Below are 57,671 nucleotides of genomic sequence, written 5' to 3' on the forward strand. Positions count from 1 at the left end.
TCAGATTCGTGTACTTTTCGCTTATCATCTTTGCAAGTGCGTTAAGATTAAGAAGCCCGTCCCTAAAGGTGAGGTAAACTTCAGGCCTCAATGAAACGTACTCTAAGACCTTCCTTTCAACGTCGCCTTTGCCACTTCTTTTCATAATCTCAGAAATCATAAACTAATATTAATTCTTCGCACATAAATTGAAAAATTATGATTAAGTCTACTGATATATGATATTTTACAAAAGATTAGATATAATCGATAAATATCAAACGGTTAATGAAAGAATTACTCCTTTTGTATTCAGGAGGATTAGACACATCAGTGATGATCAAGTGGATGAACGAAAATCTAGGCTACGACGTATCAACCCTTACCCTGGACATAGGTAATAACGACCTCAAATCCATAAGAGAAAAGGCGGAGGCCATAGGTGCAGTAGAAACATTCGTAGAAGATGTTTAACAAGAATTTTCATACGAATACATTTCTAAATCAATCCTCGCTAACGGAAGTTACGAAGGCTACCCGTTATCTACAGCGCTGGCAAGGCCGCTTATGGCAAAGAAGGCTGTTGAACTTGCTGAAAAACATGGTTTTGAGGCCATAGCACATGGATCAACAGGTAGAGGCAATGATCAGGTAAGATTCGAACTTGGAATAAAGGCACTAAACCCAAGCTTAGAGATGCTTGCCCCAGTGAGAGACTGGAACATGCTGCGATCCGAAGAAATAGAATATGCAAAGAAAAATAATATTATAGTACCATCAGACGGCAAGTATTCAGTTGATGAAAACCTGTGGGGCAGATCCATAGAGGGATCGGAAATTGAGAACATGTCCTTGCCTGTACCAGAAGATGCCTATGAGTGGCTCGTACCGCCCTGGGAAGCCGGTCCTGGCGAAGTTATAAAACTTGAGTTTAGCAATGGCCTGCCCGTGGCAATTAACGACAGTGATTTTGAATTACAGAATTTGATAGCCAATTTAAATATAATAGGTGGCAGGAATTCAATAGGGCTTATAGATCACGTTGAGGATAGGATAACTGGAATAAAGAGCCGTGAAGTTTATGAATGCCCTGCCGCAGAGATAATAACGTATGCGCATGGATACTTGGAATCTCTCATATTAAACAAGCATGAAATTTCTATAAAATCGTTCTTAGATTCAAAATTTTCACAATTTGTCTACAACGGGCTCTGGTATGATCCTGCTATGAAACCATTGATAGCCGGAGAGGAGATCTTGAACAGCGAGATAAATGGATCAATATCTCTTAAATTATATAAGGGGAAAATTTACTTCAACGGATCCAAAGGAGCAAACTTTAGCTACAACAGTAATGTAGCCAATTATAGCACGTATGAGTTTGATCAGAAATCCTCAAAGGGCTTCATAGACATATTCAAAAATGATACCGTATACTCCATTCTTGCTAGGCAAAAGGCAAAGGAGGAGGCTTTAAGTTGAAGATATGGCAAGGCGGGGCAGCAAAACCCTCGGAATATGATCCGATGGAATACCTGGTCAAATTAGATGTTTCAGCTGATACAATACTCGAAAAGTACGAAATAATCAACTTGATGGCCTATCATTATGAATTAATAAAAATTGGCATCATAAACGAAGAAGATGGCAAATGCTTACTAAATGCTTTAATAAAAGCCTACGAGGGAAAAATAACGATAGATGTAAAGGATGAAGATGTGCATACTGCAATTGAAAATTGGGTAAAGGGCCTATGCCCCAAAAATTGGGAGAATCTAAGGCTATTCCTGTCAAGGAATGAACAAGTCCACGCAGACATGATACTTTATCTGTTGGATTCATTCTATAAGATGAATAAAATATTCCAGTCATGCATAGAAAAGACAATAGGGGTAAATGGCGAAGGCTATCTACCAGGGTATACCCATTTCCAGCAGGCGATGCCGTTTACTTTCAAAAGTTTTATGAATTCGGTGTTACTGCTTCTGGAAAGAAATATTTTGAACGTTCATGATTTTTTCCAAAAGATCAGGATAAACGTATATGGATATGGTTCAGGATATGGTTCTCCAATTTCTGCCAAATTTGATAAGATGGGTGAATTATTGGGTCTAAGATATGATCATAAGAACCCCATATTCTTATCTTCATTGTATCCTCAAACCCTTCTTGAAGCTTCCCAACTCATCGTTACCATAATGATGCCCCTTTCAAGGTTGTCATCAGACACAATAAATTACTATTCAAGAGGAATAATGGACATACCAGACGAATTCACAACTGGCAGTTCTCTAATGCCAAACAAGAGAAATCCGGATTATCTTGAGATGATCCAAGGTTTAGCAGCTGAATCTGTCGGTGTATCATCTTCAATAGCTTCAATAGCCCTGAATAAACAAATTGGCTATCATAGAGATTTTCAGATTGCAAAAGATTCCATCGTGTTTCTGATTGAGAAGCTAATAGCGCACCTGGATCACTTGCCGGACCTTTTAGGCCGTATTGAGTTTTTTAAGGAAGCATCGGAACGTGCTGTAGAAAATTCTTCATATGCAACCATGAATGCGTGGAATGCCTTCTTTAAAGGAACGAGATGGAAGGAGGCATACGCTCGCATCGGGAATATGGTAAGGGAAAACAACGAACTTGAGAAGGTAGATTTCGAGACCCCTACTGATAATCTGGATATCGCTAACACAAGAAGGATAATATATGAAGAAAAATATATTGTGGATAGTTTTCTATCGGTTCCGGAGAGATTGAAAAACTTGATCAGGATTACCGAATCTTAAACACGAAAGTAGGCGTTCCTTTGTACTGTGTTTCTAATTCAAACAAGGAACCCCCTAAATCCTCCGGATCGCCACTTGATGCTGATGATACGTAGAGTGTGTTTAAGCCTTTTCCTGCGAAGACTGCTGATGTTATGTTTTTAGCAGGCAGGTCATATTCATCTATCTTTCTCTTCCTCTCTGGATCCCAAACCGATAATTTCGATCCACCCCAATGGGCAACGAAGAGATTTCCGTCTGAGTCTATCGTCATGCCATCCGGTGATCCCTGCTCTTCTTTAAAATCCACTGCTATATCCTTCGATATTATGTTCATTTCAGCATCGAAGGAATATGCCCTAACTTTCCTTGTTGGCGTATCGATATGGTAAAAGATCCGCCTTCTTGTATCCCAAGCTATGCCGTTCGATATCGTCAAGTTACTGAGAAGCCTTCTTACTCCTTTGCCGTTGAACACGTAAAGCGAGCCGATTGGCCTTGATTCCTTCAAATCCATTGTTCCAGCTACGTATCTACCTTCTGGATCAGCCTTTCCATCATTGAACCTAGTTTCATTGCTCTCATCTTTGAGTTCGAAAAGAAGGGTGTGATTTGCCTGATCGTCTATTGAATAGAATCCATGACCTATAGTTGCAGCCATCAGATCTATGTTTGTCGGTACTATAGACGATATCATGCCTACCGATTCAAAGTTGTATATGCTGCCATCGTTTAGATCCAGGTAGTGAAACTTCTTGCCTGTTATATCTATCCAGTACACTCTATTTCTTTTCGAATCATAGGTCGGGCCTTCCCCGAGCTGATCGATCTTCTTTGCTATAATTTTCATGTCCATAATTTAAGATATCGCTTTCTCCCTAAATCATTTGGGGTACTAATCTGAACTCATAGATATTAAATGGATAGAGCATAGTTTCAAACCAATGGAAAACGCAATCGGTATTTCATTAGAATGAGCCTTGATCATTATTTTATAGGTAAAGTACATTAAACGGCATGCAGACTCACGTTGAGACCTTTACAGTACCAATTGCGATCAGGGCGCTCAAGACAGCAAATATTTATCGAGTTCCTTCAGACAAGGGATATATTTTAATCGATACAGGAATGTCAGGCGATTCCGTCGATCAAATAGTAAAGGAATCAAATGATATTCAGGCTGTTTTTTTGACACACCTCCACATAGATCATGTCGGGGGTGCACTAAGAATACACGAAGAGTTAGGAGTGCCTGTTTATATGAACTCAAAAGATATAAATCTCATAAGGCAGGTAGCAAATGATAAGGAGGCCTACATTAAAAAATATGTTGATATATTCCGTGGAAATGGAGTTCCTTTAAGCATGCAGGAAGATCTAATACACATGCATCCGGTCATAAATTTCTATGAATACTACTCTAAACTTGGTTTCCTGCAGGACATCAGCAATCTAAAATTAAAGGAATTGAAGTTCGTACCGGTACCAGGGCATTCTCCGGGTTCGACCGCCGTAATTACGGAAGACGGATACATGATGTTTTCCGGGGATCACATATTAGAGAGAATAACGCCAAATATTAGTGTATATGGAGAGGAAGATGATCTTGGAAATTACCTAAAAAGCCTTGAACTTGTCAAGAAATTATCGCCGAAGATCATATTCCCAGGGCACGGATCGAGAATAGATGATCCGCTAAAAAGGATATCTGAAATAGAAGAACACCACGCTGAGAGGATAAGAGCAATCGCACAAGCCCTCAACGAAAGTAAAACTGCCTTCGAAATCGCTGAGTCCATTCCTTGGAGCAAGGGGAGAAAAATGGATACTATGAACTTTATGGAGAAGAATTTCGCAATACTTGAGACTATTTCTCACCTTCGCCATATGGAAGCTATAGGGATGGTAGATTCTAAAGATGAAAATGGTATCATAAAATATCGCATCATAAAATAAAAGCATAACGCATATATTTAATACAAGAAAGTCATAATCATTACCATGATAAGAATCGATCTAAAGCAAGACGATATGCCAGACCATTGGTACAATATTTTGCCCGATCTTCCAGAAGAGTTGCCAACACCAAGGGATGAAACCGGCGAGGCCTTCGAAACGCTGAAGAAAGCAGTGCCCACAAAGGTACTGGAATATGAGTTTTCTGGAGAAAGGTATCCAAAGATTCCAGGGGAGATCTACGAAAAATATATGCAGGTCGGCCGGCCTACGCCAATCATCAGGGCAAAGAATTTAGAAGAATTCCTTGGTGGCAATATAAAGATATACCTAAAGATGGAATCATACACGTATTCTGGTTCGCACAAGATAAATAGTGCCCTTGCCCATGTATTCTTCGCCAAGCAAGATAATGCAAAATTTGTTTCAACAGAGACTGGGGCTGGGCAATGGGGATCTGCTGTTGCGCTCGCCTCAGCGTTGTTTGGTGTCGATTCTCATATATTTATGGTACGTACAAGCTTCTACGCCAAGCCGTACAGAAAGTATATGATGTATATGTATGGCGCTCATCCTCACCCAAGCCCATCAGAATTTACTGAATACGGAAAGGAAGTTTTAAAGAAGAATCCTGATACGCCAGGTTCGTTAGGGCTTGCAATAAGTGAAGCGATACATTATGCTCTGGATAATGGTGGCAAGTACATTGCTGGCAGCGTTATAAATTCAGATATACTTTTCAAAACTATAGCGGGAATGGAGGCCAAGAAACAGATGGAAATGGCAGGCGAAGATCCGGACTATGTAGTCGGAGTAGTAGGTGGCGGTTCGAACTATGCAGCACTTGCATTCCCATTCCTAGCAGATGAACTTCAGTCTGGCAAGGTAAAGAGGACATACATTGCATCTGGTTCGAAAGAGGTGCCAAAGATGACCGAGGGAGAATATCGATATGATTATCCAGATACAGGAAAAGTCCTCCCTCTCTTAAAAATGTACACGATAGGCTATGACTTTATACCGCCAGCGGTCTACGCAGGCGGCCTTAGGTACCACGCCGTAGCACCAACGTTAAGCCTCCTCATGAATAAGGGAATAGTACAAGCGAGGGATTACGATCAGGAAGAAGCCTTCAAATGGGCCAGAATATTCTCGGAAAAGGAAGGATACATACCTGCCCCCGAAACTTCTCACGCTTTGCCAATACTAAAAGAGATAGCTGACAGCAATCGCGGTGAACGTGAGAAAAAAACCGTTCTTGTCAGCTTTTCTGGCCATGGCCTTCTAGATCTAGGCAATTATGCAGAGGCAATGCATTTTGAATAATCAATATTGATTAGGATTAATTTTTAATACAATGTAAAACTACAACTTTTGTAGCTGAATTATAAAAAACATATCTTTTTCTAAGTCCTATGTACATCAGAAAAGTTAATATATTTGTAAAATCAACCGCTACTATCGTTTTTAGGTTATTAGCTGATTTGAAAACAAAACAATTTTAATAGGGGATACTTTTATAGTGTTGGTGAATTGAAGAGATGCTTTCAGTTGAAAAGGAAAAATACCCTAACATTAGGTTCGCCAGTGATTTTGAAATAAGCGAGAATGCTCCATTTAAGACGGTCGATGAGTTTGTTAAGGAAATGGGCCACCTCATAAACGAAGACATGCTTGTTATAAGAGTAACAGAAAGCCTCTGCCCTGGCTGCGTCGATGAAGAGAAATTCGACCAGATGAGGATCCCAGCAATAGTATACGAAGAAGGCGGAGATGTAAAGTTAATAAAAGAATGCCCAGAGCACGGGATAACCACAGAGAAGTATTGGGAAGACTATGAGATGTTTGAGGAGGCAAAGAAATGGCAGGATCCAGGTATAAAACTTATGAATCCTAACGTTGCCTACTATGCTTCCAAGATTGTTTGCCCGACTCACTGCGGGCTCTGCGTCAAACACAAATCGCATACTGGATTGGGCAATATAGTAGTCACGAATAGGTGCGATCTGTCATGCTGGTACTGTTTCTTCTATGCTAAAGAGAATGAGCCAATATACGAACCGACACAGGATCAGATAAGGATGATGCTCCGCCGCATGAAGAATGAAAAGCCAGTCGGGGCAAACGCAGTGCAGATAACTGGTGGAGAGCCCACAATGAGAGACGATATCATAGACATAGTAAGAATAGCGAGGGAAGAAGGTTACGATCACGTACAGTTAAACACCAATAGCGTAAGGGCAGCGTTTGACCCAGACTTTGTTAGGAAGGTAAGGGAAGCTGGATCAAACGTTATATATACTAGCTTTGATGGTCCAACACCAAGGTCAAACCCAAAGAACTTCTGGGAAATACCTGATGCACTAGAAAATTACAAGAAGGCACCGCTTGGGGTAGTGCTAGTTCCTACTGTGATAGGCGGGGTCAACGATATGTATCTGGGGGATATCATAAGGTTCGGATTATCGAACATAGACGTGGTCCGTGCAGTAAACTTCCAGCCTGTCAGCCTGGTAGGAAGGATGCCAGACAGGGCCAGAGCGAAGCAGAGGATAACGATTCCGGGAGCAATAAAGAAAATAGAACAGCAGACCGATGGTCTCATAGGTAGGGAAGATTTCTTCACTGTACCGTCTTCAGCAGCTGTATCTAACTTCGTTGCTGCACTTAAGGGCAGACCGACATACAAACTATCAATCCACTATGCGTGCGGTATGGGAACATACCTGTTCAAGGATGACGAAAAGGTAATACCCGTAACTAGGTTCGTAGATGTGAAGGGTATGTTCGAGTATATACAGAATCTTGCTGATGAGATAGAAGATTCTACATTTAAGAGCCTCAAGAAAGTGGAGACTACCACAAGGCTGCTCTACAACCTCAAGAAATTCGTAGATTATGAAAAAGCTCCAAAGGACTTCAAGTTGAAGGACATGGTTTATAATGCATTTACAGAAGGGGACTATCATGGGCTTAAGGCTTTCCACTACAAATCCATGTTCATAGGCTTCATGCACTTCCAGGATCCGTACACATACGATGTAGATAGGGTAGAGAGATGCGATATCCACTATGCGATGCCTGATGGCAGAGTTATACCATTCTGTGCATTCAACGTTATACCAGAGCTATACAGGGACTCAACACAGAGGAAATACTCGATACCTGCAAAAGTATACGAAGAAAAGACAGGAAGGAGCCTTAAGAAAGAGAAATACTTCAGGGAATACAGTATGGAGGATAAAAAGAGGATAATAGCCTTCTATGAGAGGAGCATCGGAAGGAAATTGACAGAAGAGGAGATAGGGCAGAAACTAGAGGATCCAATACCTGTTATTTCATCACAGAATCCAGATATGTGATGAAACTTTTTTATCTTTTTTAATCATTAAGGTAATATTGACATACGAAATTCTTGATCATGAAAGCGATATCGGTATAATGGTCTACGGAACCACCTATGAAGAGTTGTTTTCTAACGCCGTATATGCCATGGCCGATCTTATTTTGGACGTGGGCAAGCTTAAGGAAAAAAGAAAAATGCATGAAATTATAAGAGGCAATACACCAGAGGATATAATGGTAAACCTCCTGTCCAGAGTCCTTTTTTACGTTGACACATATTATACTCTTTATTTCAGGGCCACATGCAAGTACGAGGACAGTACTTTGGATGTATATCTCTACGGTTCGGAAATACCAGAAGAGGTAGAGTACAGGAACGTAATAAAGGCCGTTACGTACAGTGAAATAGCTGTTAAACCCGAAGACGGTTTTGCAAGGGTTATATTCGATTTATAATTGCCTTGAGTTCTAAATTTCTTGCCAAGAATTGGATTTAACTTATTGCGGGAGGAATAGCGATATTTATTTGTCAATAATATTAGCAAAACACTTATCAATTCTATATCGATATCGATTTCGATAACGTTGTTTGACAAGTTCAATTTCGTAAAGAGGAGGGGGAATCTCAAGTATTGGATATTGTACCTCGTTTCTACCAAGCCGATGAATGGAGCCGAAGTTATGGATGAGATCGAAAGGCACAGCTTTGGGATGTGGAGGCCGTCACCAGGATCGGTTTATCCTGCTCTAGAACAACTAGAAGCTGACGGCTTAGTTATAAGAAACGAAGACGGGAGATACGCGGCCACTGAGCAAGGGAAGGAAGAGCTGGGGATAACGAGTGCAGAGTTTTCCAGATCTCCAAAAACTGTATCCGGCATAGTAGATGAAATAGAAAGCATGGTAATGTACCTCTCCGACGTCATGCCTGTTCAGCCCGAAGATTCCAAGCTGAATGTTACAAGGCTAGAAAATGTCGTTTCGAAGATCAATGAACTCATTTCCAAGTGGAGCGGTGAAAATGCCGATAATAAAAACTGAGAACCTAACTAAAATTTATTCGGGGAACATAAAGGCCGTATCGGATCTAAACATAGAGATTGAAGAAGCCGAGATATACGGTCTGCTAGGCAAAAATGGGGCAGGCAAAACGACTACAATAAAAATGTTGACTACAGCTATAGAACCCACCTCCGGCAATGCAAAAGTTGCTGGTTACGACCTTTTGAAAGATCGCGAAAAAATAAGGAATATAATCGGTGTAGTCCCGCAGGACTTGACCACCGACGCTGATCTAAAGGGAATAGAAAATCTAAGAATGATAGCGGCGTTCTACGATATACCAAAGTCTGTAGCTGAATCAAGGATAAACGATCTCCTCAACATAGTTGATTTGACTGATTGGGGAAATAAGTATGTATCGCAGTACTCAGGCGGAATGAGAAAGAGGCTTGAGCTAATATGCGGCCTGGTAAATGCCCCAAAGATCCTGTTCCTAGATGAGCCAACGCTTGGTCTCGATGTAAATACCAGGGCGAAGATGTGGAAATATATAAGGGACATACAAAAGGAGCTTGGAGTAACGATAATATTGACGTCGCACTACCTTGAGGAGGTTGACGAGCTCGCAAACAGGATCTCAATAATTGATCACGGCAAGATACTCGTTACTGGTACGCCGGATGAACTAAAATCAAGCCTCAAGGGAGACATTATAACTATGCAGTTTTCAGGATCAGATGAAGCCGAGGCGGCCCGCTATTATCCAAACGCCTTATATTCTTCTATTTCTGGAGAAGACAAGGTGAGAATAAAAGTTGAAAACTCTGACGTAGAGCTACCAAAAATACTCTCTTATCTAACGCAGAAAGGCATATCCCCGTTGACAATAAACGTTAAGAAGCCCTCGCTTGACGAAGTATTTCTTGAGTACACTGGGAGCTCAATTGATGAGGATATAGGCCCGGAACAGTTCAGAAGGATGATGCAGAACGTAAGGAGGTTGAGGTAGATGGGTGGACTTTTACCCCTTACAGCTAGGGAGATTAAGAAATGGTACAGAAATCCAGTGTATTTAATTGTAGGCTTGCTACAGCCTGTTTTTTGGATTATACTCTTTGGGAGCGCCTTTGATATATCTAAGTTCGGCGGGCCTTTTGTATCAAGCTTCTTCAACGGTGCGCCTGACTACATAACATACATGATTGGAGGGATACTTACAATAACAGGCTTATTTACAGGCATGTTTTCCGGTATAAACATAATATGGGACAGAAGGCTTGGAATACTTCAAAGGTTTCTTGTATCACCGATAAAGAGGAGTTCAATAGTATTTTCGAGAATACTCGCTTCTGTCGTGAGGATAATTGTACAGGTGATCATATTAATTGCTATTGCACTCGTTATTCCAAATGGCCTAAGGATATCCAACAGCTTTACAGTTATAGATGCACTCATAATGGTATCAACGGTTCTGATGATATCGTTCATCTTCTCTTCCATATTCAGTATAATAGCTATCAGGATGACAAGAATGGAAACAATAATGGGCATAACGAATATGGTCAATCTTCCACTAATGTTCGCAAGTTATGCACTCTTCCCCCCTGATCTTATGGTTTCCTGGCTTAGTACCATAGCGAAGTATAATCCTGTATCATGGTCGGCCGAATCTATAAGGCTTCTGATAATATATGGATCGCTTAATTCCAGCCAGATGGCACAGCTTGGAACTTATCTGCTCTATCTATTCGCCCTGACCGTCGCAATGATCGTTCTAGTGTACTTCGTAGCTGAAGGAGGAATAAAGGAATAAACAGTTAATTTCGAAATTATACTACATGAGAGAAAAAGCGTTAAACCATTTAGAAATGACGTTACAATGCACAAGACTTATTGTGCACTGGGAGGCTCATTAAATGGATACTAATGGAAAAATCGAAAACGGTATAATCAGCGTTGAGAAAGACAACAAGATCGTCTTTACCCTTGATCTTTCCGGTAGATTTCTATTCTATGATAATGGAGATGCAACCTACAGGCGATCACTTGATAATAAATTCCTGCGTTTAAAGCACACTGAATCTGGAAGATCAGTGGAATTGGTCGATAAAGAGGCCGGCAATAAAATAGCTGATGAAGCATACAATTTCCTAGGATCGATAGCTGAAGATTTGCCGCAGGAACTATCAATATACGCTAGGAGGTTTTCCTCTTTAAACCATGAGTTTCTGGAGGAGGATGCCAAAAAACTCCATGGTATATATGGGATGAGTGTGCCAATAGTACCACCTGACCAATACTTCCCTGTTTATATTCAGGCTGAAAAGGGATGTTCTTGGAACAGGTGCACATTCTGCAAGTTGTATAGAGATAGAGACTACATGGTAAGATTACCTGATGAATTCAAGGAACACGTAAGACAGGTCAAAGACTACTTTGGTGAGGGCCTTTCTGCAAGGAAAACAGTCTTCTTGGGAGATGCGAATGCAGTAAATTTAGAACAGAAAACTCTCCTGTCTTATCTTGACTTAATAAAGGAAGAATTTGGGCTGCCAGTGTATGCATTTGTTGACGCAATCTCAACTCAGAAAAGAAAGAGCGAGATGCATTTTCGAGAGATGAAGGATCACGGATTAAAGAGGGTTTATCTCGGTCTCGAATCGGGAGATCCGGGTGTCCTGAGATTACTCAACAAAATGATGAACCTTTCGGAGGCCATAAACCTTGTAAACCAGATAAAAGATGCCGGATTGAATATAGGCATAATCTTGATGGCGGGCGCAGGAGGCAGGAAATTCTACGAAAACCACGTGAAGAATACTGCATCGGTCATCTCTCAAATGGACCTTGGAAGAGGTGATATAATCTACATCTCGCCTATATACGAGTTTGATGATGCTGATTACTATAATATATCTAAAGGCCTCGGCTCGCTTGATGACAACGAAAAGGAGAAACAGATAGGGGACTTGAAGACGTCAATTTATGAAACATACCAAGACATGAACGGTAAAAAACTAGAGGCGCCAATAGTAAAATACGATTTGAAGGAGGCTATATATTGAAAGTAATGAGGGTGCGTTCTGTTACCGAAGAAGATTACCTTAAAATAATACAAGAACTCGTGCTATATCAGGACTATGCACAGTTGTCTGATATAGCCAAGAGCCTACAGGTGAAAAGGCAGAGCGCTAGGGACGAGATAAACCACTTAATAGACCTTGGGATGGTGAAGAAAATCGATAGGGGTAAGTATGTGTTGACCGATCAGGGAGACATAGAGGCCAATATATTCCTAAGGAAACATAGAACAGCTGAAGTCCTTCTTTCTCAATGTGTAGGAATAGAGTGGGACGCTGTTGACAGAGAAGCGATGGGTATAGAGCACGGAATGACGGAAGAGATCATACATAGGGTCATCGAAAGATTTAATGCAAAGAGGTGCCCTCATGGAAATCCCATACCTAGCCCAGAAGGATATGTTGAAAAGATTGACGATGTTAGGATAACGGATCTGAATGAGACGGGAGATGTCATAATATCACGTATAATATACGAGACGGATGAGATACTTAACTATCTTTACGCTAACCAAATTCTTCCCGGAGCTAAAGTTAAGATAATAAGAACTGGCTTCCCTCTACAAATAGAAAAAGATGGAAGGCTATTGTCGCTAGATCCTAGCATAGCCAAAGCGATAAGAGTCTCTTCGATAAAATAAAAAAATTTAAAGGCTAAAATCGCCCAAATATTCCAGTTTTTCCTTAAATTTAGCCCTCATTACCAACGTCGATATTATTATTATTGCTATTAAAGCGAATGACGCGTATATTGCATCGACTAAGAACAAGTTGAAGTATATACCTGCTACTATAGCAGCAATCAGCGTCACTGTAGAAACAGAAGGAATCACAAGATATTTGAACAAATCCTTCGCTTTCATCTTTGTTCTTTTCTTCATGTAGCTGTAGAGAGATGTGTTCGTCAATATGTGTACAATGTATGTTATTGGGCTTTCAAGGATAAGTAGAAATACAGATGATGTAAGCAGAGCATTGACTGGTGAAAAATGGCCGAAGAACTCAAAGCCTGCTCCTACCCCTATTACTATGGCTATCGATATGGCAGTAAGCACTATCATTGCCATAGTCGGCGTGCCATTGTTCCTGTTCATTTCAGAGAGAAAAGAAGGAAGTGCACCTTCCCTTGCCATTGAGAATATAACTCTGGTCGCGTTCGTTCCAAGTGACACTGTTGCTGTAAAGAAAGAGTTGAGGACAATGATAATTATAGCCCAAAATAGGATTATACTAAGTGGCCCAAACGCCGAATGGTATATGGTTAACAGAGGGTATGGGTCTGAGCTGCTCCCAAATAGATCTATTCGGTTTAAGCCCCAGCTTACTACCTGGGCGTACGAAGCTAATATTATAGTTATGCCAAGTACAGCTATAGTAACGAGTATCGCCAAAGGAACGTTTCTCTTCGGCTTTTTCGTCTCTTCAGCTATGGGAATTGAACCCCCTATTCCTACGAAGGCGCCGATAGCGTATATCATCATTGCAAAAATTGCGTATGGATCGTTTCCCATAGGGGTAGGCGTAAATGGTTCAAGATTAACGGAAGTATGATGCATGACTATCAATGCCACAGACGTAAAGATCAAGAATGCTACTTCAATGAATACAGTGTAGGACACGAAACGAAGGGACGGCTTGATACCCAAATAAATTAAAAGCGATACAAGGCCAATAAAAACAAAAGCAACAGGCATCCAGAGAAACTCAGGATCAGGTATTGCGATTCCAAGTGAGGGGAAAATTGCATAGGCAAAACCAAGGAACCCTAAAATGCCAAAACCAGTAAAACTGAGAATTTCATAAGTAATGTAGGAAAGCGCAGTAACGAAACCTGCAGAGTTGCCAAGGCCGCGTGAAACGAAAGTGTAGTAACCACCTGCACTTGACAATTTTCTAGAGAATTCGTACATCGAATAACTCATTAGTGCATAGACTACTAGTGAAAGAAGCAGTATTAAGGGTATTGCATAGGAGCCAAATGGATGCGTTATGAAAGTAGAAGTTATAATAGACGCAGTACCAGCCACATAAAGAACAATTGTGCCCGCAGGTGCGTTGAGCGCGACAGCCTGAGAGATGGCATGCCTCAGGCCCAACTGATTAACTATCAAATGCTTAAACTTATCCGAACCTGTTTCCACTTTTGAAGTTATTACTCTGTATTATTTAAGTTTCACTTTTTAGGCTAAAAATAGTTTAATATGGTGTACGTTATCTAATACTTTAGTTCAGATATCTTTTTCTGGACGCTGTTCTCCGCGTCTATCCTGTGATCGATCTTCAGGTAGGTCTCCACCCTCTTTATGCCTTTCTGTATTATTGCTTCCTCGCCTCTCTTCACAGCTTCAAAGATAGTCTCTAGATCTTTCGCTTCTATCACAGTGCCCATGCTATTGGGGTAGAAAGCTATGCCCATCTTTTTAAACTCAGCCAATGCAGCGTTAACATATTTAGAAGCAGACGTCCCCTCGCCTATTGGTATATACGTTATTTCTGCCAATATCATAATACTATATCATGCCATCCAATATATGAATATTCCTTTAACTGGCATTAAAATGTCTGACATGCATTGAATTATACGAATGAACAAAGTTAGTTTGGGAAAAAAATTTAAGTACTTATAATAGCTATTTTCATAATGCGTCAGACATTATCGTTCCTGATCTTAATTTTTGCCGTATTTGCCTCATCGATGGTGGTAACTACAGGCATTGCCCTTCAGGAACAAGGTATGACGTCTGTCGCTATCGTAGGCCCGCTTACTATAAAAAACATAGAAAATGTTGATTCCCACTACTATCTAAATGTTAGAATTGCTCTTGTGAATAGGGCATATACAGTCTCAGAGGTGACATTCTATCATGACGAAGTCATTGTCCCCGCTCTCACCTCCGTCCAGGCCAATGTACTCATCCCATTAGATATGAATACGTTATTAAAGAGCTGGCCAACACACTCTGTAAACATAACCATACCTTTTGAGGAACACGTATTCTTTGTAATATTCCAAAAGCATATAGATTTGAAACTGCCTAAGTTGTTTGATAATTTCACTATTGAACAAAATGGGAGCAATATGGTCTTGACGGTTAAGCCATCTAACTTCACCAGTGGGAACACAATAACAGTATATGCAAATGGAAACCAGAAAAGCGGACAATTAGAATTAGGTCGTAGTTGGAGTTACGAATTTACCATTGTGTCCAACGACTCCTCTGGATATGCTGGCATTGCTATTTCTATTTCCAATTTTACCTTTTATTATGTGCTCTGAGATTTACTCTCAATTTCCTCTATTATTTTGATTAAATCAGATATGTTTTCAATTTCATAGTCGGCAAACGGGCTGTGGACGTCTCTTCCATGCTTAACTAAAACAGTTGTGCACATGATTTTTTTACCTGGTACCAAGTCATTTTCTATATCTCCTACAACCACGCATTCCTTTGGCTCGACTGCCATCTTCTTCAATGCAATTATGTAAGGTTCTGGATCCGGCTTTCCTTTCGATACATCATCTATAGTTACTACAGTATCAACGGGCAGATCAAAACGATTCATCACAGATCTACGCGTAGAAGTAACGACGGATACTTTAATGCCACGATCTTTTAACCTGTGTATGGTAGGTATCACGTCTTGAAACAGTTTTACGCTGTCTATTTTTTTAAGAAAATAGTCTTCTTGTAGCATCTCAACATCCAAAGGATTATTGACAAACTTCCTGGCAAGATCTACTCCTGGATATCCTATCATTGGCTTGATCACGTCCCTAGGCACGTTAACTCCAAAGTCCTTAAATGCCTCTTGCCATGAAGTTATTCTGACGTCTACGGAATCCAAGAGTGTACCATCGAAGTCAAAGATCACTCCTTTAATTTTCATTCAACACCACAGTTACGGTAAAAACTCTAGGCCTATATTTTTATAGCGATCGCTAAGATACTCGAAATGCTTTAAAACACAGCATTCACAGTCGTCCATCCTATCAATTGCTATGCGGTCTATCTCTTGTGTCCATGCGTCTATATTGAACAGGCTACCATCTACCTCTTTTCCTGTAAGCACTTTAATGCCGAGGGTCCATGCTATCGAAGCCACCATTGTGACTAAAGAACTTAGGACGCCTACTTCTGCGCAGGTTGGTTGTGCAAATGGCTCCCCGCTAAAATAACATCTATAGCACGATGTTTTTTCTGGTATTATAGCCTTTACCTGGCCGTATGTTTCTATTGCAGAGGCCATTATCCAAGGCTTCATATTCTTAACTGCGGCATCGTTTAGGATTAACCGTGACGTTAAATTATCGGTGCCGTCCATTATAAGATCGGAAGATGATACTATTCTTTCAGCATTACCAGCATCGAAGGTCTCATTCCTTGCTTCAATTTCAACATCTGAGTTTACCTTGCTTAGGCGCCTCTTCGCTGCTTCTGCCTTTGAATCTCCAATGTCATTTTCATCGTAAAGGACCTGCCTATACAAGTTTGAAGAAGTTACGTAGTCTCTATCGACAATTATCAATTTCTTTATTCCGGATCTAACAAACAAGTCGGCTATTAAGGAACCTACCCCTCCTACACCAATTACTGAGACGACAGAATTCCTGATCTTCTTCAAGTCATCGGCATTAAACACCCTGAGGGCAATCTGCCTGGCATACTTGTAGTCGTCCTGCAACATCGCTTTGAGTATTGGGCCATTAGATAAATATATTGCCACCTGGCATTTGTAAGGACAAGCTTTAATAGAATATTGAAAATAGCATGTTGTGAAAGCCGCTATCCTTAAGAAAATAAACGAACCCGTAAGCATAGATGATGTAGATATCCCTGATCCTGCTGAAAATGAAGTCTTAATAAAACAAGAATATGCAGGAGTATGCTACCGTGATTTGCTTGCAGCTACAGGTTTTTTCCCTAGAATTGCACTCCCCATGATCCAGGGCCACGAGATAGGTGGTACAGTGGTTAAAGTTGGGGATAAAGTTGAAGCGTTCAGACCGGGTGATAAGGTCTCAAGCCTCATATACATACCATGTGGAAAATGCGAATTCTGCCGATCTGGGAACGAGAATCTATGCCCGTACAAAAAGTCCTTGGGCGAAGAGGTGCAGGGAGGTTTCAGGCAGTACGTGAACATTCCTGAAATAAGTTTAGTAAAAGCCCCTAACAACGTTGATGGAGCTTCGCTTTCTCTTGCTGCGTGCGTTACTGGTATGCTATACCACGCATTGAAGAGAATGGGTAAAGCAGGCGAAGGAAAAAAAGTCCTAATTACAGGTGCAGGAGGTGGTGTTGGCATTCATGCAGTTGAAATGGCTAAAGCATTCGGTGCAACGGTAATTGCTGAAACAACATCACCGGAAAAACTCGATTTGCTAGAAAAAATAGGTGCAGATTACATTGTAGACGGGAACTCCAAGTTCAATGAAGATGTTAAAAAATTAGGCGGAGCAGACATAGTTTTGGAATGTGTAGGCATATACACATTCGAGAGATCACTCCGCAGCCTCAACAATGGCGGAAAAATGGTAATAATAGGCAACGTAAAGCCTGATCCGGTCAGCCTTCCGCTTGGCCTAATAATACTGAAGGGAAATACGATCAGGGGAAGCATAAGCTCTACGAAGAAGGATGTCGAGGAGGCCCTCAACATGGTAAGCAAAGGGATGATAAAGCCAATTGTGGGGAAAGAGATCGATATAAGCCAGATAAATGAAGCTTATAAACTAATGAAAGATAAAAAATCAAGCGGCAGAATAATGATAAAATTCTGATATTATTTTTTCGAAAGATCTAATTTATACTTGTATTTCTTTTCCATGGGGGCATTTCTTAGGGTTTCCAAGGGCATTGGATATTTTCTTTGCATCGTCATAATCGACAAGAAAGTCAAAATTTCCAATCTTTTTGCAGGCCTCATCGGCATCTATGCCGCTCCTGGAATAAAGAACTTCAAGAGTTCTATGAACCGTTACTATTCTTTTATACTCTTCTTCACCGTCGATCGTTAAAGCGATCATCCCCCTATCCTTCTTTATAAGGCCCTTCTCCTCTAGCCTATTTAAAATTTCAAGAACAGATGGAGGCTTAATATTCATCATTCCGGAAAGGTCCTTGAGCCTTACAGGGAACACGCTATTCTTGAACTCTTTTATCATGATAAGGCAGTCTCTCTCCTTTTTAGTTATTGTCTTCATACTATATTAGTATTAATCTAACTTATTTAATAGTTTCTAATGAATGGCAATGTTCAAAAAAAATTTATCAAAAACTTTAAGCCATTAACTATTTACACTAACCGATAGGTATGGAAGAACTCATCTGCAACATAGAATTTTCAAAGGAATCTGACACTGAGTATGTGGCAAAACTCAGGACAGAGATGGGAGGATTAAGGGAGTACACAGGAAGGACATTTGAAGACGTCCTGAATCAAGTCATAATAGAACTAGAAGAAGAGTTCTCGTAGGCCCAACAATTAATTTACAGAATCTTCAATTTTTCAAACTTTTGTTATTGAGCACAACATTTCTACGAGAGCTCAATGTTATAACAGGATTCAATAATTTCCGTTTCGCCTGAAAAGTAATAACTTTTGAATTAAGCAATAAACAATTTTAATATACCGATTTGACAATGTGGGATTATGGATAACAGCAGCGGTATAATACTCAGGGTTGCCGAGGCAAACTCAACAGATCCAGGCATGTCTAGGGTTAGGCTTGATGAATCGTCTAGGCGCCTGCTCGATGCCGAGATCGGCGATGTAGTAGAGATCGAGAAGGCCAGAAAAACTGTAGGCAGGGTATACAGGGCCAGGCCGGAGGACGAGAACAAGGGGATAGTAAGGATAGACAGTGTAATGAGGAATAACTGCGGCGCTTCCATAGGGGATAAGGTAAGGGTCAGAAAAGTAAGGACAGAGATAGCCAAGAAAGTAACGCTTGCACCCATAATACGTAAAGATCAACGCTTAAAATTTGGCGAAGGCATAGAGGAATACGTCCAAAGGGCGCTTATAAGAAGGCCAATGCTCGAACAGGACAACATAAGCGTCCCAGGTTTAACGCTTGCAGGCCAAACCGGACTTTTATTTAAGGTTGTAAAAACTATGCCTGGCAAGGTACCAGTTGAAATCGGAGAAGAGACAAAGATAGAGATAAGGGAGGAACCTGCCTCTGAAGTATTGGAGGAGGTATCTAGGGTTAGTTATGAAGATATAGGAGGTCTCTCAGAACAGCTGGGCAAGATCAGGGAGATGATCGAGCTTCCATTAAAGCATCCTGAACTATTCGAAAGGCTGGGCATTACACCTCCAAAGGGTGTTATACTATATGGGCCTCCTGGAACTGGAAAAACCCTTATTGCTAGAGCTGTTGCAAATGAATCTGGGGCCAATTTCCTGTCCATAAACGGACCGGAGATAATGAGTAAGTACTATGGGCAGAGCGAGCAAAAGCTGAGAGAGATATTCTCAAAGGCAGAAGAAACAGCCCCATCTATAATATTCATAGATGAAATAGATTCGATTGCACCCAAGAGGGAAGAGGTACAGGGGGAGGTCGAAAGAAGAGTAGTTGCACAACTCCTTACTTTGATGGACGGTATGAAGGAACGCGGTCACGTAATAGTCATAGGTGCAACCAACAGGATAGACGCAGTGGATCCAGCGCTGAGAAGGCCAGGAAGGTTCGACAGAGAGATCGAAATAGGAGTTCCAGACCGCAATGGCAGAAAGGAAATCTTAATGATACATACCAGAAACATGCCTCTAGGCATGGACGAGGAGCAGAAAAACAAGTTCCTTGAGGAAATGGCTGACTACACCTATGGATTTGTAGGAGCTGATCTTGCCGCCCTCGTAAGGGAGAGTGCAATGAACGCCCTAAGGAGGTATCTACCGGAAATCGACCTAGATAAGCCGATACCTACAGAAATATTGGAAAAAATGGTTGTTACTGAAGAAGACTTTAAGAATGCATTGAAGAACATTGAACCAAGCAGCCTCAGAGAGGTAATGGTCGAAGTGCCTAACGTACACTGGGATGACATAGGCGGTCTCGAAGATGTTAAGAGGGAGGTAAAGGAAACTGTAGAATTGCCGCTTCTAAAGCCAGATGTGTTTAAGAGATTAGGAATAAGGCCGTCGAAAGGTTTCTTGTTATACGGTCCGCCCGGAGTTGGAAAGACGCTGTTGGCCAAGGCGGTTGCCACAGAGAGCAACGCTAACTTTATATCTATTAAGGGCCCGGAGGTATTAAGCAAGTGGGTAGGAGAGAGCGAGAAGGCTATAAGGGAAATATTCAAGAAAGCAAAGCAAGTCGCCCCTGCTATAGTATTCCTCGATGAAATAGATTCTATAGCGCCAAGGAGAGGTACGACAAGCGACTCAGGCGTCACTGAAAGGATAGTTAATCAACTCCTAACATCGCTCGATGGCATAGAGGTTATGAACGGAGTTGTAGCCATTGGGGCCACGAATAGGCCGGATATAATGGATCCAGCACTGCTTAGGGCTGGAAGATTTGATAAACTTATCTACATACCGCCACCGGACAAGGACGCACGCCTCAGCATATTAAAGGTACATACCAAAAATATGCCGCTCGCGCCGGATGTCGATCTGGACAGCATTGCCCAAAGGACAGAGGGCTACGTGGGTGCAGACCTTGAGAACCTATGCAGGGAAGCAGGTATGAATGCCTATCGAGAGAACCCAGATGCAACTCAGGTTTCACAGAAGAACTTTATTGATGCCCTTAAGACTATAAGGCCATCCATAGATGAAGAAGTAATAAAGTTCTACAAGAGCATCAGCGAAACCATGGGCAAATCGGTATCGGAAAAGAGGAAGGAGCTTCAGGATCAGGGACTGTATCTGTGATTGCTTCACCGTAAAAATCTCTAAGAAAAATACTAATAATAAATTTCTATATATTATATTGAAGATGATGGACTTTTATTCTAGGCTAATAGAAAAACCAGTCATGTCAAGTTCTGGAGAAATTATAGGGCATGTTAAAAATTTTAGCATAGACGAGAAATGGAATATCGTAACTATGATCGCTTCTCCAGCCAGCAAAAAATATGAAAATCTTCCCACTGATGATGATGGCAATTTCCTAATACCTATGGCGAACGTGAACGTAGGGAAGGACGCCATAGTAGTAATGAACATAGAATCAATTAAGAGGTCTGTGAAGCAGGACCAAGGGATTGACCCGCAATGGTTCCATCAGTAACTATATCGACAAGCTTAACATATTTTATGTATGGCGACGGGTTCCCTGGCTGACTCGTTATGGTTATCACCGTTAAGGCAGAAAGATAATCCGGCCCATGGACGGTAATTGCCCAGTCAGAAATGTATATAGTTCCAGGTGACAATGCCGCTTCCGTCACGTTCCCGTCCAGTGATATTATTTCAAGTTTTACATCTGTGAGTGAAACATTAGCATTGACGCTCGACACATATATAGAATAAATGCTGTCGGGAGATGTTGAGGAAGTTTCATTAGTTATGGTTATCGAAGCTGTTGGAGTTGGTGAAGATATTAGCGAAACGTAACCACCGAGAAGCGAATATAGAGTAGCAGCTAAGACTATTGTTATAGCGATAAGCAATATGGTTGCTATGATTGGCGATACTGCTTCGTCCTGGCGATTTAATTTCATAATACATTGATACATACATATTAATATTAAAATTAACTCGCTTGAAACAGCATTTCGCCATACTTGCGCATCTTTTGTCATTTGATAATTTGTTATTAGTTTTATATTTTGAATTTAGATCCCCGAAGACTTCGAAGTCATAATCCTATCTTCCATCACGATGTAATCTATTAGGTCTCTTGGCGTCTTATCAAAGTACTTGTTGATGCAATCGATCCCTTCTGCAATTTCATTGCAGCTGTGCAGTTGAAAGCCTGGATAAGTGTTATAGGTGAATTTTTCTTCGTATTTCATCGATATGGATAAAGAAATAAAGGGCTTTCCGAGCCTTCTAGCACAGAGTGCAAGTGGAAATGTGCCGATCTTGTGTATCAAAGTCATGTCGCCGAGGATAGAATCAGAACCTACTATGACTGCGTTTGCATTTTCAACAGCTACGCACATTGATGCATCCGTTAATACAATGGCTCGAATGCCGGATGACTTTAGTTCCTTTGCCATAGCTGATCCTTCCAGCATGGGCCTGCTCTCTAATATATAGAGGGTGTCGAGTGACTTTGACGAGGTAACGAATTTCTTTAACATTGATCCTGCACTTATTGTAGCTACTTTCTTGAACGGAAATTCTGTAACAGCCAATTTTACCGCAGATTCTTCTTCTTTCTTTAATTCAAGTTTTACTTCATGCGGCTGTACTTTATCTCCTGATCTTAGCCTCGATATTATGTTTCTAACAAGGCCCATGCCAGAAAATGCATTGTACAAGTATTCAACAGCAGAGTTATCCAGCTTACCATCTTCGTATAAGCTAAGGAGCTTTATCGCTATATCAGTCGACCCGGATTTATTGTCTGAGAGCAGATCCTTCATATCCATTTGTATTTCCTCTTATCATCTATTTACACATTTATTCCCTTATCTCTACTGAATACGCAAATTCTATGGATTCACCTGGATTTACAATTCTTAGCCCTATTCCATTATTGAATGCATCTACAGCCGACATCATTGGTTCGATTGCAACAGATTTTCCACCTGAGTATTTCCCGTTGTATATTACAAAGAAAGGCATGTTTTCCCTTTCTATTTGGATCATGTGTGATCCCATATCTACTACTATATCTTCATCCGCAAAAAACTGGTTGTCAAATTCATGCATAAAGGAATCTTCTTCGAAAAGGAACTTGTCCATCTTTCCTGTAGGGAATTGCCCGTCATATTCAAGTTTCCAAGTGTCCCTTGGCTTCTTTATTGCCCACCTACCATTGTAAAGGAAGTATGGATGGAAGCCCGCTGATACTGGCGCCCTTGTAAGGCCCCTGTTACTTGCCTTAACACGGCACGTATATTTTCCTTCAGACACTGTATGGGTTATGAAAATTTCAATGGGAGACGGATAACATTCATCCGCCATAATATACCTCATAGTGACTGAATTTTCTATTTTCTCAACTAAATCGAATTTCTTTGAAAGTACAAGACCGTGAATGCTGTTGTTTTCATCATCCTTAGGCAAAAAATATCTCTTGCCGTCGAGTGTGAATTCACCATTTCTAACCCTGTTAGCGTATGGAAAAAGAAATGCAGAACCAAAGTGGGTTGGACTGTCATCATATCTTTCTAGCAGGATAGCCGTTCCATTGAGATTCAACTTATCTAGGTGCGATCCGACTATTGATATTACAGCTCCGTTACTATCATCGCCTATGCTTATGTCCATATATGTATAGATACAAAAAAGATTTAATGTTTCTGAATGAAGCTAATCAGAAATATACGACCGAATTTCTCAAATCTTCCATATCTACAGCTAATAATCCGAAAGACAGTATTTCAATCTTACCTGTATTTTTCTTTAAACAGTTTACCTGCAATTCTTTTCCCGTCTTTAGTGAGTTCATAGTAGATGCCTGCGGGCTTATAGTTTATTTCGCGTGCCTTTATCTTTATCCATGGTTTTACCGAGGAAGTTGGAGATCTTTTTAATGGCCCCTGAAAGACCCTTATAAGCCTAAGACTTTCCATTTTCTTGCATTTCTCCTTGATCTCTTTCTCATCGTAGGTAGGGGCCCAACCGCTGGCACCGAGGAGCCGATGCGCCATATATTTTGGGCTGTCTGGACCATACCTATAAATGTGTACTAGTATCTTCTCGCATAACTCACCCAACTCAGGTTCGTCTTGATTAACCATCTCTCATTGGCTTTGTCAAATATCCGTTGATATTTGACTTCCTGCCATCTGCTCCACATCTTTTGACTGCTTCACAGCTTCACCTGGCAGGCCTTTATGGGATCGTTTCAGACATGTCCGATACCTGAATGCAATGTTTATGCATGCATTCACATCACGGTCTATCTCAAGACCGCAGGAATCACACTTCAGGATCCTGCCATGCTCTATTCGGGTCAGTGACCCACATACCGAGCACATCCTGCTGGTGTTCCTTGTTTCCTTTCTTGTCAGCTCTATGACAGGAAGGCCTTCCCATGATGCCTTATACATTACCTGGGATGCAAGCATCCCATATGGAAATGCATTCTTAAGAAGGAATCTGTAATCCTTCCCTTTTCCATCGCCCTTCTTTGTAATCTTATTTATTCCCCTAATGTTCTCAAGGACAATCATCTCTTTTCTCGTGGATGCGTTAGAGACAATTGCCTTGCTTGTTTCATGCATGATCTGCTTTACCCTGTTTCTTTCCCTCTTTCCATACTTTGATAAAATCTTCTCTCGAATCCTCCTGTCATTCCTGTGGAAATGGGATTCCTTCTTCCTGTAGCGTTGCTTGATCTCAACGACATTTGAGAGATCATATATTTCATGATGGAATTCATTCCCTACTGTTGCATTCCTTAAATTCCGATCAACACCGACTGTAGTGGTGCATTCAATAGCATCGACATCCCTCCCTATGGTGAGAGAGAGTGTGTACGCCGACAAAGCAAAAGAATGCACTTTCACCATCGATGTTGCATCTCTTACATATGCATTCAGTGGTATGCTTTCGTATTCCCTATTGGCTATTGGGATCATTAGGTTTCCGCCAACTATCTTAAACCCATAATATGTGGATAGCATTGGTTTCTCGACGTGAGGCACGGTTGCCTTCTGCTTTTTCTTCAATCTCTTCCTGTATGTCTTCACAAGTGCAACTGCCTTGTTAATGGCTTCTATATAATAATACGAAGGTATCTCGTATTCCTTAAGTTTATGATAAACTTCATTCGATACAGAATTTCTTGATGTAAGATTCTTCTCAATCATAATATTTATCGTGAAATTGACCATATCAGTAAACTTATGCATAAGCACCTTCAGGTTATCAGAAGGATAGAAATACTGTTTTACGGCCTTGAAAGCGTACACAAATACATATACCACTATCATACATAAATTTACTTACAGGTCAAAGGATTAATAGATCAACTAAAATTTGCAAATGTCCCTAGATTGAAAAGTATATCTTCGTTCATAACGTTTTTTAAAATGCGGTCACGAAATTTGAGATTACCGTGATTAAAAATATTTATTTTAGGGAAATTAAGGAGCTGTGAAATACCAGGACAGCGCCGTGTCTGAAATAATAGGTACGGTTATACTCTTCGCCATAGTTGTTACTTTAGTAACGGCTTACATGTCTTGGTATGTTCCCTTACAGGAAGAAAGGTCCCAAGGGGAATACTATTCGGAAACATTGTCCGCAATAACCCAATTTGTGAGTAAAACTTACCAAAACAGCACCTTCGTACAAGAGTTTCCTTCCGGCATATATTCAGGGATTGGCTCTACAGCTGATACAGCAGTCTCCTACAGTAATTCTTTAACGTCTTCTCTAAATGTAACTATGCAAATTGAGCTGAATGCCTCTGGCAAGCTGAAATATGTAAATGAAACGGAGGCATACACGACCGCGGGAATATTGAAAAGCTATCCTTATACAGATTTCTTAAAGGTTGAAACTTTCAATGTATATGGAAACTTTATATCTATTGATAAGACGTATTACGGACCTCTAAACTTCAACCTATCGAGCAACGAATTAAGATTCAATGGCGTTTCTTTATCTTCAAAGGGAAGCGTAGTTTCATCCCCGTCTTCTATATCTGTCTCAGGGGTTCCTGTTGAATCAAAGATCTTCCAAGCAGTCAAGGGGCAAATTCTGAATTTAAGCGGAACAAAAGGAATTGTAGAGAAAATAACAATACTCTCGCTAAACTATACTTTAAACGGAAGTTTTTCATTATCCTTATTCCGCTATCTATCCTTCGCATTGAACGGGACTATAGAAGCGAACGAAGATAGTTTTAGATATAATAATATGACAATAAAATACGCTCAAAACTTTCTAAATGTTTCATCGATATCATCCTTCACTGTGAATGATTTCTATATCAACTACAGGGATTTCTATATTGCATTTTGAAAGATGCAGATGACTACCCATACATATTATTTAATCCAATGCTAAGGATTGTATTTGGCTTATTTTATTTTACTTCAAGGATATAGTCGTATTAAAATCTTAGAGAATCCGCAGCTAAAAAGGTATTGACATTGTAGATTTCGTATAGGAAATGAAGTGCTGTATGCCATTCCAGTATTAAGGGATCCAATTATAAGGGATGGTAAGTCCTACATAGGGAGTTTAGAAGTTTAAGTCCTTAAAGATGATGTTTAATAGCCCAGCTTTTAACTATTTAATGCAATGGAATTTTTTGCGGTTATGCTATCGTACACAGGAACGCAAATCATAATAAAATACTATTTATACCCAATTTCGATATAAACGCACGATTAGGATCTTAATATTTCTGTCCATACTTTTCAGTGTCATTTCGACAATTTACTACTTTGCGAATAGCTACTTTTCATTCAGTTATAAAGAAGAAAATAAGATGACAATAAGATATTCTACTAAGGACGTGACGATCGTTGTACCAGTATACAACGAAGAAGTTGGTATATTTGCAGAAACCATGAAATCGCTAAGGAACCAGGGTGCAGTTGTTAAAGTCTTCGGCGACAGCTGTGATGGTGTTTACAAGCAAATAGCAGAGTCCATGGGCTTCGATTTCATAAAGATAGAGGAACACGTAGGAAAGCGCGGCGTTCTCTCTAGATCTATGCAGTACGTTGATACTCCACTGGTAATGTTTGTAGACAGCGATACTGTACTGCCTCAGGGTGCTGTGTTAGACATGCTGAAATATTTCGATGATCATGTAGGCGGAGTTGGGACCAACATAACGATAAACAAGAGTGGGCATCCTGTTTCTTATTCTTCCGAATTTGTAGAAAGAGTAAGGGAGGTTATATTCAAGTCTATATCCAAAAACAGTTCAGTAATGGTACTTGACGGTAGATGCGCCATGTACAGGGCAGATCTAGTGAAGCCTTTGCTTACTTCCAAGGAATTCACTGAAAACATAGTGATGGGCCGAAAAAGCAAGCTTGGTGATGATAGGCAAATTACTTCTTACTTAATAAGGCAGGGGTATAGAACGGTGAAAGATTATAATGTTTACGTCAGAACATACCAATATTCTAGTTTCAAGAAATTTTTTAGACAGCAGGTAAGGTGGGGAAGAGTCGGATGGACCTATTTCTTTAAGGATATATGGAATGGCACTGCAAGGAAAGCAGGGGCCCTTTATACTTTTGATTTGCTTTATATGTATCTGCTCCCTCTCTTCACTACTATTATAGCTATTCTCTCCTTAATTTACATTTTACCCCATATACACTTCTTCTTTGGTGGATCGGGGAAGATTGTGTATGCCGATGCGTACCTACGACTACGATTACACGATCCTTCGTTTATTCCTATTTTTTGGATCATCAGAACGATAGTCGGATTCCTGAATACTGCAGCAATTGTCATCTTTGGCGTCACAATATCAGTTACTATCAAAAAGGAAAGATTTAGAGTTTTTGCTTATGGCGCACTAGGGCTGCTGCTAATGTACATTTCCACTATCTACGCGCTATTCACGTTCTTTAAGCAGGATAAATGGCTTACCCGCTGATCGATCAGGCTTATCGCAATATTTCATTAGCCATCGTAATATGCACCTTCATGATATTGACGTCATCAGATGAGGATTGCACTTTAGAAAATAAAACTGTGAATTGCAAAAACAAGAAGATCTTCATTCCTCCAAATTTCGTTGCTTCACCTGGAGACTTAATAAGCGTAGACGGCCAACCCTTTATTGTAGCCAAATTTATGCCATTCAACTATGGGAGGCTTATCAAAAGGCGTACCCAGATAATATCGCCAGCTGATGCTGCATACATTATTATGAGGACTGGCTTGGGCATAGGAATGAAGGCAATGGAGATAGGAGTGGGTTCAGGCAACCTGAGTGCATATATATTGTGGGCTATAGGAAAGGAGGGGCATCTTACACTCGTTGACAGGGAAATGGAGAGCATTCAATTTTCTCTTAACAATTTATCAAAGTTTTATGATCTGGAGAATGTAGATTATGTGATAGGAGATCCATCATCTCTAAAGGTGAACAACGATTACGATGCCCTGTTTGTCGATATACCAAATCCGTGGAATTATTTAGAAAATCTCAAAATGGTTTTAAAGCCCGGATCTATGGCAGAGTTCTATTTGCCGAACTTTGACCAGGTAGAAAAAACTGTTCTTGGGCTGGAAGAACATGGTTTCGTTCACCTAGAAACTGCTGAAATACAAAGGAGAAGGTTAATCGTAAGAAAGGACGCAACAAGGCCAGCTAGCGATGATCTTACGCATTCAGCATATATGGTCTTCTCTATATTCACAAGTGGATTAAAAGCATCATTGAAGCCGTAAAACCAATGCAAAAGCTAAGAAAATAACAAAGTCTCAAATAAAAATATACAAATGTTTTCTTATTTATCCGGTGAATATAATCTCTTGATAATTAACGAAATATGGGTTCAGTAATAACTATCTATTACTGAGCATATCATGTGTATGGCAGCTATGTGAGCCTCCTGTATTATCGAAGTTACTTCGGAATCTATCATTATCGCTTCTTCGGCAACCTTAGCAATTTTGCCTCCAGATCTTCCCGTCATTGCTAATGTTTTGCATCCTAGCTCTTTTGCCCGCTCTAGTCCTTTTACTACGTTCACCGAATTACCAGAAGTGCTTATCCCAACAACATAATCACCTGGCTTAGCAAAAGCTTCCAATTGCCTTGAGAAAACAACGTCGTAAGAGTAATCATTGGATATAGCCGTTAAAGCTGAAGTATTCACCGTAAGAGCCATAGCCGGCAGCGCCTTCCTTTCTTTACTAAAATGGCCACTTAATTCAGCAACGAAATGCTGTGAATCTGCTGCGGAACCTCCATTTCCGAACACGATCAGCTTGCCCCCAGAATTAAATACATTAACTATATCCCTCCCTATCTTTTCAATATGGTTTAAGTCTATGCTCCTCCTTGCCTTGTTCCCCGCTTCAATGTAATCAGAAAGATCCATGAGCTTATAGTGTATAAGGGCATATTTATCCTTTCGTCCCAAATTCTATCATCATTATTTTTTCTGATATCTCAAACAAATTCCATACATAGGCTGATAGGTAAAAAACTTATATATCGATGCCTAATATATGATTGTGAATTCGTTACTGAAAAAAGCCACCATAATAATAGTAGCTGTAGCGGTAATAGTTCCTGCAGCTTACTTTGCTATACAGCTTAACAATAAATCTTCGGAAAGTTCGGATCCCCTTTACTATGTTCCTTCCTCATCGGAGGCTATTGGATATATTAATGTTAACAATACTCGGGCATATTTCTTCTATTCCAACAATTCGTTGGCACTTGTAATTAACACTGGAAGCATGGGTGGTACTTTGAATTTCACAGGCCATTTAAGCGATAAAAGCTCCAGTAATAAAACTTCGAATTTAAAATTGTATGAAAGTTTCATGGGCAACAATATATACATGATTAGCAATCTTTCATTTTCGATGTATTCATTTACAATAAGGAACGTGACTTTTTACGCTTATGAAAGCAACGGCTTTATAGTTATAGGAAACCTAAGTGCTGTAAAGTACTCTATCGAAGCTTCAATTAAGGGAAACAATGCAATTTCTATGCATTCTTCCTTAAATACGTCAGCAAACATATCATTATATATCCATCCTCTCAATTCTACTGTACTAAAATACGCGTATGCCAACGTTAGCGGCCAAAACTTAACCGCTACTATATCGTTCACCAATTACACCGAAGAATCATATTTCCTGTCTATTATATTAAGTTTCAAATCCATAAAGGTAAGGGAAATAAACAATTTAACTGTGAAAATTAGTGGCACTCTACCAAGCAAAGGAGAAATAGGTAATATCTTGGGGACCCTTCATGCCGAGTAGGTTCAGAGTCGCATACTCTTACTATTTAAAAAATTACTACAGATCGAGAAGCTTTTATTTAATGCTAGTTCTAATTATTATAATAACTAGCATAATGACGTATTTTTCATTTCGCTATCAGCAAAAAATAAATACGTTTCTATCCAAGTTTGGAACAGGCGTACCCTCCGTATCTCTAAAGTCCAGAGCTCTGGATTATATATGGTCATTTGTACTGGCTGACGTTCCGGTGTACGCCGCTGTATTTTTTGGATCTCCTTCCATATCCAGCGAAATTGAAGATCGGACGTCGTTTCATATATTCGCATTGCCTATAGACAGATATACGTTACTCATCTCGAAATACGCAGCTGCTTACACTGTTACTCTTATCATTTCTACTATATACGTAATATTTGAAGCTGCAGTTACAAGCATCGTCTATGGAAAGTTAGAAACTTCTCTCTTCTTGGAATCTTACGGCATATTGCTAATATTTATAGCATCCATATTAGCGTTTACATTTTTCATAAGCAGCGTATACAATAGGAACATATACGCCTACATAACAGTGTTAATAATATATTTCTTAGTATTTAATGCTGTAGATGTTATTACGAGCTTACTCTACAACGTAACTTCGCCGTATCTACTCAACAACGCAGCCACAGTGCTTATGAGGGTATTTATAAACGTGAACCTATTCTCATTTTCCCCAACAATATCCCTTTCGCCGGCACCAACCACAACCGTACTTCTTGCAGTTATCGTGATGATAATATATTTAGTTGGTTCAATTTCAGCTGCTTCAATTATATTTGAGAGGAAAGAGGCAAAATGAACAAGGTATCTGTTGAAAAAATTTCGAAATCATACGGGAAGTTTAGAGCTCTTGATAACGTTAGCTTTGAAGTTGAAGGAAACGGGTGCCTTGTTTTGCTTGGACCCAATGGCGCCGGGAAAACTACGTTGATGAAGACCATGACGAACATTATTAGGCCTACATCAGGAAATGTGAAGATAAACGATATAAATGTAAGAGAGAATCCTAAAAAAGCACTCATGAATGTCGGATCGCTGATCGAACAGCCCGAGTTTTACTCATACATAACTGGTTACGAGGCATTAATGTTTACTTGCATGATGAGAGGCCTTGATAGGAAGACCTGCGAATCGGAAGTTGAAAACCTTGCACGTTTAACAAACTCAAAGGGGTATCTGACTAGGAAGACTAGAGAATATTCAAGAGGTATGAAGCAAAGAGTAGGCTTGGCATCGGCAATGATAGGCGACCCGAACATAATAATATTAGACGAACCGACGTTCGGACTCGATCCTTCAGGAATGAAAGAGGTTAGGGATCTCATAATTAAGCTGAAAAAGGAGAAGTTGATAATACTTAGTACTCATCTTCTTTACGAGGCCCAGCAGCTTGCAGACTGGGTAGCTATCATCAATTCTGGTAAACTGCAATACTACGGAGAGCAGGAAAAAGAGAACTATATAGAGATAACTGGTAATGTAGATGTAAAGAAACTACCAAATAGTATAGATTCCGTTATATATGCTGGGCAAAATCGCATAATAGTCAAGAAAAAAACCGGGGCCAGAAACTCAGAAATAATAGAGAATCTCATAGAATTAGGGAATACGGTCGATACTTTCAACTACTACAGCATTCTGGAAGATTTATATGTTAACCAGGTTGGAATGACCTCAGACTGACGGTAACATATTTAAATCCAAGATAATTTTATGTTGAATCGTGAACATGCATAATCATGCTAACTGTCCAATATTAAATGGATCAGATCACACACTATTTCAAGATTTCACCTGAAGTACTGATACATTAAAAAATCAACAAAAAATTGACAACATCGATTACACAAAACTTATCAGTCAAATATTGTTATTGTGACATATGCATGTTTATGTTAATTTTCCAGTAGAAGATAAATTCAAGAAGATAGGTGAAAGTATTCTTGACAACTATGACGTTCATTGGTATCCTGATTATTATGATGCAGATGCGATACTCATAAAAAACACTTACGTTATAGGCAAAAACACAAAGATGATACAGACGTTGAGTGCTGGCGTCGACCATATAGATGTTCAAGGCATTCCTGAAAATGTTGTTTTATGCTCGAATGCTGGTGCTTACTCAATTTCCGTTGCGGAGCATGCCTTCGCACTTCTCTTGGCCAGAGCCAAGAATGTGATAGAGAACGACATGAACATGAAGAATGGGAAGTTTATACAATCACCGACAAAGCTTCTTTATTCTAAAACCTTAGGGATCCTGGGCTATGGAGGCATAGGAAGAAGAGTAGCCGAGCTTGGAAAGGCGTTCGGTATGGACATTGCAGTATTCACAAGAACTCTGGTTAAGGAGGGTGGCGTTAGATTTTACAAAGAACCTGGACCAGTACTTGAAAATTCTGATGTAGTTGTCATATCTCTACCACTTACCGATAATACAAGGGGAATGATAAATTCCTCAAAACTAGAAATGATGAAGAAAGACGCAATGCTCATTAACGTGGCTAGGGCAGACATAGTTGTCAAAGAAGATATTCTTAAACATCTAATTTCGAACCCTGACTTTACCTATATTTCTGATGTTTGGTGGAATGAACCAAACATAACCGAAACAAACATCAAAAATACGATCCTATCACCGCATATAGCAGGAGGCATGTCAGGCGAAATAATGGAACTAGCCTACGAGCAGGCATTTCGAAATATCAAGGCGTTCTTTGAGGGGAAGCCAAATAATATCGTTCGCAAGGAGGAATACAAAAAGAGGAACGAGAGGTTTGTGGGAATATAGGGACATGATGAAAAGAATGGTTTATCCTGTCAGGATAGATACGATAAGATACGACAGGAAGTTTTCCTTCGTAGTATTTGTAGAGGATATACAGTCCTCGCATCAGATAATAGATAATATTATGGACATAGGGGATGAAATAGGGTATCCTTATGAAGTAATAGTGTCTGCCAAAGATCAGGTAACGGATGATTATTATTCAGACGAAATAAAAGTTGTTGGCACTGGCCTTAATAGAAGATCGGATGGCATACAGAGATCCCTTAAAAGCAGCACTGGTAACTACTTCGTAATATTCGATCCAAATATAAGGTATAGTTTGTCCTATGCGGATCTTTTATACGGATATGCAGAAACAGGCTCTAGCGAGGTTCTTGTTAGTGAAATTTTGGGTTTTCAGACGGATGTATTGAGGTCAGTAGGTGGCTGGAGAGACCTATCCTATGGGGAAGATATAGATCTTCTTGTTAGAGTAATAGATAATTATGGAGTAATTACCTATCCATTTTATGGCCTCAAACAAATAGACCTAACCGAATTGATAAAGAGCACCGATTCAATAAGATCGGGGAAAATAAAAAAGCTGCGCGATCTGATTATTTCATGCAATTTTAAATACCAAGACATAAAGACAATTGCTAAAATTCTCGACAAATCTTCTAGAATCTCGAGGCTTCTCTATTTATCAAAGATACTCTCAAATTTTGCGAGAATAAGGCCCTATGAAAGACCAAAGAATAATTATCTAACGATCATGGAACGCATTATGGAGTCTATTCTGGCCAAAGAATTTTTAAAAATTACAACTGTTGATTTTAAACCAAGCCTGGCTATCTCCACCAAAACGGCAGAATACTTAGCAGGAGAGAGCCCACTCTGGCGTATAACGGAAGAAAATGGAAATTTCGTAAGAGAGAAAATATAGACATATTCGTTAAATGCCGTAGTTATTGTCCGACCTATATTGAGTGAAAGACAATTACTATGAAGAAAGATTTATGAGATCAGATTACGATAGCCTTCTTCGTCATGCTCAATAACACTCAAAAGGCAATATCCGAGTATTATTATGATCCATTATCAATTTTGTCAGACAAAACTCTGATCGTGATTACTAACGATGAAGACATACCTAAGAACGTTCCTCCATTTGGTGAAATTAAGGTTTTTAATAGATCGGCCATAGAAAAAGATAAGCAGAAGTTTAAATCGACACTTAGCGAAAGCACATATTATATGATTGTTGATGGCGGTTACGGTTCAAATGCTATAGAGAATGATGTATCGTTGCTTGATAGGTATGACATAATAGTGGAAAGAAGAAAATTACGTTGGCTTTTAAAAATATTCAAGAAAGTTTTGGATGAAGATGAGAGATTAGCTGAAACCTCACTCGACGTAATACTAACAAATTCGAAAGTAATGGAATACATAATAAACAGAGGTTATAAGATATCGAGGGAAACGATCCTGAAAGTTATTTCCAGTAATAGGTTCAACGTTAAGTACGTAGATACGAACATCTTGCAAAATGTATCAAGTTTTTTTTATGTGACACTATTCGAGATATCCCATAGTTCACTGTTGAGATACCTTGCAGTTGGGACTTCTGGCATAGTGGTAAATGAGATGCTACTTAAATTGCTTTCATACCATATCCCACTTACATTTGCAGATGCGTTGGCTATAGAGACTAGCATATCCACAAACTTTTTACTGAACGAATACTGGACTTTCAGAGGTAGGAAGGTCTCGAAATCTGTAAAAAATATATTTAAGAGAATGGGCCTGCATAACTTTACTTCCCTTCTAGGGCTTGGAATTAACCTTGGGATATTCACTTTGCTCGTTTATGGAGGAACAGAGATACTTATTGCCAACATGATCGGCATAACTGCAGCATTTTTATCTCGGTATCTTATGTCATCTAGAATAATATGGAAAAATAAAAATGAAAAAGATATAATATCGCCTTGATTATCTTGATTGGAATGAATCGGTTTCGGTCATGGGACGTTGCACTCTCAATCACCCTTATAATTTATGCCTCGGTAGCATGGCTATCGGTAGGCTACGACGACTTGGCAGCCCTGATACTAGTTTGGATTGAGCTCTTTACTGCGGCGTTCCTGCTTATACAGTCCGTAACTTCTATATCTGTCAGAACTAGGGGCGCGCTCATATACTTCTCGATCTTAACTTCGCTTCTTCTCCTGGTTACCATTTCAGTTAAATACGTATCTTCATCTCAGTTGGAGGATGAAATACTGATACAGACGAACGCCGCATACCTGTTCTTGCACGGCCAAGATCCTTATGTAAAGGCGAATATGCTCAAACTTTTCAGCGTATCCACTGTTCCAATTTTCAACACACCTGCCCTCACTGGAGGGTATGTTTATTATCTGATCTATCCTGGCCTCTCTGTTCTTCTTTTCTTGCCTTCTGTTTATTTTCATTTTTATCCCGCATACGTAATAATAACGTTTAATTTTCTTTCAATTATACTGCTAATAGAGTATTATAGAAGACAAAAAATGCAATTGCAGGTTCCATTGATAATAACAATCGTAATGGTGTCTGCATTTTACCTAGGCTTCACAGTTGCAGGGGTATCATCCATTATATGGGTCTTCTTCCTAGCCGCTGCATACGTTTCAAGAAAGAATCCTTATATATCCGGCGCACTATTTGGACTTTCTGCAGCTTATAAGCAGGATCCCATTATTGTTCTACCCTTCTTCATCTATTTCCTCTATAAAGAATATGGAACTTTGCACGCAGGAAAATTTGTAGGGTTAGCGTCTGCCTCCTTTTTGCTGGTTAACCTTCCCTTTATTATTATGGGCCCGTATGCCTGGTTTACCTCTGTATTAGGTGTAGCCACGCAGAAAGTAATAGGCGTTGGTTTTGGGCCGTCTATTCTGTCCTTTGCAGGCTACATCAACATATCGCCGCTATATTTTATCGCCCTCTTAATAGCAGCCGAACTTGTACTATTCTATTTCTACGCAAAATACTATAACGCACTCAAATGGTCATTCTTTGCCTTTCCAGCTCTCGTAATGCTTCTCAACTACAGAGTCCTTATCAGCTATTTAATATATTGGCCATTTCTCATAATGCTGGTGTTGCCTGATGTAAACATACTGGAGAACACGATTAAGCCGCTAAGGATAAAAAGAAAGGTCTTCATAGCCATATCTATTATAATTGTGCTGATAACAGCAGGGTTTATGGTTCCCGTACAAGCGAACCATAGCACAATGAAGATCAACGGTATACCCGAATATGGCGACAACCTATCTGTTCCTGGTTATTTAGACTATATGCTTGTTTCAATCAACTACGAACCAGGAAACGGCGATAATAGCACCACGCCTGTGTACTTTAGAATATTCCCTGATGTCGGAATGCAGAATTACAATATCAACGGGCTCCTCTGGCATACCCCTGTAAAGCTAAGGCCTGGCCATAACATTGTACCTATATACCCAGACAATTACTACGATTTACTGCCCTCAAACGTTTCCTTTAATATAGAAGCATACTATGGAAAAGTTAGCACATTTTTCCACTCAAGTGGGATATATGCAAGCCCAAAATATCCAATAGATAATCCAATGCTGCTTTATCCTTCTTACGATAAAGCAAGTCCTTTTCCCGGATGGACGCTTTACGGGAAAAATTACAGTTTCAATTATACCAGTAGCGGATTTTTAATTAGGTCCGAAGGATGGGTCTATATCGAATCACCTGTTGATATTTTAAACCCAAATATATCGAACTTTACTCTTAGTTATCGGATCAGTGGTTACGGCGTATATGGTTATTCCATAGATTTTAGTGGCTTTAATTACACAGTCAGCTCAACCAAATTTGAATATAATAGCAATACAACATTCTTCACCATAAGCAACAATATTTCACTGGTTAATTTTACTGAAGCCCGTGACGTTGCATATGAGTACAAATGGCCGATGTATAGTACTACCTTTGTGTTCTTCTGTGGTCCCAATTCCTACATTTCAGTTGGTGATGGAAATGCAACGTATAGATAAAAACGATGAATGGGAGGTACTTACTAGATTTGAATACATAGGCTTCTCCATAGTTTTGTTTATGATCTCATACTACATCTGGACATCAGAGGGCTATTTATCGATGTTTTTTGACCTTGCAGAGTGGTTCATGATTTTCGGATCTTCTGCCGTGATAATATTTTCACTGCTACCTATTGATCCGACCTTAGGAAAAGTGAAAGCGACACTTCTTGCTGCGCTTGATATATCTTTTATCATAGTACTTGCATTAAGATTCGGTATATTAAATGGTATTCTTGTTCCAGTATACATATTTTTTACGTTTCTTGCTATCTTTGTAGTTAAGAAAGCCTTCGACATTAAAAAAGTAAACATGAAGCGCTTTTCTTATATATTTGCGATATCCGTACAGGTGTTGCTTATATTTGTAGCAATATTTATGCAGGGTACTTTGATTGAGATCGCCCTTGCGATCATCTTGTTGTTCCTTTCTATGATTTCGTACTTCCGTTTTAAGTATCTTATATATTTTTCTTTTATTGGCACGATAATACTATTTGCGTTAGCTATTCTCCCATATTATCCGTTTCTTGGTACTGATGAACTTACTTTAGATCTCTATGCATCTCACCTTTTGATCCTAGGATTTGATCCATACAAAGAAGTGTTCATGTCTAATGCATTTTCCTATTTTCATTTTCCTCTCTATTATACAACTCCATACACAACAGGAGGATACGTTGAGAACTTTTCATATCCTGTTCTAATAGCCATTTTATTGGTGCCAGCTGAAATATTTAAATTTAACCCGAATCTTGAAATCCTCGCTTTCACTATCGGGTTAATATCTGTTATCGTTGCCTACTTTATCAAAAAAGGCATGTATTACTCTGCACTTATATCAGCAGTACTAACGATTGTAGACATAAATGTAATTAATTTTGCCGATGGTTCCGTTCCGGATGCGATATGGGCCTTCTTCCTCGCTCTCTCCCTGATATCGATGCCACGAACGAAGATTTCATCCCTATTTTACGGCCTCTCCATTTCCACAAAGCAGATCCCCTTAATAATACTCCCATTTTTGCTGTTCTATATCTATAAAGAATATGGATTCAAGAAGATGCTTCTGTTTACTGGAATATTTATTGGCGTGTTCACCATAATCAATGGTTACTTTATAATTTTATCACCTACTGCCTATGTATCATCGATCCTTTCACCTATTTCAGGTAATTTAATAGGTGTAGGGCAGGGTATAAGCATGATAAGTTTTGCCGGTTTTTATGCTTTGAAACCACTATACTTTGCCTTAATGGAGATATATTCCTTCGTATTCCTTTTCGTTATTTATATCCGCTATTACGAGAACATCAAATTTGCTTATCTAATATTCCCTGTTATAGTTCTGTTTTTCAATTATAGGTTTCTCTTTAACTATATAATCTTTTGGCCGATACTGTCAATGATAGTAATACCGCTTGTACTGGCAAAGAGAAAAGTAAAGACAATAAGAGTTGACCGAAGGAAAGCCGCCGCTCTAACCTTAATATTTTTTTTGGTTCCTGCTGTATCGGCATTACCAATGCACCAGTCAGAACAGTTCAAGATAACATCAGTTTCAAATTTTATATTTAACGGGGAAAACGTAACAGAAATGAACGTTAATATAACATTTTCTGGTGGAGAAATACCAGGAATGCGTTTCAGATTCTTTCCCTATGGTGATCTAGGAAACCTTAACGGATACCTTTGGAAATCGGTTCAAACGATTGAAGGGAATACCTGGATAAACTTTACGATTATGCCACTATACAGCAATTCGGTGCTTTCTAACAGTTATTCCTATCGCCTCGATGCCTATTACGGCAACGCAAACGCTTTCTTTTCAATAAATTTTGAAAATAATCTATGATAATATACTTTTAATTATCCATTGGATTGTTCTTAGATAGCGTTGTTAAAGTCTTATCGCTGAAATAGGAGTAAATAAGCCACGCGACTGGAAATAAATCAATTATAAATGCACCTGTAACTCCGTATTTATAAAGTGAAAATTCCCAGTATCTTGTCGGTTCAAAAACAACTGGAACAAATGAATGCCACCAAGAATAGGTTAATGCATATAGCGGTGCACCAATGAAAGTTAAGCCAATAAAAGTGAGAATAGCCTGTACATTGCCTGATCCCATCCTCCATTCCATACTGTAAGTGCAATTGTAAGCTAGGCCCATTCCGAGACCAAATATGTAACCGCCTATGATCTGGTATAGTATGCTTTCGCTCTGGTCAAAGAAGAAATTGACCTTAACATGAAAATCAATAATAGCCATCTGAGAAAGAATACTGTAAACAAGTAGCGAAATAGCTAGTATTCGCGCCATCGTTTTGCCAGTGTTCTTGCTAATTGTTTCCCTAAACGATGTTTGAAAACACATAGCTCCGCTATATCCAATTGCACCAAGAATAAGGCCAAATACGTACCAGAGTCGTACCATCGTATATGAAAAGAACACAATTATGAGTATCGATGCTCCAACTGTTAAACCTAATATCGAATACTGTATCCGCTCTGAAGGTAATATAAAGATGCTTTTGACTTTCGCAAGTTTTCTAATACGATGTGGTAAAACCCTAGATAGTGCAATTATCGTCCCGATACCTGAAACCATGGCTAGGAAGAAAAATATTGCCCATGCGCTTCCTGTCGCGAAGCCGGAATAAAAATCCCCGATGTTGCATCCTCCAGCCATTCTCGTTCCATAGCCTATTAGTATTCCTCCAGCCACAGCTTCTAGGGCAAGATACCTGTTCGGTACCTGCCTTACCGAAAATTCCTTCTTAGACGAGGAAACTATAAGGGGACCTAATATTATTCCAAAGACTAAAAACCATGTAAACGCCTCTGAAAACGGTGGTATTGGGTATACTCGATAATACGCTAAATTATGTATTTTCAAGCCAAAAAGACTCCAAAAGACACCGCCCATCTGACTCTCTGCACCTGTTACACCCCACCACAAACCTACACCTGTGATACTATAAGAAAGTAAAGCTAGCCCAAAGCTAGCTACTGCGAGAAGGATTCCATAAATATATCCAGAAATATAGATTCGCTTCATAAAGGTCTGATTTTAATTCCGTATATCGACATGTCCATAGGTGCAAAATATGCATCAATATTAAAATTTAAATACGAGTTAGTTAAATTTGATGTCGAGATTCTAAATGTAAGAAATAAATCCATGAACATGAATTGACAAGCAATATCTATGTTGAAATTTAATATTTACAACTATATGAATCTAAACCGTCCTCTAATAACGCCTTTATTAAACATATATAGTTATATTAAAACTATCGATTTATTTATCTTGTGAAACTAATATGGCATTGCGAGTTTCGATCAATGTTAGTAAAATGTTTATATAAATTATAAATCTCGTACTTGAAATGTCAACCAATTTAAGAAGAATACAAAAGATAAAAGGAGGAAGCTATATAGTTTCACTCCCGTCTGACTGGGTCAGAGAAAACGGGCTAGATGTCTCAAGGGAAGTTGAAGTTTTCGAGTCTTCTGGAATTATAAAAATAAGGCCAAAGAAAGACTTCAACTTCGAAAGGATTATAGATTTTACAGATGAGGAAACTGCAGAATATCTCACTTCAGTATACTACATGCAGGGAATGACTAAAATAACTATACAGTCAAAGGATGTTATATCGAGAGATGTCAAAGACAAGATTAAAATGCTGCAACTTGAGCTACCAGGCCTTAACCTGAAAGAAGAGAGCTTCAATTCAATAACCTTTGAGGTAGACGAGGAGATACTAAAGGTGCAGGATTCATTCTTTGACTTTTCAAACAAAGCCCTCTCGATTCTCAAAGACGTGACCAAAATCATAGAGACGCCGAGGGAAGACATGAAGCAGGATCTTACCTCGAGGTGCCTTGCGCTAAATTCTGATTATTTCAAGCTGATAAGAAGCATAGCATTGACAGTACAGAGAGATGACAAATATAAGCTGGATGTACCAGTCAAGGATATAATACTGTATGCTGTAGCTTCAAGGGATCTAGGGCGTTTCATTACCCATACTAGACTCCTTATAGGCAACATAAAGCAGGAAGACATGAAAATGAGAGATCAGGTTCTTCTTTTAATAAATACCATGGAGAACATAATAACAATGTTCAAGACAGAAGATATAAACATGGCCTCCAGGATCAGGAAGAACGCCCATGAAATACTAGAGAGCGTAAAATCAACGTCAGAAGCCAACAAGGAATTAGAGAGAATGACTGGGTATGCCCTAGCCTTAATGGATGATGCTGTGCACAAGGCAGTTCACCTGTAGAGCGTCTTCATTTATTAATTTATTTACTTTTTTTCCATTACTCTGTTCAATAAATAATATTTAAGCATAAAGTAGTAGTAGTGAATACCAACCCCAATGGATATTTTAGAATTTATTCTCCTTGGGATACTAGTTGGTGCCCTAACAGGAATAACAGGTTCCAGCGGCGTGGTAGCTGTTGTACCTGCACTCTCCATCATAAACCGTTACGATGTGGCAACAGCCATTGGAACTAGCTTATTTATTGATATAGTAACATCGTCAATAGTTTTTATTGTATACCTCAAAAATAAAAATGTGAATACATCCATAATGCTCCCATTCGCCATTGGATCCATAATTGGCTCACAGGCCGGCGTTAGGATAGCTGTTAGTATCCCTTCCTTTATCCTCAAAGATGTATTTGGTTCCTTTCTTCTCTTAATGGGAGTCTATTCCGTATTAAGAAGGAAAAAGAATGTGACATCCAAGAATAGTATTCTGGGCGGAAAGTGTAAGTTCCTGCTTGCTTTTTCTATAAGCATAATAATTTCGCTCGCAACGGGCTTAATGGGTGCAAGTGGAGGCATAATGTATCTTATCGCCATGCTGTTCATTTTTAAGGAAGATGTTAGGGTAGCAGTCGGCACCGCAACGGCCCTTATGATAATATCCGCTAGTAGCGGTGCAACAGGTTATTTTTTCTACGGCAGAATTGATCTTATCGCAGGCATAGTAATAGGAGTAACATCCCTCATATCAGGCTATTTCTTTGCGAAGCTAGGTAACAAGATCAAAAGGGAAACTGTAAATAAGGTGCTAATAGTTATGTTCTTTACAATAGGAATTATACAAATAGCGTACTAATAAAACATTGCACTTCTTAACTTTTATAAAATCAATTTATAACTACCGTATAATAATAGGATATGTCTATGCCATCAAATATATAATTGAAGGAGAGAGTTGTTTTGGAATATTTCATGTTCGTCACAACAAACTCAAAAGAACTCCCAGATACAATATGTATAGGCTTGCCTGGACTGTATTCGTATGCATAGTTAGATCCTGGCGTGTAGTTTACAATAATAAAATTGCTAGGGAAACTACCGTTTATATAGAGCGTGACGCCATCGATCGTTGTGTTTATCTGAACCTGCGGCATATAATATCTATCAAAAATAGTTATTGCAGAAATAATTGAATAGTTAACATAAATGGTTGAATTGCTTTGGATGGTACCGTTGTTAAATGGGACGTATAGACCTCCCAACTCTTCAGATATATTGTAATAAGTAGAATTCGTAATTAAAGTGTTTGGCTTTAAATCAATTGAATTAATTGTTTGACTATACAATGAAACAGGGCTAGCTACAACTGCGGACATAGACATTGCTAGAAAAATGATTATAATTGATAGTATTACATTAATTTTATTCATAATAGTAGTTTATTGCTATGCTAGAGCTTCCCGTTGAACCAGATGCAAAAGATGAGGCATCGATGACAAATGATATGTAGTAAGTATGACCGGAGACCAAATTAATAGGAGATCCAAATGAATATGCAGTCATTGGACCAGTTGAATTTGTTACTGTTAATGATGGTGAATTTGCGGAACCCTTGAGATATGCCTCGCTGTTGTTGCTTATGTAGATGGAGATCCCACTTGGCAGAGATCCGTTGAGATACATTACTCCAGAAACATCGTTATCATTAACTTCGAGGACATTAAGCAGATAGTCTGTACCTGAACCGTAGGTGTAGTTTACCATTATGGTAGATCCTGAAGTTATATTTTTGGGGTTTCCAGATGAAACTGGCGCATATATGTACTTATATGCGTTTGCAGAAACGTAATTTGGGCCATCTGTCAAGTACACGCCCGGAGCATGACCTGACGTAGTTACTGTGTAAGTGTTGCTGATTATTACTGAAGCGGTCGCTACTGAGGGCAATAATACTGCAATTGCCAATAAAGGAAGAAATTTCTTAATTTTCATCAAGGATAAATAATCAAAGTATATTTAAATTTATCTTCGTACATTATATTAAGCGGATTAATTATCGTAAATCCAACAATTTTCAGCTCTAAATAAATTCTATGAGAATAAGCCACTGGAGGGCATCGATCCCCCGACCTGCTGATTACGAATCAGCTGCTCTACCAACTGAGCTACAGTGGCATTTTCTGCGCGTTATGAATAACAATAATAATAAAAAACATTTGCATTCAGCTCAATCTCAGCTCAAGAGCTGTATCTATTGCAAGGCCGGAAGGTATCTTGGGATAAAAATAGGTAGACTTCTGCGGCAATTTTCTTCCAGAGAGCAATGTTTCTATAAGTTTCATTTTATCCCATCTGGGAAGAATTATGCCGAACGAATATGAACCGCTGTTTACAAGGCTCATCAGCTCATATATATCATGTGTATAGATGACCTCATTCTCAATGTCCGTGTAGTTCATAGAGGCTGACTTGCTGAGTATGAAGTCGTTCGAAGCGTCAATTAAATTATCGTAGACGGGAATCCTGATCTTCAAAGAGTACAGACGGCCGTTGAATAGATTAATGTTTGTTTCGTCTAGCCTTTCTACTTGATTTATCTCAAAGTATTTTGAGAGCACATTCATATCCAAGCGAAATTTATTTGATACCACCCGATTGACGCCACCAACTAAAACACCAGGATCATGGATAGATGTTATGTAGGCCATAGCGTAACTCCAAAACTCCCTCTCCCCTCCTGACTTGCGTGCTGCAATATTCTTTGTGGCCTGGAGCCTGTGATGCCCGTCCGCCACTATTGATTTGTCCTCTGCAAGAAGACTTATGATTTTATTTATCTTCCTTTTGTCGTTGATGTAATAAACGAAGTTTTCCACGTTTTCAGGGCCGAAATATGTGTTATCTTCCTTCAAGCCATCGGTTATTGCCTTTAGATAACCAGGGAGATCATTCTTTAGTGTAACTAAAAATATTGGCTCAAGCTGGCTACTTATTCCGTCCATGAGTGTTTCTCTTTCCTTAACATACATATCGAAGGTCCTTTCGTGCGGTATTACATCACCGCTCTCAGGGAATACTTTTACCTTTGCTATGAGGCCATAGCGGTTAATGCACTCATCCCCAACATAAAAACGTTGGCGGAGTACTATAAAGACATCCTCTTTCATAGGGATAAGTACTCCATTTTCAAGCCAAGACTGGAGAAGCATCTTTGCATGCGGTATGCCGTCCCTCCCCTTCGGTAGCGTCAAGTAAGTTATGTTGTATTTATTTCTTTTAAGTTCTACTTCTTCCTTTGGTGTTATTGCGTCAAAAGGAGGAGCTATCATGCCGTCGATTTCTTTTCTATATATGAGAGGTCTGAATGGCTTTACTTCCAATTATTCACCCAATTTTTTCCGTATATATTTGAGGTTTTCTTCAAACTTTGCTTCCCCGTAAGGTGTTTCCATTATTTTTGGCTTTCCGAAAAGACGGACATCGGATATTAATTTAATAAGCCCCTCTCCAATCTTTCCCCTGCCGATAAGTTCATGCCTGTCTATATTGCTTCCAAGATCCTTCATAGCATCATTAAGATGAAAAGCATAGATTCTGTCAAGGCCTATAGCACTGTCTAGCTCATCAATGAATTCATCGTATTTGTTAGTTATATCGTATCCTGCAGCCCATGCATGGCAAGTATCGATGCACACACCAACGCTAGAATCAAATCCATCAATTATTTGACCGATTTCGTAAATAGTGCTGCCTATTACGTTTCCCTGCCCTGCTGTGTTCTCGACAAGCAATTTTACCTTATGTGTTTCAACCTTCTCAATGGCTTCCTTGATTTTTCTTATCCCTTCATCTTTGTTACCGTTGGATCCAGGATGAAACGTGAGAAATGTTGCATCGATTCTTTCTGCTCTTTGTATCTCCTCAACAAATGCATTAAATGACTTTTGATGAAGTTCATTGGAACTGGAAGCCAGGTTTATGAGATACGATGCGTGAACCATAGTCGAAGAAATCGAATGTGATGACACTTCAGAAATAAAACGCAAAGCTTCTTCTTCACTTATTGGGGTAGAATTCCATCTCATCTGGTTCTTGGAAAAAAACTGAAAAGTTCTGAAGCCAAAGATAGATGCCCTCTCTGGCGCCAGATGTAGCCCTCCTGAAACAGATATATGACCTCCGATGTAGTATTTCGAGGCGATACTCTTAAGATCGTCGTCCATAAATCTCACTGGCTTTCGGGTCTGTTTACCATCGTATTAATGAACTGGTAAACGTGCATGCACAAGGTTGGATTGTCACTATACCCGCAAGTCTCTAAGTTAGGATCAGCTATGAGCGCCCTGATTTGATCGCTAACTATGTCAGTTGCTATTAAGCCTTCCTTCCTATAAACTATTACGTTGGCAGGAACTCTCTTGTTTGGTGGAATGACAAATATGACCCTAGCACCTCTTTTAACAGCATTTTCAATGGGTTTTTTCATCTGTTTCCTTATCTCTATAATCTTCGGTGTTGATATGATGATCTCTCTTTCCGTCATGTTGATCATTTCTTCGATCTTTTCCATGACCTTTTCCGTGCCGTTGATAGTGTAGATAAGCTGCGGCTCACCTCTTGAGGGAGCGTTTTCCTCTAACTCTTTAAGATCCCTAAAAAGCTGCTGTAGCTTATCCTCATAGTAGTCCCTAATCTCTTCCATCTTTGCAGGCTTAAACATCCTTGGCCTACCTTCTGTTGCTTTCGCCAGCCCCTTCTTCACAAGAGATTCCATAACTTTGTAAGCCGATGTCCTTGGTATGTTGGCCGTCGTGGCAATAGTGTCTGCATTAGCCACTCCGTGATAAACAAGTGCTGCAAATCCTTGGGCCTCATAAGAGGAGAGCCCGAACATCTTTAGCATCTCCTCTATCCTCTGCATTTTCTCGTTATTAGCTTCCACGACTACTAATATAATTATTAATTAAAAATCTTTCCAATTAGGTTGATTTACTAGATAAAGAGTTGATTAGGCTTAAAAATTTTCATGTTAATTTATTAATATTATGTAATTATATTCATATTTTCAATTTTGAAAATTGCATCAAATTAAAGTTATTGGCGTTATGAATTCGAGTTTGCGGAGAAATGACCAGCAAATTATCTATTAGTTGAGGATATCCCTATACTATGCTTCCATATGATAAGGAAATGTATGCACGCATGCTCGAGGGCCGTACAGTTATAGTAGCCACAACTGCTAGTATATCCATATATCGAATTCCGGATCTGATACGTGATTTGAGAAGGGAAGGCGCAGAGGTAATTGTTGGAATGAGCGAGAGCTCAGAAGAGCTGGTTGGCCCGGAGACTATGAGGTGGGCCTCCGAACATGACGTTGTAACGAAAATAACAGGAAACGTTGAGCATATTAATCTCTTCATAAACGATAAGGATAAGAAGGCCTTACTCATCGCACCGGCTTCATATGATACCATTGGCAAGATGGCCTCCGGCGTTACCGATACTATACCCCCGCTATTCTTTTCCTTTGCCTTTGGTTATGGCGTGAAGACGATTGTGGCGCCTGCAATGCATAGGAGCATGATGGAGAATCCAATAAACAAGGAGAACGTTGAGAAGCTCAGGAGACTTGGAGTTGACATAGTGGATCCCATATACGATGAAGAAAAAGCTAAACTATCAGGCAACCAGTGCATAATAGATCACGTCTGTAGGGCCTTTTACAATAAATACGATGGGAAGAGCATACTGATAATATCTGGAAGGGGAGAAGAGAGGATAGATCCAGTCAGATCGATCACAAATGATAGCACCGGATACACGGGATACTGGATAGCGCGTGTAGCGTACAGAATGGGCTTTTCTCATATTACGTATATAGGAAACAGCATCGTTGATCTTCCCACATACGTGAATTATAGGGCTGCCTACACCGTAGATGAATTCGAAAGGCTTTCTGAAGAGGAAGCCTCAAATAACTACGATTACATCGTAGTAAATGCTGCGCTTCCGGACTTTAAGGTAATCGAAAAATCTGAGAAAAAATACAGCAGCAACGAAAGCCACAAGTTAACTTTAGAACCTAGAGAAAAATTAGTCGATAAACTAAGCAACATCTCGAAGGGAAAGATAGTAGCGTTTAGGCTTACAGAAAATATAGGCGAAGATCCGTTCAAGCATTTTTCGAAAAGGATAGATATGGCAGTAGTAAACTCTTATAAAACAGGCCCATTTGGAAAAACTGAAAATGAGTATCGATTTGTCTCCAAGAAATTTGATGTCGATCTCGGAAGGATGCCGAAGCCCATTCTCGCGAAGAACTTAGTTGAAAGGCTAGGTGATCTATAGCTTGAATGAATTAAGTATAACTGCAGTTCAGCTCCATCGCCAACACTTCGAGGACGGCCTTGCATACCTTGAAAAGGTTATTGATGCGAAAAACTCCGATTTTCTTGTGCTTCCTGAGAAATGGTCAACAGAAGTGATGGATCAGCAGGCCGTAATAGATCTAATAAAAGATAGTATCGTATCAAAATTTAATATAGCAGTGCCAGGATCTTTCTCTATAAAGGAGAACGGCTTTCTCTACAACAGGGCTTACATATTCCATACGGGAAAATTAATAGGATACCAGGATAAAATTTCATTGTATGGAAACGAAGGCAGGCACTATAACTCTGGAAGTGAAATAAGAATATTCCGAAAGGATGATCTAAGGATAGGCATAGCCATATGCTACGACATAGATTTCCCCTATTATCCAAAGTTGCTGGCAAAAAACAAGGCAGATATTATTGCGAATCCATCGCTTATAAGGTCTATATTTTCTGATGAATGGCACCTATACGTATCTGCAAGATCTTTGGAAAATAGAATACCCGTTCTTTCTGTGAATTCACTTTCTGATCCATACAAAGGCAAATCCATCTTTTCGCATCCATACGAATACCAAGGGGGAGGAAAGCTTAGGTTGGAAATATTCGATGATGAGGCCTTCACCGTAACGCTTAACAAGAAGGATTTTACAGAGCTGAGGGACAGGAGAATAAACGAAGATCCAGGTGTTTATTCAGGATATAAAGTAAATATTGTTGATTTTTGATTCTAAACTATATTTTCATTTAATATTTTCGCCAATATCTGTGGATGCGTCCTCTGTGGAGTATGTTTTGCTGCTGGGATTTCGTAGAGCTTGCTGTTCTGTATTAGGTCATGAAGCTTCCTTCCATAATCTATGCTTAGTATGTTGTCAGCTGTTCCCCAAATAATTATTGTTGGTACGGACAGATTTTTTAGGTCTTCTTCTTTTATTTTCCACTCATGTTTCGCGTTATTCCTAATTATGTTTCTTATCACTTCTTCATCGTTTCCATCTTCGACGCCCATAACCTTCTGAACAAAACTCTCTATCATTTCCTCTCCGCTTTCTCCAACCGTCTTATTTATACCAGCGCTGTCTATAAGTATCAATTTGTCTGGCTTTGCTATGTGTATTGAAAGATATAGAGATACCCAGCCACCGTACGAGTTTCCGGCTATTGAAAATCTGCTTATCCCAAGGGAATTAATAGCCTCATGTATGGCTTTAGCTTGCACTTCGACAGTATATTCGATCTTCGGCTTATCACTCTGGCCGTGACCCAATAGATCGAAAAAGATTAACCTGAACCTTGGCGCCAGAAATCGATCTAAACGAAGCCAGTTATTACTTGACCCGCCAAGCCCATGAAGGAAAATCAAAGGGTATTCACCGGGTCTCTCGAGATAGGATAGATTTCCAAAAGTTGTCTTAATAAATTTTCTCTCCATATAAAAACTTTATCATACGAAACATATAAATTTTCCACCTCATGTACTATTATCGTAAAATCTGGTTATGATTTCGTAGTATAATTTTTTCAAGCCAAAGTTAAGGAGAAAAATCCTTTTTATATGACCAAATAAGACGGCGTGGCGCAAACAAAAAAATATATATACCTCTTTGAAGAGGGTGGAAAGGAGTTAGTCGATCTGTTAGGTGGGAAGGGTGCAGGCCTTGCTGAGATGACCAAAATAGGCCTTAATGTCCCGCCCGGTTTTACAATAACAACTGAGGCCTGCATTGATTTCCTAAGAGATGGTAATTTCCCAAAAGGAATGATGGAACAGACTATGGACGCACTACATATGATAGAGGAGAAAGTAAGCAGAAAGTTTGGCAACCCGGAGAATCCCCTGCTCGTTTCTGTAAGATCGGGGGCTCCTGTAAGTATGCCGGGCATGATGGATACAGTCCTAAATGTAGGGCTAAACGACGAAACTGTCAAGGGCCTCGCTTTCATGACGGACAACGAAAGGTTTGCACTTGATGCCTATAGAAGGCTCATACAGATGTTTGGAGAGATCGTTTACGGACTACCTCATGAGGAATTCAGGGGGCTTATTGAGAAGGTAAAAAGGGAGAAGGGGTATGATGAGGACAAATTTACAACCTCTGATATTACTGAGATAATAAAGGGAGAAAATGAGATATATCGCAAGCACAAAAAGAGCTTCCCGCAGGATCCACAAGAACAGCTTGTTGAATCTATAAAAGCTGTATTTAATTCATGGAACAGCAGAAGGGCCAAGACCTACAGAGAGATAAACCATATCCCTGAAAATATGGGCACAGCTGTAAGCATAGTCACCATGGTATTTGGAAATATGGGAAGCGATTCAGCCACTGGGGTCGCATTCACAAGGGATCCGAATACTGGTGAGAAAAGGATTTTTGCTGAATACCTAACCAATGCCCAGGGAGAGGACGTAGTAGCGGGCATTAGGACCCCTAAGTACATAGATGACATGAAGATGGAGATGCCCCAGGCCTATTCTGATCTCATTAGAATGTGCGATATTCTGGAACACCACTATCGGGACATGCAGGATATCGAATTTACCATAGAACGCGGAAAACTGTACATGCTTCAAACTAGAACCGGCAAAAGGAGCGCGAAGGCAGCTATAAGGATAGCTGTTGAGATGTATGAAGAAGGAATAATCAGCGAAGAAGAAGCCATAATGAGGGTTACTCCCGAGATATTCGACAGGATCCTTCATCCACAGGTCAAGACAAACGGCAAAGAAACCCCGCTTGGCAAGGGCCTTGCAGCTTCCCCTGGAGCTGCAATAGGTTCCATAGTTTTTTCATCTGAAAGGGCTATAGAGCTAGGGAAATCCAAAAAGATGATCCTAGTTAGGCCGGAGACGACAGCAGACGATGTCCGTGGAATGGCAGTCTGTGAAGGGTTCCTAACTCAGAAAGGCGGCATGACGTCACATGCAGCAGTGGTAGCTAGGGCAATGGGCAAGCCTGCAGTTGTTGGCGTAGAAACCATGCACGTAGATACCACAAACAACACGCTGACCATAAACGGCAAGACCCTGCATGAGGGAGACGTAGTAACAATAGATGGAACATCTGGTTTATTTTACTTAGGAGAATTGCCTGTTGAAAAGCCAGAGATCGATAAGTTTTCAAAAAAACTTCTTGAATTGGCCGACAAAAACAGGAAGCTGGGTGTAAGGGCCAATGCAAACACACCGGAGGAAGCACACTTGGCCAGAGAAAATGGTGCAGAAGGAATTGGATTGGCCAGAACAGAAAGGATGTTCCTTGGAAACGAGCGCATACCTATAATGAGATCCATGATAATGAGCGAAAGCAAGGAGGAGAGGCAAAAGTATCTGGAACAACTACTTCCAATGCAGATTTCCGACTTCGTGGAATTCTTCAAAACTATGGAGGGCTACCCGGTGATCATAAGGCTGCTCGATCCGCCTCTGCATGAATTCCTTCCTGATAAAGAAACTATATTGAACAAAATATACGAAATAAAATCTGGAAAGAACGGATCAGATGAATTGCAATACTATGAAAAGCTTCTAAAAACGGTCCGTGATCTTGAAGAATTTAACCCTATGCTTGGCTTCAGGGGCTGCAGGGTAGGCTTAGTGTATCCAGAAATATACGATATGCAGGTCAGAGCCATAATGGAAGCTGCTGTAAGGGTTCAAAAAGAAGGAAGAAGGATAATGCCGGAAATAATGATACCACTTGTTGGACACCACAACGAATTAAAGATTTTGATGGAACGGTTAGAAAAAACAGCAAAATCAGTAAAGGACTCCGATCAAGTTGACTATAAGTTTGGCACGATGATAGAAATACCGAGAGCATGTGTGACTGCTGATAAAATAGCAAAATATGCAGACTTCTTCTCATTTGGTACAAACGACCTAACTCAAATGACGTTCGGATACAGCAGGGACGATGCGGAAGGAAAATTCATGTTCTTTTATTTAGAAAACGGCATACTAGAAAAAGATCCGTTTTCTTCCGTTGACGAAGATGGTGTAGGTGAGCTTATGAGAATGGCAGTGGAAAAGGGAAGGAAATCAAACGAAAAGTTAGAAGTAGGTATATGCGGTGAGCAGGGCGGAGATCCAGACACCATATATTTCTGCCATAAAATCGGACTGGATTACGTATCAGCATCACCATATAGAATACCAATAGCTAGGCTAGCCGCTGCAAGGGCAAATATATCGGAGATGAAGCCAGAGCTTGCCTCCACATATAGATATTGAGGATTTCCTCCTCACCTATTTTTATTTTATCACAAGTTTGTATAAACCATCGCTGTTATCGAGTTCTCTGGACATGCTGAAGCCAGTTATTTTCATGATCTGTATTTCTACAAGAGGATCTACCTTCGCTGAAAAAAGGTGACCTCCTACGATTCCGTGGTTCCCTCTTGCTCCGGCTGCGTGTATATGAAATCTTGGATCATTCTCTGCAATTGATCCATGCAGGGATACAAGTTCGAGCCTCTCTCTGAAAGTTTCCTTTTCATAATCATTTCCGTTCCAATAACCAATCTGGAACTCTTTTAGCATTCCTATAGCCCATAGTACGGTGCCTGATTTAACTTCATATTTGTTGCAAAGATCGACAAGGTCCGTAAAAAAATCTGTTTCCTTATCAAACCTCGCTGTAATGATGCTTCCTTCAATCTTGGAATACATATTTATGTAATGATCTCTTTAAAAATAAAGTTAATGAATTCACAAACAAGGAAACTTAGTCTGTATCCACTTCAAGAAATCCGTTGTTTTCAAGAACTTTGAAGGTCTTCAAAGGTTCTCCGATGCTATCGTACTCGCATGGGGCTTCTGGCTTTATCTGCGGCTCTGATACTTTATTTCCGTTAGTAACGTCATATCTAGCCCCATGTGCTGGGCATACAGCCTCTTTCCCTTCTACCTTATTGAGGATTGCACAACCCATATGTCCACAAACTGCTTCCATAGCGAAATAATCTCCATTATACTTAGTAAGAAGCACAGGTTTATGGGCTATCCAGGTAACTACTGAATTCGTCTTTTCAAAAATCTTTGTAGAGATAGATACTTTACGAAATACCATAAAACTCGATTGATTTATTTTATAAATAATTTTGTACTTAATGAGTTTCCAGAAAAAACTTATGATGTACATTACTATATTTTTGTATGGCTTTCCTTGCCTATTTCGGACACCTTAACATAGACGTGCGTATACTAGTCGAAAACCTGCCAAAGGAAGGATCTGTTAATGCGAAAAATGTGGAAGAAAAATATGGTGGCACTGCTGGAAACTTTGCAATTGTATCAAAGAAGCTTGGGCTCGACTTTGATATATACTCAGCGGTTGGGTCAAAGACTCATTCCGGCTATTTGTCGTTCCTTAAGGACTCTGGCATCGGGATAGACCATATTAAAGTAACTGATGAATACGGCCCGATATGCTATATTGCCAGTGATACCAAGAAGCAGGTAGCTTATATGTATCAGGGTCCGATGTTGAACTGGTCTCCACGTTTGGAAAGCCATTACGAATACATTCACCTCAGTACTGGCCCAAAATATACAGGTTTAATAGAAAATAAAGAATCGAAGTTGGTATTTGATCCCTCGCAAGAGATATGGAAGTTTTCCGGTGAAGAGCTTAAGAGATTTTACGAAGCTTCGTATATTTCATTCTTCAACGGAAATGAAATGAAGGTGTTTCGAGAAGCGACTGGCTTAAAAAGCTTCGATAGGATCGTCATAGAAACGGTTGGTCCTCGCGGATCTATACTATACAAGGATTCTACAAAGAAGGTCTTCCCTGCACTTCCATCCAGCGGCGATACTATAGGCGCCGGAGATGCGTTCAGGGCCGGATTCTACTACGCTCTATTCAGGAAAAAAAGCATAGAAACTGCAATGGTGTACGGTACAATAGCGGCTCACCATATGATTGAGGATGGTATAGACGGTTTTTCTTTAGACGCCAATAGTATTGAACAAGAATCGCAGGTATATAAGAAGACATTCGGAATTCAGAGCACATCACTCTAAATTTCAAATCTTAAATTTTGAATAAGCATGAGAAATACCCTTACGTTCTATCACCAACAAACAGATACTTACTATTGGTAAACGACGAATTAAATAAAGAAGAATTAAGATCAAAAATAATTTTTAGTTCCTTACCTTTTACCAACAATGATATACGAGTTTGAAGGCAGGGTGCCGGATATTGATCCGAGTGCATACGTGAGTGAGAGTGCGACAGTAATTGGAAAGGTGAAAATCGGGAAAGAAGTATGGATTGGCCCTGGTGCAGTACTAAGGGGAGACTATGGTGAAATTGAAGTCGGGGACTATTCAGCTATAGAGGATAACTGCGTTATTCATGCAAGACCAGGAGAAAAGACGTTTATAGGCCAGCACGTAACAATAGGGCACCTTTCTGTCATACATACAGGAAGAATAAGGGATTGGGCCGTTATAGGCATGGGATCAACAGTCTCTGATTTCGCAGTTGTAGGAGTATGGGCTGCAATAGGTGAAGGGGCAGTTGTTAAAAACAGGCAGGAGATACCAGACGAGAGTATTGCCGTCGGTGTACCCGCTAAAGTAATAGGAAAAATAGATGAGGACTACAAGAAGTTATGGACAGACTACAAGCATAATTACAATACATTCAGCAGCAGGTATAAGACAAATTTAAAAAAGATGAAATAAACAAGTTTTATCATTAATGTAACATTTATCTACTATGGAACTTCCGATAGAAGATGTTAGGGTAAGAAAAGTACTGGATTCAAGGGGAAACTTCACTGTAGAAGCAGATGTATACATTCCAGGCGGTTTTGGCAGAACCTCTGCCCCAGCTGGAGCCAGCACAGGTGAAACTGAGGTTATAGCCTTTTCGAAGAAGGGAATTGACGAATCAATAAAATTTTTTGAGACAAACGTGAGGAGGTCAATAATAGGGTTCAATGCCCTCGATCAAAAGGGCTTCGACGCTTTAATTACCGATCTTGATGGAAGCGGTAATTTTTCTAACCTAGGAGGAAACTTGTCAACTGCCCTATCTATGTCTGTAGCAAAGGCCGTTTCGGCGCACCTTGGCATTCCACTTTATAGATACGTCGGTGGAATAAACCACTCGATGCCTAGGCCGATTGGAAACGTTATTGGGGGCGGGAAGCATGCAAGAAATGGGACATCTATCCAGGAGTTTCTTGTTTCGGCCCAAGGAAAAACGTTCATGGAATCCGCTTATGTGAATGTACTCGTACATAGAAAAATAGGAGATATTCTATCCGAGAAAATGAAAGACATTAGCATTGGTGTTGGTGATGAGAGAGCTTGGAGCGTCAACATATCTGACGAAGAAGCTTTCGAAGTGCTGAACCAAGCAGTAAATGAAGTCTCCTCTGAAACAAAGGTAAAAATATATACGGGGTTGGATTTTGCCGCTGACTCTCTTTATGAGAATGGCAAGTACGTCTACAAGCATACCGTTAGAAGCAGGGATGAACAGATAGATTACGCAATATCCATAAATAAGGACTTTGGCGTATACTATATAGAAGATCCAATGTTCGATACCGATTTCGAGGGTTTTGCTGAAATAACAAAGAAAATAGGGGACAAGGCAATGATAGTAGGCGATGATCTATACACTACAAACCCAGACAGAATAAGGAAAGGTATCGAACTCGGTTCTACGAATGCAGTCCTAATAAAGGTAAACCAGATAGGCACTCTAACGAAGGCACAGGAAGCGGCAAGCTTGGCTTCTTCGGCTGGCCTTAAGAACGTAGTTTCACACAGATCTGGAGAAACTACAGACGACTTTCTCGCCCACCTGTCTGTCGCTTTCTCTTCTACGTTTGTAAAAACAGGCACGATCGGAGGTGAAAGGATCGCAAAACTAAACGAACTGATGAGGATAGAAGAATGCTTAACATCATAGGCATAGGGCTAAGGGGTACAGGAAGCCTAACCCTTGATGAATTTGATGCGCTTAGGACAAGTGATATAGTCTACCTGGATATTTATACATCCATAGGTCCAAAAGATATACTCGAAAAACTTAGGAATATAGCGGATAGAGAAATCATTCCAGCCGATCGTAACATGATAGAGTCAGAATCCATACTAAAGGATGCAGAAAAGCTGAACGTGAGCCTTCTGGTTATCGGCGACGGTTTGACAGCAACGACACACAACCAGTTGAGGTATTCTGCTATGGAGAAGGGGATAAAGGTTAAAATATTTGAAAATGCCTCGGCTGTTAATACAGCCGCTGGAAAGATAGGGCTCCTTCACTATAAGGTTGGGCCGCCTGTTTCCCTGCCCTTTGTATCCTCTAACTTCTTTCCATTAAGCGTAATAGACAAGGTGAAGAGAAACTACGATTCGGGGTTGCACACGCCCATATTAATAGACCTTAAGGACGGCCAAAACATGCCATTCGCTAGCGCATGGAACATTATTATGGAGATGCAGAAACGAAAGGGGGTATGCAATAATAGACGAAAATGTATGCGTTGTCTCGAGGCTTTCATTTCCGGATGAATACATAGTATACGGCAGACTTTCATACGTGGATCCAGAGAAAATCCTGTCTCCATACCTGATATTTATAACATCAAACCTAGACCCGAACGAAGAGCGCTTCATAAAAAAGTTTGCTATACACGTCTAGGCACGTGTGCCTTCGTCTAGTACTATGCCTTTTGACTTAAGTATTTTTAAAACAATTTCCAGCGGAAGCGCAGTCCTTCTGGAAACTTCCTCTACATCAAAGGTATTGAGGTATTCCAAAACTATTTCCCTTGTAATCGGATCCTCGTCTTCAAGCTGATACTTAATAGCGGCCATCAATTCATCTTTTTTCTTAACGAGTTCGGTTCTCTTCTTTGTAAGCTCTTCGATATGGTGCTGAATCGATTCTAGCTTTGAAATAGCCTCATCAAATGAAACCGATACGCGTTCTGAATCATTCTCCAACGGTATCCTCTGTATCATAAGGAAGTTCCTTCCATAGTCAACTATAAGTGTTGAGAATCCCGTAGGTTCATAAAGCTTCCGTTTTGCCCCTACAGAGCTTGGTACGAAACCTATGCTCGTTACTAGGTTTGCCCTTTCAAGCATTTCCAGCTGTTTCAAGATAGCTTGCTGAGAAAGACCAATACTTCTGCTCAACTCGAGAGCATAAGATCTCTCGAATTGAGTGAGCATCCTTATTATTTCACGCCTCGTAGAATTTTCTATGGCAGCAATAAAATTATCTATATCATCTATCATTTTTACTGTATAGAGACCTTTCTGCCACCACTTTCTTTGCTTGTAGCCTTCTCTACCGTTACATCGAGCAAGCCGTTGTTGAACTTGGCAACAGCAGTTTCTGGTTTTAACTTGTAGTCGAAGTCAATGCTCTTGTAGTATTTCCTCTGGTCTTCGTCCACGTTAAGCGTAATGTTGTATTCAGATATCTTTAGATCGATGCTCTCCTTGCTTACGCCGGGAAGCTCGAATGTTAAGTATACTTTTTTATCATCGTCGTTTATGTCTGTTATAGGTTCCCTAACACCTCTCTCTATAGGCCTCACCCCCCTGGTAATCCCAGGCACGTTGCCGAATTCCTGGAATATCGGCTTTCCATCTGACCCAATCCTGTAAGTAAATCCATAGACATAAGGCTCTGATGATGTTATGTTTGGATCATTGAGTATCCTGTTCCAGATCCTCATGAACCTGTTGTTCAGAGACTTTATATCGATTCCGAAGTCTTTGAAGAATTCGTCGAACATGTCGTCCCAATCATCAAATTCATCCTTCTTTGCCATATCAACCACCACTTGTCAACCTCAAGTTGACAACCATGTATAAAATCATAGTATTTAATGCTTTTG

The 57,671-nt window shown here is 39.8% G+C and carries 60 protein-coding genes, 1 tRNA gene and 1 pseudogene (2 of these 62 only partly in view); 36 read left to right on the forward strand and 26 right to left on the reverse strand.

The annotated features are described in order from the left end of the window. On the reverse strand, positions 1 to 145 hold the 5' portion of the coding sequence (locus tag TVG_RS04995; RefSeq protein WP_010917184.1) for a hypothetical protein. The gene continues 443 nt to the left of window position 1, outside the view; only the first 145 of its 588 coding nucleotides appear in the window; the start codon lies at positions 143 to 145; its stop codon lies off the left edge, out of view. A gap of 122 nt (positions 146 to 267) precedes the next feature. On the opposite strand from TVG_RS04995, the pseudogene TVG_RS05000 reads away from it, so the two are divergent. Together TVG_RS05000 and TVG_RS05005 are read left to right on the forward strand one after the other, a co-directional pair. Beyond that, positions 268 to 1,461, forward strand: a pseudogene (locus TVG_RS05000) (argininosuccinate synthase). Then, on the forward strand, positions 1,458 to 2,771 hold the full coding sequence (locus TVG_RS05005; RefSeq protein ID WP_010917186.1) for a lyase family protein: 1,314 nt from the start codon (positions 1,458 to 1,460) through the stop codon (positions 2,769 to 2,771). Before TVG_RS05000 ends, TVG_RS05005 begins: the two are co-directional and overlap by 4 nt. Here the strand turns inward: TVG_RS05005 and TVG_RS05010 are convergent. Continuing rightward, positions 2,758 to 3,606, reverse strand: a complete 849-nt coding sequence (locus TVG_RS05010) for an SMP-30/gluconolactonase/LRE family protein (protein WP_010917187.1) — start codon at positions 3,604 to 3,606, stop codon at positions 2,758 to 2,760. The two genes, TVG_RS05005 and TVG_RS05010, sit on opposite strands and share 14 nt — an antisense overlap. A gap of 161 nt (positions 3,607 to 3,767) precedes the next feature. Here TVG_RS05010 and TVG_RS05015 point away from each other — a divergent pair, with 161 nt between their 5' ends. The 9 genes from TVG_RS05015 (at position 3,768) to TVG_RS05055 (ending at position 12,774) form a co-directional block, all read left to right on the forward strand. After that, positions 3,768 to 4,706, forward strand: coding sequence for an MBL fold metallo-hydrolase (locus TVG_RS05015; protein WP_010917188.1), 939 nt, complete (start codon positions 3,768 to 3,770; stop codon positions 4,704 to 4,706). A gap of 36 nt (positions 4,707 to 4,742) precedes the next feature. Next, the gene (locus tag TVG_RS05020; protein ID WP_156769096.1) at positions 4,743 to 6,032 is read left to right on the forward strand and encodes a TrpB-like pyridoxal phosphate-dependent enzyme; all 1,290 of its coding nucleotides are present in this window, start codon (positions 4,743 to 4,745) and stop codon (positions 6,030 to 6,032) included. 320 nt (positions 6,033 to 6,352) lie between these two features. Beyond that, positions 6,353 to 8,068, forward strand: coding sequence for a tetraether lipid synthase Tes (gene tes, locus TVG_RS05025; RefSeq protein WP_010917190.1), 1,716 nt, complete (start codon positions 6,353 to 6,355; stop codon positions 8,066 to 8,068). Between the two features lie 37 nt (positions 8,069 to 8,105). Further along, positions 8,106 to 8,507, forward strand: coding sequence for an archease (locus TVG_RS05030; RefSeq protein WP_010917191.1), 402 nt, complete (start codon positions 8,106 to 8,108; stop codon positions 8,505 to 8,507). Between the two features lie 129 nt (positions 8,508 to 8,636). Continuing rightward, positions 8,637 to 9,092 (forward strand): PadR family transcriptional regulator, encoded by a 456-nt coding sequence (locus tag TVG_RS05035; protein ID WP_010917192.1) that lies wholly within the window; start codon positions 8,637 to 8,639, stop codon positions 9,090 to 9,092. Then, the gene (locus TVG_RS05040) at positions 9,073 to 10,062 is read left to right on the forward strand and encodes an ATP-binding cassette domain-containing protein (protein ID WP_048054009.1); all 990 of its coding nucleotides are present in this window, start codon (positions 9,073 to 9,075) and stop codon (positions 10,060 to 10,062) included. The genes TVG_RS05035 and TVG_RS05040 overlap by 20 nt, the downstream gene beginning before the upstream one ends. Further along, on the forward strand, positions 10,063 to 10,866 hold the full coding sequence (locus tag TVG_RS05045) for an ABC transporter permease (protein ID WP_010917194.1): 804 nt from the start codon (positions 10,063 to 10,065) through the stop codon (positions 10,864 to 10,866). 103 nt (positions 10,867 to 10,969) lie between these two features. Beyond that, the gene (locus TVG_RS05050) at positions 10,970 to 12,118 is read left to right on the forward strand and encodes a radical SAM protein (RefSeq protein WP_010917195.1); all 1,149 of its coding nucleotides are present in this window, start codon (positions 10,970 to 10,972) and stop codon (positions 12,116 to 12,118) included. Positions 12,119 to 12,123: 5 nt separating this feature from the next. Next, positions 12,124 to 12,774 (forward strand): metal-dependent transcriptional regulator, encoded by a 651-nt coding sequence (locus TVG_RS05055; RefSeq protein ID WP_010917196.1) that lies wholly within the window; start codon positions 12,124 to 12,126, stop codon positions 12,772 to 12,774. A 6-nt stretch (positions 12,775 to 12,780) separates the two neighbouring features. On the opposite strand, the gene TVG_RS05060 is transcribed toward TVG_RS05055, so the two are convergent. Continuing rightward, positions 12,781 to 14,274, reverse strand: a complete 1,494-nt coding sequence (locus TVG_RS05060; RefSeq protein ID WP_241760257.1) for an APC family permease — start codon at positions 14,272 to 14,274, stop codon at positions 12,781 to 12,783. 74 nt (positions 14,275 to 14,348) lie between these two features. Continuing rightward, positions 14,349 to 14,639: an MTH1187 family thiamine-binding protein gene (locus tag TVG_RS05065; protein WP_010917198.1), complete on the reverse strand. Its 291-nt coding sequence runs from the start codon at positions 14,637 to 14,639 to the stop codon at positions 14,349 to 14,351. A 135-nt stretch (positions 14,640 to 14,774) separates the two neighbouring features. Between TVG_RS05065 and TVG_RS05070 the strand changes: the two genes are divergently transcribed. Further along, positions 14,775 to 15,410, forward strand: a complete 636-nt coding sequence (locus TVG_RS05070; protein ID WP_156769099.1) for a hypothetical protein — start codon at positions 14,775 to 14,777, stop codon at positions 15,408 to 15,410. Here the strand turns inward: TVG_RS05070 and TVG_RS05075 are convergent. Next, positions 15,398 to 16,021, reverse strand: a complete 624-nt coding sequence (locus tag TVG_RS05075) for an HAD family hydrolase (RefSeq protein ID WP_010917200.1) — start codon at positions 16,019 to 16,021, stop codon at positions 15,398 to 15,400. The two genes, TVG_RS05070 and TVG_RS05075, sit on opposite strands and share 13 nt — an antisense overlap. Positions 16,022 to 16,033: 12 nt before the next feature. After that, on the reverse strand, positions 16,034 to 16,858 hold the full coding sequence (locus tag TVG_RS05080; protein WP_241760258.1) for a HesA/MoeB/ThiF family protein: 825 nt from the start codon (positions 16,856 to 16,858) through the stop codon (positions 16,034 to 16,036). 49 nt (positions 16,859 to 16,907) lie between these two features. On the opposite strand from TVG_RS05080, the gene TVG_RS05085 reads away from it, so the two are divergent. After that, positions 16,908 to 17,915, forward strand: a complete 1,008-nt coding sequence (locus TVG_RS05085; RefSeq protein ID WP_010917202.1) for a zinc-binding dehydrogenase — start codon at positions 16,908 to 16,910, stop codon at positions 17,913 to 17,915. A gap of 24 nt (positions 17,916 to 17,939) precedes the next feature. Here TVG_RS05085 and TVG_RS05090 read toward each other — a convergent pair whose 3' ends face one another. After that, a complete protein-coding gene (locus tag TVG_RS05090; protein WP_010917203.1) occupies positions 17,940 to 18,338 on the reverse strand; it encodes a metal-dependent transcriptional regulator in 399 nt (132 codons plus the stop codon). Between the two features lie 110 nt (positions 18,339 to 18,448). Between TVG_RS05090 and TVG_RS08660 the strand changes: the two genes are divergently transcribed. The 3 genes from TVG_RS08660 to TVG_RS05100 all read left to right on the forward strand — a co-directional run bounded on the left by TVG_RS08660 (position 18,449) and on the right by TVG_RS05100 (position 21,383). Continuing rightward, positions 18,449 to 18,610, forward strand: coding sequence for a hypothetical protein (locus TVG_RS08660; protein WP_010917204.1), 162 nt, complete (start codon positions 18,449 to 18,451; stop codon positions 18,608 to 18,610). 177 nt (positions 18,611 to 18,787) lie between these two features. Continuing rightward, positions 18,788 to 21,025 (forward strand): VCP-like ATPase, encoded by a 2,238-nt coding sequence (vat, locus tag TVG_RS05095; RefSeq protein WP_010917205.1) that lies wholly within the window; start codon positions 18,788 to 18,790, stop codon positions 21,023 to 21,025. A gap of 64 nt (positions 21,026 to 21,089) precedes the next feature. Further along, positions 21,090 to 21,383, forward strand: a complete 294-nt coding sequence (locus TVG_RS05100; protein ID WP_048054010.1) for a PRC-barrel domain-containing protein — start codon at positions 21,090 to 21,092, stop codon at positions 21,381 to 21,383. Here TVG_RS05100 and TVG_RS05105 read toward each other — a convergent pair. From TVG_RS05105 to TVG_RS05125, 5 genes are all read right to left on the reverse strand, one after another. Beyond that, positions 21,328 to 21,816, reverse strand: coding sequence for an archaellin/type IV pilin N-terminal domain-containing protein (locus TVG_RS05105; RefSeq protein WP_010917206.1), 489 nt, complete (start codon positions 21,814 to 21,816; stop codon positions 21,328 to 21,330). The two genes, TVG_RS05100 and TVG_RS05105, sit on opposite strands and share 56 nt — an antisense overlap. A gap of 114 nt (positions 21,817 to 21,930) precedes the next feature. Continuing rightward, complete coding sequence (locus tag TVG_RS05110) at positions 21,931 to 22,692, reverse strand: translation initiation factor IF-2B subunit delta (RefSeq protein WP_010917207.1); 762 nt, start codon at positions 22,690 to 22,692, stop codon at positions 21,931 to 21,933. Positions 22,693 to 22,723: 31 nt separating this feature from the next. Next, the gene (locus tag TVG_RS05115; protein ID WP_010917208.1) at positions 22,724 to 23,536 is read right to left on the reverse strand and encodes an aldose 1-epimerase; all 813 of its coding nucleotides are present in this window, start codon (positions 23,534 to 23,536) and stop codon (positions 22,724 to 22,726) included. 119 nt (positions 23,537 to 23,655) lie between these two features. Beyond that, complete coding sequence (locus TVG_RS05120) at positions 23,656 to 24,009, reverse strand: hypothetical protein (protein ID WP_010917209.1); 354 nt, start codon at positions 24,007 to 24,009, stop codon at positions 23,656 to 23,658. Positions 24,010 to 24,024: 15 nt separating this feature from the next. Continuing rightward, positions 24,025 to 25,185 carry an RNA-guided endonuclease InsQ/TnpB family protein gene (locus TVG_RS05125; protein ID WP_241760259.1) on the reverse strand — a complete coding sequence of 387 codons (1,161 nt, stop codon included), beginning with the start codon at positions 25,183 to 25,185 and terminating at the stop codon, positions 24,025 to 24,027. Between the two features lie 184 nt (positions 25,186 to 25,369). On the opposite strand from TVG_RS05125, the gene TVG_RS05130 reads away from it, so the two are divergent. The 3 genes from TVG_RS05130 to TVG_RS05140 all read left to right on the forward strand — a co-directional run bounded on the left by TVG_RS05130 (position 25,370) and on the right by TVG_RS05140 (position 28,645). Next, the gene (locus TVG_RS05130) at positions 25,370 to 26,242 is read left to right on the forward strand and encodes an archaellin/type IV pilin N-terminal domain-containing protein (protein ID WP_010917211.1); all 873 of its coding nucleotides are present in this window, start codon (positions 25,370 to 25,372) and stop codon (positions 26,240 to 26,242) included. Between the two features lie 472 nt (positions 26,243 to 26,714). Then, a complete protein-coding gene (locus tag TVG_RS05135; RefSeq protein ID WP_241760260.1) occupies positions 26,715 to 27,845 on the forward strand; it encodes a glycosyltransferase in 1,131 nt (376 codons plus the stop codon). Further along, complete coding sequence (locus TVG_RS05140; protein WP_083755846.1) at positions 27,830 to 28,645, forward strand: tRNA (adenine-N1)-methyltransferase; 816 nt, start codon at positions 27,830 to 27,832, stop codon at positions 28,643 to 28,645. Before TVG_RS05135 ends, TVG_RS05140 begins: the two co-directional genes overlap by 16 nt. Positions 28,646 to 28,752: 107 nt before the next feature. Here TVG_RS05140 and TVG_RS05145 read toward each other — a convergent pair whose 3' ends face one another. Further along, the gene (locus TVG_RS05145; RefSeq protein ID WP_010917214.1) at positions 28,753 to 29,301 is read right to left on the reverse strand and encodes a D-sedoheptulose 7-phosphate isomerase; all 549 of its coding nucleotides are present in this window, start codon (positions 29,299 to 29,301) and stop codon (positions 28,753 to 28,755) included. 136 nt (positions 29,302 to 29,437) lie between these two features. Between TVG_RS05145 and TVG_RS05150 the strand changes: the two genes are divergently transcribed. From TVG_RS05150 to TVG_RS05185, 8 genes are all read left to right on the forward strand, one after another. Next, the gene (locus TVG_RS05150) at positions 29,438 to 30,202 is read left to right on the forward strand and encodes a hypothetical protein (RefSeq protein ID WP_156769103.1); all 765 of its coding nucleotides are present in this window, start codon (positions 29,438 to 29,440) and stop codon (positions 30,200 to 30,202) included. Next, a complete protein-coding gene (locus TVG_RS05155) occupies positions 30,192 to 31,022 on the forward strand; it encodes an ABC transporter permease (protein ID WP_010917216.1) in 831 nt (276 codons plus the stop codon). Before TVG_RS05150 ends, TVG_RS05155 begins: the two co-directional genes overlap by 11 nt. Further along, the gene (locus TVG_RS05160) at positions 31,019 to 31,906 is read left to right on the forward strand and encodes an ABC transporter ATP-binding protein (protein ID WP_010917217.1); all 888 of its coding nucleotides are present in this window, start codon (positions 31,019 to 31,021) and stop codon (positions 31,904 to 31,906) included. The genes TVG_RS05155 and TVG_RS05160 overlap by 4 nt, the downstream gene beginning before the upstream one ends. A 199-nt stretch (positions 31,907 to 32,105) precedes the next feature. Then, complete coding sequence (locus TVG_RS05165; RefSeq protein WP_010917218.1) at positions 32,106 to 33,017, forward strand: 2-hydroxyacid dehydrogenase; 912 nt, start codon at positions 32,106 to 32,108, stop codon at positions 33,015 to 33,017. Further along, positions 32,944 to 33,942, forward strand: coding sequence for a hypothetical protein (locus tag TVG_RS05170; RefSeq protein ID WP_156769104.1), 999 nt, complete (start codon positions 32,944 to 32,946; stop codon positions 33,940 to 33,942). The genes TVG_RS05165 and TVG_RS05170 overlap by 74 nt, the downstream gene beginning before the upstream one ends. A gap of 104 nt (positions 33,943 to 34,046) precedes the next feature. Beyond that, complete coding sequence (locus TVG_RS05175) at positions 34,047 to 34,994, forward strand: GtrA family protein (protein WP_010917220.1); 948 nt, start codon at positions 34,047 to 34,049, stop codon at positions 34,992 to 34,994. Positions 34,995 to 35,008: 14 nt separating this feature from the next. Next, positions 35,009 to 37,078, forward strand: a complete 2,070-nt coding sequence (locus tag TVG_RS05180; protein WP_010917221.1) for a glycosyltransferase family 87 protein — start codon at positions 35,009 to 35,011, stop codon at positions 37,076 to 37,078. Then, positions 37,062 to 38,975 carry a glycosyltransferase family 87 protein gene (locus TVG_RS05185; RefSeq protein WP_156769105.1) on the forward strand — a complete coding sequence of 638 codons (1,914 nt, stop codon included), beginning with the start codon at positions 37,062 to 37,064 and terminating at the stop codon, positions 38,973 to 38,975. Before TVG_RS05180 ends, TVG_RS05185 begins: the two co-directional genes overlap by 17 nt. 10 nt (positions 38,976 to 38,985) lie before the next feature. Here the strand turns inward: TVG_RS05185 and TVG_RS05190 are convergent, their stop codons facing one another. Next, complete coding sequence (locus tag TVG_RS05190; RefSeq protein WP_010917223.1) at positions 38,986 to 40,182, reverse strand: YeeE/YedE family protein; 1,197 nt, start codon at positions 40,180 to 40,182, stop codon at positions 38,986 to 38,988. A gap of 331 nt (positions 40,183 to 40,513) precedes the next feature. On the opposite strand from TVG_RS05190, the gene TVG_RS05195 reads away from it, so the two are divergent. Together TVG_RS05195 and TVG_RS05200 are read left to right on the forward strand one after the other, a co-directional pair. Continuing rightward, on the forward strand, positions 40,514 to 41,419 hold the full coding sequence (locus TVG_RS05195; RefSeq protein ID WP_010917224.1) for an AbrB/MazE/SpoVT family DNA-binding domain-containing protein: 906 nt from the start codon (positions 40,514 to 40,516) through the stop codon (positions 41,417 to 41,419). 96 nt (positions 41,420 to 41,515) lie between these two features. Beyond that, on the forward strand, positions 41,516 to 42,265 hold the full coding sequence (locus TVG_RS05200) for a sulfite exporter TauE/SafE family protein (RefSeq protein ID WP_010917225.1): 750 nt from the start codon (positions 41,516 to 41,518) through the stop codon (positions 42,263 to 42,265). Between the two features lie 31 nt (positions 42,266 to 42,296). Here TVG_RS05200 and TVG_RS05205 read toward each other — a convergent pair whose 3' ends face one another. The 6 genes from TVG_RS05205 to TVG_RS05230 form a co-directional block, all read right to left on the reverse strand. Beyond that, a complete protein-coding gene (locus TVG_RS05205; protein ID WP_156769106.1) occupies positions 42,297 to 42,785 on the reverse strand; it encodes a hypothetical protein in 489 nt (162 codons plus the stop codon). 46 nt (positions 42,786 to 42,831) lie between these two features. Continuing rightward, positions 42,832 to 43,401, reverse strand: a complete 570-nt coding sequence (locus TVG_RS05210; protein ID WP_010917227.1) for a hypothetical protein — start codon at positions 43,399 to 43,401, stop codon at positions 42,832 to 42,834. A gap of 110 nt (positions 43,402 to 43,511) precedes the next feature. After that, a tRNA-Thr gene (locus TVG_RS05215) sits at positions 43,512 to 43,584 on the reverse strand. A 47-nt stretch (positions 43,585 to 43,631) separates the two neighbouring features. Beyond that, complete coding sequence (locus TVG_RS05220) at positions 43,632 to 44,789, reverse strand: DUF1015 family protein (protein ID WP_010917228.1); 1,158 nt, start codon at positions 44,787 to 44,789, stop codon at positions 43,632 to 43,634. Continuing rightward, positions 44,790 to 45,632: a deoxyribonuclease IV gene (locus TVG_RS05225; protein ID WP_010917229.1), complete on the reverse strand. Its 843-nt coding sequence runs from the start codon at positions 45,630 to 45,632 to the stop codon at positions 44,790 to 44,792. It abuts the gene before it with no gap. Between the two features lie 5 nt (positions 45,633 to 45,637). Beyond that, the gene (locus tag TVG_RS05230; RefSeq protein ID WP_010917230.1) at positions 45,638 to 46,351 is read right to left on the reverse strand and encodes a TrmB family transcriptional regulator; all 714 of its coding nucleotides are present in this window, start codon (positions 46,349 to 46,351) and stop codon (positions 45,638 to 45,640) included. A gap of 227 nt (positions 46,352 to 46,578) precedes the next feature. Between TVG_RS05230 and coaBC the strand changes: the two genes are divergently transcribed. Both coaBC and TVG_RS05240 read left to right on the forward strand, forming a co-directional pair. Beyond that, a complete protein-coding gene (gene coaBC, locus TVG_RS05235; RefSeq protein WP_010917231.1) occupies positions 46,579 to 47,760 on the forward strand; it encodes a bifunctional phosphopantothenoylcysteine decarboxylase/phosphopantothenate--cysteine ligase CoaBC in 1,182 nt (393 codons plus the stop codon). 1 nt (position 47,761) lies between these two features. After that, on the forward strand, positions 47,762 to 48,514 hold the full coding sequence (locus TVG_RS05240; RefSeq protein ID WP_052268472.1) for a carbon-nitrogen hydrolase family protein: 753 nt from the start codon (positions 47,762 to 47,764) through the stop codon (positions 48,512 to 48,514). A 2-nt stretch (positions 48,515 to 48,516) separates the two neighbouring features. On the opposite strand, the gene TVG_RS05245 is transcribed toward TVG_RS05240, so the two are convergent. After that, the gene (locus tag TVG_RS05245) at positions 48,517 to 49,221 is read right to left on the reverse strand and encodes an alpha/beta fold hydrolase (protein WP_010917233.1); all 705 of its coding nucleotides are present in this window, start codon (positions 49,219 to 49,221) and stop codon (positions 48,517 to 48,519) included. A gap of 141 nt (positions 49,222 to 49,362) precedes the next feature. Here TVG_RS05245 and ppdK point away from each other — a divergent pair, with 141 nt between their 5' ends. After that, positions 49,363 to 52,023: a pyruvate, phosphate dikinase gene (gene ppdK / locus TVG_RS05250; RefSeq protein WP_010917234.1), complete on the forward strand. Its 2,661-nt coding sequence runs from the start codon at positions 49,363 to 49,365 to the stop codon at positions 52,021 to 52,023. Between the two features lie 21 nt (positions 52,024 to 52,044). Here the strand turns inward: ppdK and TVG_RS05255 are convergent, their stop codons facing one another. After that, entirely contained in the window at positions 52,045 to 52,461 is a 417-nt protein-coding gene (locus tag TVG_RS05255) for a PPC domain-containing DNA-binding protein (protein WP_010917235.1), read from the reverse strand. 55 nt (positions 52,462 to 52,516) lie between these two features. Then, the gene (locus TVG_RS05260) at positions 52,517 to 52,861 is read right to left on the reverse strand and encodes a Rieske (2Fe-2S) protein (RefSeq protein WP_010917236.1); all 345 of its coding nucleotides are present in this window, start codon (positions 52,859 to 52,861) and stop codon (positions 52,517 to 52,519) included. Between the two features lie 86 nt (positions 52,862 to 52,947). Here TVG_RS05260 and TVG_RS05265 point away from each other — a divergent pair, with 86 nt between their 5' ends. From TVG_RS05265 to dph5, 4 genes are all read left to right on the forward strand, one after another. Beyond that, a complete protein-coding gene (locus TVG_RS05265) occupies positions 52,948 to 53,817 on the forward strand; it encodes a carbohydrate kinase family protein (RefSeq protein WP_010917237.1) in 870 nt (289 codons plus the stop codon). A 147-nt stretch (positions 53,818 to 53,964) separates the two neighbouring features. After that, positions 53,965 to 54,486, forward strand: a complete 522-nt coding sequence (locus TVG_RS05270) for a gamma carbonic anhydrase family protein (protein WP_010917238.1) — start codon at positions 53,965 to 53,967, stop codon at positions 54,484 to 54,486. 34 nt (positions 54,487 to 54,520) lie between these two features. Then, complete coding sequence (locus TVG_RS05275) at positions 54,521 to 55,726, forward strand: phosphopyruvate hydratase (RefSeq protein ID WP_010917239.1); 1,206 nt, start codon at positions 54,521 to 54,523, stop codon at positions 55,724 to 55,726. Continuing rightward, positions 55,711 to 56,331 (forward strand): diphthine synthase, encoded by a 621-nt coding sequence (dph5, locus tag TVG_RS05280; protein ID WP_010917240.1) that lies wholly within the window; start codon positions 55,711 to 55,713, stop codon positions 56,329 to 56,331. The genes TVG_RS05275 and dph5 overlap by 16 nt, the downstream gene beginning before the upstream one ends. 126 nt (positions 56,332 to 56,457) lie before the next feature. On the opposite strand, the gene TVG_RS05285 is transcribed toward dph5, so the two are convergent. The 3 genes in view from TVG_RS05285 to TVG_RS05295 are tightly spaced (at most 54 nt apart) and all read right to left on the reverse strand, a layout consistent with a single transcriptional unit that may run on beyond the window. Further along, positions 56,458 to 57,063 (reverse strand): ArsR/SmtB family transcription factor, encoded by a 606-nt coding sequence (locus tag TVG_RS05285; protein WP_010917241.1) that lies wholly within the window; start codon positions 57,061 to 57,063, stop codon positions 56,458 to 56,460. A 2-nt stretch (positions 57,064 to 57,065) separates the two neighbouring features. Then, a complete protein-coding gene (hsp20, locus tag TVG_RS05290; protein WP_241760261.1) occupies positions 57,066 to 57,605 on the reverse strand; it encodes an archaeal heat shock protein Hsp20 in 540 nt (179 codons plus the stop codon). A 54-nt stretch (positions 57,606 to 57,659) separates the two neighbouring features. Further along, positions 57,660 to 57,671: the 3' end of an MMPL family transporter gene (locus tag TVG_RS05295; protein ID WP_010917243.1), read on the reverse strand. 3,036 nt of this gene lie beyond the right edge of the window; only the last 12 of its 3,048 coding nucleotides appear in the window; the start codon falls outside the window, past its right edge; its stop codon occupies positions 57,660 to 57,662.

Origin of the sequence: Thermoplasma volcanium GSS1 (genome assembly GCF_000011185.1) — an archaeon.
Classification (GTDB): domain Archaea; phylum Thermoplasmatota; class Thermoplasmata; order Thermoplasmatales; family Thermoplasmataceae; genus Thermoplasma; species Thermoplasma volcanium.

What these genes read in the sequence shown, in the direction of transcription:
- TVG_RS05010 (WP_010917187.1), bottom strand. Translation starts at nt 3,606, where the DNA reads ATGGACATGAAAATTATAGCAAAGAAGATCGATCAGCTCGGGGAAGGC.
- TVG_RS05015 (WP_010917188.1), top strand. Translation starts at nt 3,768, where the DNA reads ATGCAGACTCACGTTGAGACCTTTACAGTACCAATTGCGATCAGGGCG.
- tes (WP_010917190.1), top strand. Translation starts at nt 6,353, where the DNA reads ATGGGCCACCTCATAAACGAAGACATGCTTGTTATAAGAGTAACAGAA.
- TVG_RS05040 (WP_048054009.1), top strand. Translation starts at nt 9,073, where the DNA reads ATGCCGATAATAAAAACTGAGAACCTAACTAAAATTTATTCGGGGAAC.
- TVG_RS05045 (WP_010917194.1), top strand. Translation starts at nt 10,063, where the DNA reads ATGGGTGGACTTTTACCCCTTACAGCTAGGGAGATTAAGAAATGGTAC.
- TVG_RS05050 (WP_010917195.1), top strand. Translation starts at nt 10,970, where the DNA reads ATGGATACTAATGGAAAAATCGAAAACGGTATAATCAGCGTTGAGAAA.
- TVG_RS05055 (WP_010917196.1), top strand. Translation starts at nt 12,124, where the DNA reads ATGAGGGTGCGTTCTGTTACCGAAGAAGATTACCTTAAAATAATACAA.
- TVG_RS05065 (WP_010917198.1), bottom strand. Translation starts at nt 14,639, where the DNA reads ATGATATTGGCAGAAATAACGTATATACCAATAGGCGAGGGGACGTCT.
- TVG_RS05070 (WP_156769099.1), top strand. Translation starts at nt 14,775, where the DNA reads ATGCGTCAGACATTATCGTTCCTGATCTTAATTTTTGCCGTATTTGCC.
- TVG_RS05075 (WP_010917200.1), bottom strand. Translation starts at nt 16,021, where the DNA reads ATGAAAATTAAAGGAGTGATCTTTGACTTCGATGGTACACTCTTGGAT.
- TVG_RS05090 (WP_010917203.1), bottom strand. Translation starts at nt 18,338, where the DNA reads ATGAAGACAATAACTAAAAAGGAGAGAGACTGCCTTATCATGATAAAA.
- TVG_RS08660 (WP_010917204.1), top strand. Translation starts at nt 18,449, where the DNA reads ATGGAAGAACTCATCTGCAACATAGAATTTTCAAAGGAATCTGACACT.
- vat (WP_010917205.1), top strand. Translation starts at nt 18,788, where the DNA reads ATGGATAACAGCAGCGGTATAATACTCAGGGTTGCCGAGGCAAACTCA.
- TVG_RS05100 (WP_048054010.1), top strand. Translation starts at nt 21,090, where the DNA reads ATGATGGACTTTTATTCTAGGCTAATAGAAAAACCAGTCATGTCAAGT.
- TVG_RS05105 (WP_010917206.1), bottom strand. Translation starts at nt 21,816, where the DNA reads ATGAAATTAAATCGCCAGGACGAAGCAGTATCGCCAATCATAGCAACC.
- TVG_RS05110 (WP_010917207.1), bottom strand. Translation starts at nt 22,692, where the DNA reads ATGGATATGAAGGATCTGCTCTCAGACAATAAATCCGGGTCGACTGAT.
- TVG_RS05115 (WP_010917208.1), bottom strand. Translation starts at nt 23,536, where the DNA reads ATGGACATAAGCATAGGCGATGATAGTAACGGAGCTGTAATATCAATA.
- TVG_RS05120 (WP_010917209.1), bottom strand. Translation starts at nt 24,009, where the DNA reads ATGGTTAATCAAGACGAACCTGAGTTGGGTGAGTTATGCGAGAAGATA.
- TVG_RS05135 (WP_241760260.1), top strand. Translation starts at nt 26,715, where the DNA reads ATGACAATAAGATATTCTACTAAGGACGTGACGATCGTTGTACCAGTA.
- TVG_RS05140 (WP_083755846.1), top strand. Translation starts at nt 27,830, where the DNA reads ATGGCTTACCCGCTGATCGATCAGGCTTATCGCAATATTTCATTAGCC.
- TVG_RS05145 (WP_010917214.1), bottom strand. Translation starts at nt 29,301, where the DNA reads ATGGATCTTTCTGATTACATTGAAGCGGGGAACAAGGCAAGGAGGAGC.
- TVG_RS05155 (WP_010917216.1), top strand. Translation starts at nt 30,192, where the DNA reads ATGCCGAGTAGGTTCAGAGTCGCATACTCTTACTATTTAAAAAATTAC.
- TVG_RS05160 (WP_010917217.1), top strand. Translation starts at nt 31,019, where the DNA reads ATGAACAAGGTATCTGTTGAAAAAATTTCGAAATCATACGGGAAGTTT.
- TVG_RS05165 (WP_010917218.1), top strand. Translation starts at nt 32,106, where the DNA reads ATGCATGTTTATGTTAATTTTCCAGTAGAAGATAAATTCAAGAAGATA.
- TVG_RS05175 (WP_010917220.1), top strand. Translation starts at nt 34,047, where the DNA reads ATGCTCAATAACACTCAAAAGGCAATATCCGAGTATTATTATGATCCA.
- TVG_RS05180 (WP_010917221.1), top strand. Translation starts at nt 35,009, where the DNA reads ATGAATCGGTTTCGGTCATGGGACGTTGCACTCTCAATCACCCTTATA.
- TVG_RS05185 (WP_156769105.1), top strand. Translation starts at nt 37,062, where the DNA reads ATGCAACGTATAGATAAAAACGATGAATGGGAGGTACTTACTAGATTT.
- TVG_RS05190 (WP_010917223.1), bottom strand. Translation starts at nt 40,182, where the DNA reads ATGAAGCGAATCTATATTTCTGGATATATTTATGGAATCCTTCTCGCA.
- TVG_RS05195 (WP_010917224.1), top strand. Translation starts at nt 40,514, where the DNA reads ATGTCAACCAATTTAAGAAGAATACAAAAGATAAAAGGAGGAAGCTAT.
- TVG_RS05200 (WP_010917225.1), top strand. Translation starts at nt 41,516, where the DNA reads ATGGATATTTTAGAATTTATTCTCCTTGGGATACTAGTTGGTGCCCTA.
- TVG_RS05205 (WP_156769106.1), bottom strand. Translation starts at nt 42,785, where the DNA reads ATGTCCGCAGTTGTAGCTAGCCCTGTTTCATTGTATAGTCAAACAATT.
- TVG_RS05210 (WP_010917227.1), bottom strand. Translation starts at nt 43,401, where the DNA reads ATGAAAATTAAGAAATTTCTTCCTTTATTGGCAATTGCAGTATTATTG.
- TVG_RS05225 (WP_010917229.1), bottom strand. Translation starts at nt 45,632, where the DNA reads ATGGACGACGATCTTAAGAGTATCGCCTCGAAATACTACATCGGAGGT.
- coaBC (WP_010917231.1), top strand. Translation starts at nt 46,579, where the DNA reads ATGCTTCCATATGATAAGGAAATGTATGCACGCATGCTCGAGGGCCGT.
- TVG_RS05245 (WP_010917233.1), bottom strand. Translation starts at nt 49,221, where the DNA reads ATGGAGAGAAAATTTATTAAGACAACTTTTGGAAATCTATCCTATCTC.
- TVG_RS05255 (WP_010917235.1), bottom strand. Translation starts at nt 52,461, where the DNA reads ATGTATTCCAAGATTGAAGGAAGCATCATTACAGCGAGGTTTGATAAG.
- TVG_RS05260 (WP_010917236.1), bottom strand. Translation starts at nt 52,861, where the DNA reads ATGGTATTTCGTAAAGTATCTATCTCTACAAAGATTTTTGAAAAGACG.
- TVG_RS05265 (WP_010917237.1), top strand. Translation starts at nt 52,948, where the DNA reads ATGGCTTTCCTTGCCTATTTCGGACACCTTAACATAGACGTGCGTATA.
- TVG_RS05270 (WP_010917238.1), top strand. Translation starts at nt 53,965, where the DNA reads ATGATATACGAGTTTGAAGGCAGGGTGCCGGATATTGATCCGAGTGCA.
- TVG_RS05275 (WP_010917239.1), top strand. Translation starts at nt 54,521, where the DNA reads ATGGAACTTCCGATAGAAGATGTTAGGGTAAGAAAAGTACTGGATTCA.
- dph5 (WP_010917240.1), top strand. Translation starts at nt 55,711, where the DNA reads ATGCTTAACATCATAGGCATAGGGCTAAGGGGTACAGGAAGCCTAACC.
- TVG_RS05285 (WP_010917241.1), bottom strand. Translation starts at nt 57,063, where the DNA reads ATGATAGATGATATAGATAATTTTATTGCTGCCATAGAAAATTCTACG.
- hsp20 (WP_241760261.1), bottom strand. Translation starts at nt 57,605, where the DNA reads ATGGCAAAGAAGGATGAATTTGATGATTGGGACGACATGTTCGACGAA.